33 protein-coding genes, 21 tRNA genes, 3 rRNA genes and 2 riboswitches (2 of these 59 only partly in view) are annotated in these 57,671 nt (G+C 39.9%); of the genes, 47 read left to right on the plus strand and 10 right to left on the minus strand.

The features are described from left to right. Positions 1 to 467, minus strand: partial view of a gluconate 2-dehydrogenase subunit 3 family protein gene (locus MKY08_RS00840; RefSeq protein WP_069508791.1) — the 5' portion only. The gene continues 277 nt to the left of window position 1, outside the view; only the first 467 of its 744 coding nucleotides appear in the window; the start codon lies at positions 465 to 467; its stop codon lies beyond the left edge, outside the window. Positions 468 to 698: 231 nt separating this feature from the next. Between MKY08_RS00840 and MKY08_RS00845 the strand changes: the two genes are divergently transcribed. From MKY08_RS00845 to MKY08_RS00855, 3 genes are all read left to right on the plus strand, one after another. Continuing rightward, the gene (locus MKY08_RS00845) at positions 699 to 2,801 is read left to right on the plus strand and encodes a methyl-accepting chemotaxis protein (RefSeq protein ID WP_256093112.1); all 2,103 of its coding nucleotides are present in this window, start codon (positions 699 to 701) and stop codon (positions 2,799 to 2,801) included. Positions 2,802 to 3,014: 213 nt separating this feature from the next. Continuing rightward, positions 3,015 to 4,439 (plus strand): Ig-like domain-containing protein, encoded by a 1,425-nt coding sequence (locus MKY08_RS00850; RefSeq protein WP_069508794.1) that lies wholly within the window; start codon positions 3,015 to 3,017, stop codon positions 4,437 to 4,439. A 78-nt stretch (positions 4,440 to 4,517) separates the two neighbouring features. Then, the gene (locus tag MKY08_RS00855; RefSeq protein WP_069508796.1) at positions 4,518 to 6,920 is read left to right on the plus strand and encodes an immunoglobulin-like domain-containing protein; all 2,403 of its coding nucleotides are present in this window, start codon (positions 4,518 to 4,520) and stop codon (positions 6,918 to 6,920) included. Positions 6,921 to 6,992: 72 nt separating this feature from the next. On the opposite strand, the gene MKY08_RS00860 is transcribed toward MKY08_RS00855, so the two are convergent. Beyond that, positions 6,993 to 8,177, minus strand: coding sequence for a DHHA1 domain-containing protein (locus MKY08_RS00860; RefSeq protein ID WP_069508798.1), 1,185 nt, complete (start codon positions 8,175 to 8,177; stop codon positions 6,993 to 6,995). Positions 8,178 to 8,382: 205 nt separating this feature from the next. Here MKY08_RS00860 and MKY08_RS00865 point away from each other — a divergent pair, with 205 nt between their 5' ends. The 5 genes from MKY08_RS00865 to MKY08_RS00885 all read left to right on the plus strand — a co-directional run bounded on the left by MKY08_RS00865 (position 8,383) and on the right by MKY08_RS00885 (position 13,470). Then, the gene (locus MKY08_RS00865) at positions 8,383 to 8,670 is read left to right on the plus strand and encodes a DUF6509 family protein (RefSeq protein ID WP_069508800.1); all 288 of its coding nucleotides are present in this window, start codon (positions 8,383 to 8,385) and stop codon (positions 8,668 to 8,670) included. 208 nt (positions 8,671 to 8,878) lie between these two features. Next, complete coding sequence (locus tag MKY08_RS00870) at positions 8,879 to 10,213, plus strand: FAD-dependent oxidoreductase (RefSeq protein ID WP_069508802.1); 1,335 nt, start codon at positions 8,879 to 8,881, stop codon at positions 10,211 to 10,213. A gap of 273 nt (positions 10,214 to 10,486) precedes the next feature. Continuing rightward, complete coding sequence (locus MKY08_RS00875; RefSeq protein WP_069508804.1) at positions 10,487 to 11,254, plus strand: ABC transporter ATP-binding protein; 768 nt, start codon at positions 10,487 to 10,489, stop codon at positions 11,252 to 11,254. Next, entirely contained in the window at positions 11,241 to 13,109 is a 1,869-nt protein-coding gene (locus MKY08_RS00880; protein WP_069508806.1) for an ABC transporter permease, read from the plus strand. The genes MKY08_RS00875 and MKY08_RS00880 overlap by 14 nt, the downstream gene beginning before the upstream one ends. Position 13,110: 1 nt before the next feature. Beyond that, complete coding sequence (locus MKY08_RS00885) at positions 13,111 to 13,470, plus strand: YxeA family protein (protein WP_069508807.1); 360 nt, start codon at positions 13,111 to 13,113, stop codon at positions 13,468 to 13,470. A 52-nt stretch (positions 13,471 to 13,522) separates the two neighbouring features. On the opposite strand, the gene MKY08_RS00890 is transcribed toward MKY08_RS00885, so the two are convergent. After that, positions 13,523 to 14,896, minus strand: a complete 1,374-nt coding sequence (locus MKY08_RS00890; RefSeq protein WP_069508809.1) for a HAMP domain-containing sensor histidine kinase — start codon at positions 14,894 to 14,896, stop codon at positions 13,523 to 13,525. Next, entirely contained in the window at positions 14,893 to 15,612 is a 720-nt protein-coding gene (locus tag MKY08_RS00895; protein ID WP_069508812.1) for a response regulator transcription factor, read from the minus strand. Before MKY08_RS00895 ends, MKY08_RS00890 begins: the two co-directional genes overlap by 4 nt. A 112-nt stretch (positions 15,613 to 15,724) precedes the next feature. Here MKY08_RS00895 and MKY08_RS00900 point away from each other — a divergent pair, with 112 nt between their 5' ends. The 4 genes from MKY08_RS00900 (at position 15,725) to MKY08_RS00915 (ending at position 20,109) form a co-directional block, all read left to right on the plus strand. Continuing rightward, the gene (locus MKY08_RS00900) at positions 15,725 to 15,889 is read left to right on the plus strand and encodes a hypothetical protein (protein ID WP_176723130.1); all 165 of its coding nucleotides are present in this window, start codon (positions 15,725 to 15,727) and stop codon (positions 15,887 to 15,889) included. A gap of 152 nt (positions 15,890 to 16,041) precedes the next feature. Next, complete coding sequence (locus MKY08_RS00905) at positions 16,042 to 17,403, plus strand: acetamidase/formamidase family protein (protein WP_069508814.1); 1,362 nt, start codon at positions 16,042 to 16,044, stop codon at positions 17,401 to 17,403. A gap of 224 nt (positions 17,404 to 17,627) precedes the next feature. Beyond that, entirely contained in the window at positions 17,628 to 18,182 is a 555-nt protein-coding gene (locus MKY08_RS00910) for an HPP family protein (RefSeq protein ID WP_069508816.1), read from the plus strand. Positions 18,183 to 18,630: 448 nt separating this feature from the next. Continuing rightward, a complete protein-coding gene (locus MKY08_RS00915) occupies positions 18,631 to 20,109 on the plus strand; it encodes a hypothetical protein (RefSeq protein WP_069508818.1) in 1,479 nt (492 codons plus the stop codon). Positions 20,110 to 20,192: 83 nt separating this feature from the next. On the opposite strand, the gene MKY08_RS00920 is transcribed toward MKY08_RS00915, so the two are convergent. Beyond that, positions 20,193 to 21,377: a CaiB/BaiF CoA-transferase family protein gene (locus tag MKY08_RS00920; RefSeq protein ID WP_069508820.1), complete on the minus strand. Its 1,185-nt coding sequence runs from the start codon at positions 21,375 to 21,377 to the stop codon at positions 20,193 to 20,195. Positions 21,378 to 22,086: 709 nt separating this feature from the next. Here MKY08_RS00920 and MKY08_RS00925 point away from each other — a divergent pair. After that, entirely contained in the window at positions 22,087 to 26,334 is a 4,248-nt protein-coding gene (locus MKY08_RS00925; RefSeq protein ID WP_069508822.1) for an S-layer homology domain-containing protein, read from the plus strand. A 115-nt stretch (positions 26,335 to 26,449) separates the two neighbouring features. Here MKY08_RS00925 and MKY08_RS00930 read toward each other — a convergent pair whose 3' ends face one another. After that, on the minus strand, positions 26,450 to 27,754 hold the full coding sequence (locus MKY08_RS00930) for a hypothetical protein (protein ID WP_069508823.1): 1,305 nt from the start codon (positions 27,752 to 27,754) through the stop codon (positions 26,450 to 26,452). A gap of 249 nt (positions 27,755 to 28,003) precedes the next feature. Between MKY08_RS00930 and MKY08_RS00935 the strand changes: the two genes are divergently transcribed. The 3 genes from MKY08_RS00935 (at position 28,004) to thiC (ending at position 33,376) form a co-directional block, all read left to right on the plus strand. Next, entirely contained in the window at positions 28,004 to 30,112 is a 2,109-nt protein-coding gene (locus MKY08_RS00935; protein WP_069508825.1) for a methyl-accepting chemotaxis protein, read from the plus strand. Between the two features lie 209 nt (positions 30,113 to 30,321). Continuing rightward, positions 30,322 to 31,251, plus strand: coding sequence for an AEC family transporter (locus MKY08_RS00940; protein WP_024360749.1), 930 nt, complete (start codon positions 30,322 to 30,324; stop codon positions 31,249 to 31,251). A gap of 82 nt (positions 31,252 to 31,333) precedes the next feature. Next, positions 31,334 to 31,448: riboswitch (TPP riboswitch) on the plus strand. A 149-nt stretch (positions 31,449 to 31,597) separates the two neighbouring features. Beyond that, positions 31,598 to 33,376, plus strand: a complete 1,779-nt coding sequence (thiC, locus tag MKY08_RS00945; protein ID WP_069508827.1) for a phosphomethylpyrimidine synthase ThiC — start codon at positions 31,598 to 31,600, stop codon at positions 33,374 to 33,376. Between the two features lie 103 nt (positions 33,377 to 33,479). On the opposite strand, the gene MKY08_RS00950 is transcribed toward thiC, so the two are convergent. From MKY08_RS00950 to MKY08_RS00960, 3 genes are all read right to left on the minus strand, one after another. Continuing rightward, the gene (locus MKY08_RS00950; protein ID WP_069508829.1) at positions 33,480 to 35,165 is read right to left on the minus strand and encodes a methyl-accepting chemotaxis protein; all 1,686 of its coding nucleotides are present in this window, start codon (positions 35,163 to 35,165) and stop codon (positions 33,480 to 33,482) included. Positions 35,166 to 35,649: 484 nt separating this feature from the next. Then, positions 35,650 to 37,167, minus strand: a complete 1,518-nt coding sequence (locus tag MKY08_RS00955; RefSeq protein WP_069508832.1) for a catalase — start codon at positions 37,165 to 37,167, stop codon at positions 35,650 to 35,652. A gap of 313 nt (positions 37,168 to 37,480) precedes the next feature. Next, positions 37,481 to 38,965 carry a helix-turn-helix domain-containing protein gene (locus MKY08_RS00960; RefSeq protein ID WP_069508834.1) on the minus strand — a complete coding sequence of 495 codons (1,485 nt, stop codon included), beginning with the start codon at positions 38,963 to 38,965 and terminating at the stop codon, positions 37,481 to 37,483. A 205-nt stretch (positions 38,966 to 39,170) separates the two neighbouring features. On the opposite strand from MKY08_RS00960, the gene hutH reads away from it, so the two are divergent. The 30 genes from hutH (at position 39,171) to MKY08_RS01110 (ending at position 55,873) form a co-directional block, all read left to right on the plus strand. Next, positions 39,171 to 40,685 carry a histidine ammonia-lyase gene (gene hutH / locus MKY08_RS00965; RefSeq protein WP_069508836.1) on the plus strand — a complete coding sequence of 505 codons (1,515 nt, stop codon included), beginning with the start codon at positions 39,171 to 39,173 and terminating at the stop codon, positions 40,683 to 40,685. Positions 40,686 to 40,792: 107 nt separating this feature from the next. Then, positions 40,793 to 42,121 carry a YjiH family protein gene (locus MKY08_RS00970; RefSeq protein ID WP_069508838.1) on the plus strand — a complete coding sequence of 443 codons (1,329 nt, stop codon included), beginning with the start codon at positions 40,793 to 40,795 and terminating at the stop codon, positions 42,119 to 42,121. Between the two features lie 15 nt (positions 42,122 to 42,136). Continuing rightward, a complete protein-coding gene (gene hutU / locus MKY08_RS00975; RefSeq protein ID WP_069508840.1) occupies positions 42,137 to 43,807 on the plus strand; it encodes a urocanate hydratase in 1,671 nt (556 codons plus the stop codon). Next, the gene (gene hutI, locus MKY08_RS00980) at positions 43,804 to 45,072 is read left to right on the plus strand and encodes an imidazolonepropionase (protein WP_069508841.1); all 1,269 of its coding nucleotides are present in this window, start codon (positions 43,804 to 43,806) and stop codon (positions 45,070 to 45,072) included. Before hutU ends, hutI begins: the two co-directional genes overlap by 4 nt. Positions 45,073 to 45,217: 145 nt before the next feature. Next, a complete protein-coding gene (locus MKY08_RS00985; protein ID WP_081327859.1) occupies positions 45,218 to 47,074 on the plus strand; it encodes an SLC13 family permease in 1,857 nt (618 codons plus the stop codon). Positions 47,075 to 47,791: 717 nt separating this feature from the next. Continuing rightward, positions 47,792 to 49,343: ribosomal RNA gene (locus tag MKY08_RS00990) — 16S ribosomal RNA — on the plus strand. Between the two features lie 242 nt (positions 49,344 to 49,585). Continuing rightward, positions 49,586 to 52,513, plus strand: a 23S ribosomal RNA gene (locus MKY08_RS00995). A gap of 67 nt (positions 52,514 to 52,580) precedes the next feature. Then, positions 52,581 to 52,696 (plus strand): 5S ribosomal RNA (gene rrf / locus MKY08_RS01000). Together the 16S, 23S and 5S rRNA genes with 21 tRNA genes alongside form the textbook arrangement of a ribosomal RNA operon. 13 nt (positions 52,697 to 52,709) lie before the next feature. Further along, positions 52,710 to 52,785 (plus strand) — tRNA-Val (locus MKY08_RS01005). 26 nt (positions 52,786 to 52,811) lie between these two features. Then, a tRNA-Met gene (locus MKY08_RS01010) sits at positions 52,812 to 52,886 on the plus strand. Between the two features lie 11 nt (positions 52,887 to 52,897). Continuing rightward, a tRNA-Asp gene (locus MKY08_RS01015) sits at positions 52,898 to 52,970 on the plus strand. A gap of 9 nt (positions 52,971 to 52,979) precedes the next feature. Beyond that, a tRNA-Thr gene (locus MKY08_RS01020) sits at positions 52,980 to 53,055 on the plus strand. Positions 53,056 to 53,061: 6 nt separating this feature from the next. Next, positions 53,062 to 53,145, plus strand: a tRNA-Tyr gene (locus MKY08_RS01025). A 14-nt stretch (positions 53,146 to 53,159) separates the two neighbouring features. After that, positions 53,160 to 53,233: transfer RNA gene (locus tag MKY08_RS01030), tRNA-Trp, on the plus strand. A 36-nt stretch (positions 53,234 to 53,269) separates the two neighbouring features. Next, positions 53,270 to 53,345 (plus strand) — tRNA-His (locus tag MKY08_RS01035). A gap of 11 nt (positions 53,346 to 53,356) precedes the next feature. Continuing rightward, positions 53,357 to 53,431: transfer RNA gene (locus tag MKY08_RS01040), tRNA-Gln, on the plus strand. A gap of 15 nt (positions 53,432 to 53,446) precedes the next feature. Beyond that, a tRNA-Lys gene (locus tag MKY08_RS01045) sits at positions 53,447 to 53,519 on the plus strand. Between the two features lie 8 nt (positions 53,520 to 53,527). Next, a tRNA-Leu gene (locus MKY08_RS01050) sits at positions 53,528 to 53,609 on the plus strand. A 51-nt stretch (positions 53,610 to 53,660) separates the two neighbouring features. Beyond that, positions 53,661 to 53,735: transfer RNA gene (locus MKY08_RS01055), tRNA-Gly, on the plus strand. A gap of 5 nt (positions 53,736 to 53,740) precedes the next feature. After that, a tRNA-Leu gene (locus MKY08_RS01060) sits at positions 53,741 to 53,829 on the plus strand. 13 nt (positions 53,830 to 53,842) lie between these two features. Further along, positions 53,843 to 53,919: transfer RNA gene (locus MKY08_RS01065), tRNA-Arg, on the plus strand. Positions 53,920 to 53,928: 9 nt separating this feature from the next. Further along, positions 53,929 to 54,005 (plus strand) — tRNA-Pro (locus MKY08_RS01070). Positions 54,006 to 54,019: 14 nt separating this feature from the next. Continuing rightward, positions 54,020 to 54,095: transfer RNA gene (locus MKY08_RS01075), tRNA-Ala, on the plus strand. A 15-nt stretch (positions 54,096 to 54,110) separates the two neighbouring features. After that, a tRNA-Ser gene (locus MKY08_RS01080) sits at positions 54,111 to 54,203 on the plus strand. A gap of 6 nt (positions 54,204 to 54,209) precedes the next feature. Next, positions 54,210 to 54,282, plus strand: a tRNA-Phe gene (locus MKY08_RS01085). An 8-nt stretch (positions 54,283 to 54,290) separates the two neighbouring features. Next, positions 54,291 to 54,364: transfer RNA gene (locus tag MKY08_RS01090), tRNA-Gly, on the plus strand. Positions 54,365 to 54,368: 4 nt separating this feature from the next. After that, a tRNA-Ile gene (locus MKY08_RS01095) sits at positions 54,369 to 54,442 on the plus strand. 12 nt (positions 54,443 to 54,454) lie between these two features. Further along, positions 54,455 to 54,531: transfer RNA gene (locus MKY08_RS01100), tRNA-Asn, on the plus strand. Position 54,532: 1 nt separating this feature from the next. Further along, positions 54,533 to 54,604, plus strand: a tRNA-Glu gene (locus MKY08_RS01105). Between the two features lie 222 nt (positions 54,605 to 54,826). Continuing rightward, on the plus strand, positions 54,827 to 55,873 hold the full coding sequence (locus tag MKY08_RS01110) for a nitric oxide synthase oxygenase (protein WP_069513045.1): 1,047 nt from the start codon (positions 54,827 to 54,829) through the stop codon (positions 55,871 to 55,873). Between the two features lie 42 nt (positions 55,874 to 55,915). Here MKY08_RS01110 and MKY08_RS01115 read toward each other — a convergent pair whose 3' ends face one another. Then, positions 55,916 to 57,121, minus strand: coding sequence for an MFS transporter (locus tag MKY08_RS01115; RefSeq protein WP_069513044.1), 1,206 nt, complete (start codon positions 57,119 to 57,121; stop codon positions 55,916 to 55,918). 178 nt (positions 57,122 to 57,299) lie between these two features. Beyond that, positions 57,300 to 57,475: riboswitch (Lysine riboswitch) on the plus strand. 83 nt (positions 57,476 to 57,558) lie between these two features. Here MKY08_RS01115 and MKY08_RS01120 point away from each other — a divergent pair. Then, on the plus strand, positions 57,559 to 57,671 hold the beginning of the coding sequence (locus tag MKY08_RS01120) for an amino acid permease (RefSeq protein ID WP_069513043.1). The gene runs 1,351 nt beyond the window's last position; 113 of the gene's 1,464 nt are visible here — the first part of the coding sequence; it begins with the start codon at positions 57,559 to 57,561; its stop codon lies off the right edge, out of view.

Here is a 57,671-nt window from a genome sequence, read left to right on the forward strand (position 1 = left end):
TTTTTGAATCGACTTTGAGCTTCCGTTTCCATTTTGGCAATGCCTTGTTTGAAAATTTCAGCGCGTGTTAAGCGACTTTGATAGCCCTGTGTGGGGGAACCCTCACCAAAAGGACCCTTCATATATTCTTTTGAATTACTGCCATATTGTCCGGCTAACTGATGATCTATAAAGTAAGGAACATCTAAATCAATCGCACCAGGTCCTAAATCATCCTTGGGAAAAATACGTTCAGTAGCATTCGATAAAATTTTAAAATCGCGCTCGTTCATGAAAAACATTTTTGCTTTAGGTGAACCAGCAGCTTCATTTGTCGTCCCATTACCATGCTCTAATGTAGAAGTGCCTTTACCGTTGATGTTATAGCCAACAAGACCACCTATTAATCCACCACCGACTAATGTACCAGCTGCAATACCTGTTGTTTTTAAAAAATCACGACGTGAGACATTATTATCTGCACTCATAAAAAATCCACCCCTCCAAAAGTAAACAGATTGTGTTCTATGTTTTATAATCAGCAAAAAAAGCAAATTATAATCAAATTACCATGGAAAAAGTTTTATTTTTATCCATTTAAAAATCTATTTAATAACGATTTAGGAAGTGTGTGGATAATATGTATTAGACTATAAGCACTATGCTTATGATGATAAATACAATTTTAGACAATTTTTATTCTTATTGGAAAACTTTTATTGACTTCTAGTTTTAGTGACCTTACTCTTGAAGAAGAAGGGCAAAAAATTACAAAAATTAAAATGATAATGAAAAATAAATTTGGAGAAATGAGCAAAGCGAATATGTGGATTAAAGGTATTGGTGGTAAATTAGTTATAGTAATTATCGCTTTAGTATTTGTTACATGTGGTACCCTTGGTTTTTCTACATGGTTGAATAGTACAAAAGCAGTTGAAGAACAGGTTGAATCGAATTTGATAGCGAGAGCAGCAGATGTATCAAAATACATAGAGGAGCATTTTCAGCTAGCTTTAGTGGAAGTAGAGGCTATTGCGGAACAAGCAGTTATCCGTGGTATGGCGTTTGAGGAGCAAAAAACTTATTTAACAAAGCGTATGGATGATAGTAAAAATTATTTAGGCTTTGGCATTATCACATCTGACGGGGTAGCCCATTATTTAGATAATACAACAGCAGATTTAGGTGATCGTGATTATGTAAAGGAAGGATTTACAGGCAAGACAGTAATGTCAGAAATCACGATTAGCCGTGTCACGGGTGAACCAGTTATTTTAATCGTAGCTCCAATCGATACTGTGACTGGAGAAAAAGCATTATTGTTAGCACGTATAGATGGTTATTATTTATCTAACATTGTTGAAGACATTCAAGTTGGAGAAAATGGTTATGCCCTTATGTTAGATGCAAAAGGTACCGTTATTGGACATAAAAATCATGCTCTTGTTAAAGAGCAGGTGAATGCAATTTCTGCCGCAGAAGAATCTGGCGAAATAACTGGTGAATCGTTAGCAGCAAAGGAAATGATACGTAATACAAATGGCTATTTCTCTTTTGATACGAAGGACCACGGTACGAGTTTAATGGGATATCATACGTTAGATAATGGTTGGAAAATGGGGGTCATCGCACTAGAGGATGAAATGCTAGCGGGGCTTTCTCAATTGAAGACCAACTTTATTGTAATGACGATTATTGTCTCTATCTTGGGATTGTTGATTTCGTTTGCGATATCGAGATCTGTAAGTAAACCGCTTCGCCACGTACTTCGTATTAGTGAAGGATTATCTGAGGGAGATTTTACGCAAGAAATCCCCGCTAAATATTTGAAGCGTATTGATGAAATGGGGACAATGGTGCGGGCTTTAGATAAAATGGCAGATAATATGCGAGATATGATATCGCAGGCTGGTAAAGAAGCGACTGCGGTAAATGAAACCTCTTGTGAGTTAATGGGAGATGTAATTGCTGTCACTAAACAATCCGAGCAAATCGCACTTGCAATAGGTGAGGTAGATCGTGGCGCACAAAGTCAAACGGCAATGGCAGAGGAAAGTGCCACAGCGATGGAACAAATGGCACTTGGTATTCAAAACTTTGCTGAAGTTGCTTCAACGATAGCTACGAATACTGATTTTATTTCCGAGAAAATAAGTGAAAGTAACGGAGCAGTCCAGCAGTCGATTACTCGCATGGATGAAATACAACGTGGAACAGCTTTAGAGCTCGACATTATCCATAAGCTAGAACAGGAATCGAAAGAAATAGAGCTAATTTCTAAAATGATTACGGATATTTCAGACCAAACAAATCTATTAGCATTAAACGCTTCAATTGAAGCTGCACGTGCAGGAGATGCAGGTAAAGGCTTTGCGGTAGTCGCAGAGGAGGTAAGAAAACTTTCGGAGCAAACAGCTGGCTCTGCTGCCCAAATTAATATATTAATTGATAGAGTGCAGGCGCACACATTAGAGGTTGTGAAAGCAGCAGAAAATGGCGAAGAAAATGTAGCGCGAGGTCTAGTAGCAATAGAAGCAGTAGGAGAGCGCTTTGAAGAAATAGTTCAAGCTGTCGGTGAAATAGCAGGTCAAATTGAGGAAATGAATGCTTCCGCAGAACAAATGTCAGCTAATACGGAAGAGGTTTCTGCCTCTATGGAGGAAATGGCGGCAACTGCCCATGCTGCAAGTGATTATGTAGCGGAAGTAAAAAATGCTACAGCAGAGCAAATGAAAACGGTAGAGGCAATGAACAATCAAACGATAAAAATGTCGGACATGGCAAACCGTCTACATGGAGCCATCCAAAAATTTAAATTATAAAATACAAGCTAAAGCTGTCCAAAGTGATTTGGGCAGCTTATTTTTTATGGAAAGAGGGCATTCACACAATGAATTGGAGAGAAATTGGAGAGTTTCGATTGATATAATCAGTCAGGACATCTATACATTTTTAGATGTTTTAAAGTTTTTAAGGTTTACATAACAAGCATTGTCAAAAGAAAACACAATTACATTATTAGAGGAGGCTTCGTGTTGGATATTAAATTAAATACGAGAAAAATTTTAGTAACGCTCTGTTTAATGTTGGTTATTTCTATTATTCTTAGTTTCTCTACACAATTCACTTATGCGGCTTCGAACAATCAATTGCCTGTTGTTGTAGCATCTGAGAGAATCCCAAAGCAAACTATTACACTGGGACAACCGCAAAAGGTGATTGACTTAAGTAAGGTATTCTATGATGCCGATGGAGACACATTAACTTATAAGGTTATGTCAACTCCTTTTGGAATTGTTTCGACACAAGTTAACGGCGACCAACTTATTATTGAAGGGGTAGCACCTGGCAATACAAGAATAAAAGTAACTGCAGATGATGGGAAGTTAGGACGAGCTATGACCAGCTTCGAAGTGGAAGTTTTACCTCAAGCCAATACAGATCCCGTAGTAGCAGAGGCTCTTACAAATCAAACATTAGCTGTTAATAGCGCGGATAGTACTATTGATATTAGCAATGTATTTACAGATGCAGATAATGATGTTTTAACATTGAGTGCCGTATCGAATGATACAGACATAGCTACTGTTAGTTTGAATGGCACAATTTTGAGCATTTCACCCCAAAAAGTTGGTGCAGCTACGATTACTTTAACGGCTACTGATGGCAATGGGGGCACTATTTCAACAAACTTTACAGTAACAGTTACAGCAGCTTCTTCTAATCATGCGCCAATCGTAGCGAAAACGATTAAAGATCAACGAGGAAATGAAAATGGAGTTATTTGGAATATAGAACTGAACGATGTATTTACCGACGAAGATCAAGATGCCTTAACATTAAGTGTGAATTCAAGTAATGAGGCAGTTGCTGCTGTTACTTTAAATGGGACTACTCTCTCACTACAACCGAAAGCAATCGGATCAAGCACAATTACAGTAACAGCTAAAGATGGTAATGGTGGACAAGTGTCAACGACTTTTATAGTAGCAATTGAAGCACCGACATTATTTATATCTGACTTTTTGCAAGGTGGGAACGGTAGAGATGTTATCCAACTATCTAATCCTAAATTAGAAGACGCTTTTGGATATGAAATTGTACTCCATCAGTATAATCCAACAACGAGCACTCGCAATGTTGAGAGAGTAGAGATGTTTAGTTCAAATATTGCAAGTTACGTCGTAATTAATGAATTATTTTATGATTTTTTTGATCTAACAAATGCGACATATTATAATACAGAGTTCCATGTTGCAAATGGTAGTTATATTGTAGCCATCGCTTTAGAGCGCAATGGTCAAATCGTCGATTTACTAGGAGATCCAACTTCGACAACTGCTCTTTTACCGAATGATGGTGGTCTTGCACGATATAGCAGATTCCAATCAGGGTCTTCAATCTTTGAAAGCTCTGAATGGAGACAGTTACAGCCTGGTGATTATTCTACTATTAAATAAAGCGAACTAATAAGTTTATATTTTGATCAGAAATGGGTGAGTCGTATTCGATACAAAAAAAATAAAGGATCAAGCTTATTGCTCATTTTAATTGCATTGGCGCTATGCTTAGCGCCAATGTCTAACGCCTCAGCAGCACAAAATGACTTAGGTTCTTTTAATAATGCTAGTAATATAGAGGATATGAAATCCGCAATGCTGAAAGATTGGAATGTATTACACTATACAGCGGGTGCACATCAATTGTATTTAAATTTCAAATTAGCGGATCAGAATGAATTAGCCAATTGGATGATAGAGAAGCGTCCACAAGCTGGTTATAATTCAATTACTTTGTTAAGACAGACCTATTTAAATGCTCTCACAGCTCGTTCATTTTTAATAAATGTCAATAGTGCTGCTGATGCTTTTGAGTTATGGACAGTATTTGAAGAAGAAACACAGTTGGACTTGAATGACTACAATTTGTTAACTACGGAAGAACAAGATGAAGTGTGTAAACAATTGCTTCAAGTTCGACCTACTGAAGGTTTTGATAAAATAGAAATGTTACAAACTGAAATCAATACCATACTTTATCAAGTGCTGTCGAATAAAGTGCAAAACGATAAAAGTTCCTTGGCAGTGTTATATAGCGCAGGGGATTCAGCAACATCAGTCACACAAAAACTTACATTACCGACTGTAGGTATGAATGGCACAACAATTAGTTGGTCATCCAATAAGTCTGACATTATAGCGAATGATGGCAAGGTGACTCGACCGACTGCATTGCAGGGTAATCAAACAGTTATGTTAACGGCTACTATTTCAAAAGGAAATGTAACAGAATCGAAAACATTCACAATTATTGTGAAAGCTTTATCAAATTCTACAAATGCGAATTTGAAAAATTTAACGATTTCAAGCGGTACATTAAGCCCTGCCTTTAACAAAGATATAAAAACATATACAGCAAAAGTTTCTGCTGGAGTAGATAGTGTCATCATTACACCGACCGTAGAAGATAGCAAATCCACAGTTACTGTAAACGGAACATTAGCTACACAGCCTGTAAAACTAGCAATAGGTTTAAATACAATTTCTGTGATGGTAACAGCTGTTGATGGAGCATATCAGCAGTACACCATTGTAATTTCAAAGGAAGCGCCTCCTGCTACAAGTGATAGTAACAATAGCTCTGACATACCAAGCACAACGCCGACACCAGATCCGGCACCGACAGATGCAGCAATTATTATCGTCAACGGCGAAGAGATGTCACTTGGTAAGGCTATAAAATCGACAGTTAATAATCAGAAGGTGATTACACTGCTGGCGGATTCAGCGAAACTTCAAGAAAAGCTACAAACTTCAGGGAATCACGCTATCATAACGATTCCTATTAGTGACACCAATGCAGACATGATTATCGGTGAACTAGATGGTGAAATCGTGAAAACTATGGAGAATAAGCAGGCAACAATTGTCGTCCAAACACCGACAGCCTCTTATAAATTACCAGCCCAACAAATTAATATTGATGCCATCTCGCAACAATTAGGCGCAACAGTTGCTCTAAAAGATATTAAAATTCGTATAGAGCTTGCTAAAGTAACGGCAGAAGCAGCACATATAGTAGATACTACCGCAAATGAACAGAATTTCTCTTTAGTGACAAAGCCAATTGACTTTAAAGTGACTTATACATTTGGAAACACTACAGGTGAAATAAGTAAATTTAACACCTATATAGAACGTACGATTGCACTTCCAAACGATACGGATTTAAGCAAAATCACAACAGGTGTTGTCGTGAGACCGGATGGCACAACTTACCACGTGCCAACGAAAGTTGTTCAAAAAGAAGGAAAGTACTATGCAGTAATCAATAGTTTAACAAATAGTTTATATACTGTTGTATGGCATCCTGTTGCATTTAATGATGTAACAACCCATTGGGCAAAGGATAGCATTAATAATCTTGGCTCTCGCTTCATTATTGATGGCACGAGTAATGGTGTATTTGAACCAAATAAAGATATTACACGTTCGCAATTTGTTGCCATAATGGTGCGCGGCTTAGGGTTGAAGCCAAGTGAAGGTACAATCAAATATAGTGACGTTGCACAAGATGCATGGTACGCGCACTATTTAAATACAGCTACAGAATATAATTTAATTCAAGGCTATAGTAACGGCAAATTTGGACCAAATGATAAAATAACACGTCAGCAAGCGATGACGATTTTAGCCAGAGCATTGTCTCTAACGGATATCAATACAGATATCACAGAGGAAGAAGTTAATACAATTTTAGCGCCATTTAGTGACAATCAAAAAATTGCCGATGATGCAAAACGTTACATAGCCCTATCAGTGAAAACAGGCCTTGTGACAGGAAGAAGCAATCAAATAGTAGCCCCAACAGATAATATTACACGTGCAGAGGTTGCAGTAATAATCGAGCGCTTCCTAAAAACTTCAAAGTTAATTGATTAAAAAAATTAAGCCATTATACAACAAGCCTCGCAAAGCAGTTTTGCTTTGCGAGGCTTGTTACTGTATACAGATTTATTGTAGCGCATCTTGCATAGCAGTGAGCAGTTGTTCGCAAGTAATTATGCGCTCACCACCGCCTTGCACCATCTGATCGCTACCACCACCCTTACCATTAATAAATGGTAAAGCTTTTGCAGCAAGCTCTTTCATGCTAGCTTCTACTTGTGTACCACGAGCAGCAACAAATTGTAATTTATCTTCATTTTCTGAAACGAGTAGGGCAATAACATCAGCACGTTCAGCAATAATAAAACGAGCTAATTTTTGGAGCTCTTGTATCGTGCGATTATGAAAAGCAGTAGCGATAATATGTGTATCACTAGAAGCTAATGCTTTTGCCTCAAAAGCAAGCAATTCTTCTCTTGCGGCTACAAGCGCTTTTTCTGTCGTTTTTTGGCTTGCTAAAAGCTTTGTAAGTGCAGTTGCTGCTTCGGTTTCAGGCACACTTAACTGCCTTGCCACGTCCGCCAGTACGGTTTTTCGCATTGCTAGCTCTGCTAAAACTCGCCCTCCGCATACAAAGGAGACACGCACATTTCCTTTCATTTTTTCTGTCCCTAGAATTTTAATTGCGCTAACTTGTCCAGTAGATGTCGGGTGTGTACCGCCGCAGCCATTGTAGTCGAAATCAGGGATGATGACTAATCGAATATCTCCTGTGACAGCTACCTCTTTACGCAAGTTATAGTCAACAAGTTGCTGTTCGGTAATCCATTTTGTTTCTATTGGACGGTTTTCTAAAATAATATCATTTGCCCGAGCTTCAGCCGCCGCAAGCTGTTCGTTTGATAATGAATCTACAGCAATATCTATCGTAACTTGCTCACTACCGAGGTGAAAGCTTACGGTTGGTGCATCAAAAAGTTCGACAAATGCTGCTGTTAAAATATGCTGTCCAGCGTGCTGTTGCATATGATCGAATCTGCGTTTCCAGTTCAATTTGCCATGTACTTCACCAGAGAAATTGGAAGCTTCACCTTCGATATAGTGGCGAATTTCATCGTCAATTTTTTCGACATCGATTACGTTAGTATTGTTTAAAGTACCTGTATCATGTGGTTGACCACCACCTGTTGGGTAAAAGGCGGTATTAGAAAGCACAACGTACTGGCGTCCATCAGGCTCACTACCAGTATGTACAACCGTTGCTGTAAATTCTTGTTGCATAGCGTTTTGATAATATAGTAGCTCTTTCATTAAAAAGCCTCCTTTATGTAATAAGTATGTAGCTTGTCAAATGTTAACTTTTAGCTAACTTGAATTGCTGAAAAAAGCAGAAGGCTAAAAGTTTTATTTTATTGTGGCATAATTGCATGGAGGTGTATACAGGTTTTCTAGTTGACCCATGCTGAAATTGATTTATTATAGAAAAGAATAGGTAAAGATAAAGGAGTTAGTATAAATGGATATTACACAATTCTCGATGGAAGAAATTTTAGATCCGACGAATATTATTGAAGGTAAACGTTTTGAATTTATTTTAGATGTGGACATTGACGAAGAGGATGAGCTATACCATGAAGCAGGTATTGAAATTCGTGTTTTAATTGGTGAAAAAGAAGGGGCTCCATTTATTCTAAATTATTTCATTATGGAAAAGGCAAAGGGAGAGTATTTAGACTTTGCACTGGAAGAGGATGAATTAGAAGAAATTTTAACGTTCTGCAAAGAAGAAATAACAAAAGCCTAAGTATGCAAAACAGGTAGAGAAAAACAATTGTTTTTCTTTACCTGTTTTTTTGTCACGATATTTTAGAAAATGGTAGTACTGGAAACGTGCATTTGTATTTCGCTTTTTGTTAACATTGATTTATAAAGTCGCTGTCAGTGGCGGAATACGCATCTATATATGAACTAGTATGTAGAATTAGTGATAGATAAATAAGGGGGCTCGTAGGATGAAGTTCGTAATCATTGGGGGAGATGCGGCGGGGATGTCAGCCGCTATGGAGATTTATAGAAATGTACCAGGAGCAGAAATTACCTCTTTAGAGCGTGGATTTATTTATTCATATGGACAATGTGGATTACCTTATGTAGTAGATGGTCGGATTTCATCGACAAAACGCCTAATCGCGCGAGATGTGGAAACGTTCCGTGATAAATATGGGATTGATGCGCGTGTTGGACATGAGGTCGAGCGCATCGATGTGGAGAACCAGCTTGTTACGGGTACGCAATTTTCAGGCGAACCATTCGAAATTGCTTATGATAAGCTTCTGATCGCTACTGGAGCGGATCCAATAATGCCCGTTAAGAAAGGTGCGGAATTAGCTGGCATTCATAAAATTAAAACAATTCCTGGATTAGAAGATTTATTGGCCGATTTATCGCCAACTATCGAACAGGTGACCATTCTTGGTGGAGGCTATATCGGACTTGAAATGGCCGAAACGATTCATGCATGTAATAAAAAAGTTCGACTGATTCAACGAGGCAGTCAAGTTGCCAATATTTTAGATGAAGAACTAGCAAAGCATGTTCATGATGAGGCGAAAAAACAAGGTATAGAGCTTCTATTAAATACGCATGTTGAAGGCTTTGAAGGCTCTTCGCGAGTTGAACGAATCATTACAAATAATGGCGTGTTAGAGACGGATTTAGTAATTGTCGCTGCTGGCATAAAACCAAACACACAATTTTTAGATGGGACAAACATTGCACTAGCTAAAAATGGAGCCATCGTTGTGAATCGCCATTTAGAGACGTCGGTTGAGAATATTTATGCGGCTGGAGATTGTGCAACCCATTTTCATATTGTAAAGGAACGCTTAGATTATATACCTCTTGGAACGACAGCAAATAAGCAGGGGCGCTTAGCTGGGCTTAATATGTCTGGAAAGTTTGCACCGTTTCGGGGCATTGTCGGCACTTCTATAATGAAATTTTTTGATTTGACAATCGCTACTACAGGCATCAATGAAAATACGGCCAAAAAGCTTGGGTTCGATTACGAAGCATATAAATTTTCAGCACGTCATATTGCAGGTTACTACCCAGGCGCACAACGGATGTATATTAAAATCGTTGTCCAAAAGAGAGATCAGCAACTGTTAGGTGCACAAATCGTTGGACCTGCTGGTGTAGATAAACGCATTGATGTTTTTGCTACCGCTTTATACAATAAAATGACATTACCGGACTTACTCGATTTAGATTTAGCGTATGCACCACCTTTCAATGGGGTATGGGATCCATTACAGCAAGCTGCAAGAATGAATGGACGGATATAGTAAATAGTTAGCGATGAAAGTGTGAATACCCGCGAAGTAGAGAGTGATACCCGCGGAAAAGGTATGAATACCCGCGAAGTAGAGAGAAATACCCGCGAAATAGAATACAATACCCGCGAACAGATGAATACAACGTAAACAAAACAAAGGATTCATGCACATTTTGTGTATGAATCCTTTTTGTGCTGTATAAAGTTAAGGTTGCTGTAAGCTTGCGACAATTTTGCTGTAAGTTTGGGGTCGTATACTGTAATCAGAAAGAGGTGAGCGTATATGACGCCATTATTAAAAGTAAAAAATGTAGGTAAAACATATGGCAAAGGCGCGAATACATTTACAGCGCTAGCGAATATAACATTTGATGTAGCACAAGGTGAGTTTGTTGGTGTAATGGGGCCTTCTGGGGCAGGGAAATCGACGCTTTTAAATGTATTAGCAACCATTGATACGCCAACAACGGGTGATATTGTAATAGGTAATACAAATTTAGCGCATATGAAAGATACGCAGTTAGCAGATTTTCGTCGTGATAATTTAGGGTTTATCTTCCAAGATTACAATTTGCTCGATTCATTAACAGTGCGTGAAAATATTGTACTACCACTTGCCATTGCAAAGGTACCTCAGAAAGAAATTGCTACAAGGGTAGAGCGTATTGCACAGTTGTTTGGTATTAGTAAGCTACTCGATAAATACCCTTACCAAATTTCAGGTGGTCAAAAGCAAAGAACAGCATCATCTCGTGCATTAGTAACAGCGCCAAAGCTTATTTTCGCTGATGAACCAACAGGAGCACTCGATTCAAAATCAGCGACAGATTTACTTGAAAGTTTAAGTGATTTGAATCAATCCCATGCTGCAACTATCATGATGGTGACACACGATGCGTTTGCAGCAAGCTTCTGTCAACGCATTCTCTTTATACAAGATGGGCAGCTTTCCAAGGAAATTCATCGTGGGATACAAACGAGAAAGCAGTTTTTCCAAGAGATATTACAGGTGCTTGCAGGCATCGGAGGTGGAGTAAATGACGTTATTTAGCTTGGCGCGCAAAAATATTCAGCGCAATTTGTCGAATTATTTTTTATACATCGCTTCGATGGTGTTTAGCATCGTCATTTACTTTACATTTGTCACGTTAAAATACAATGATGAGCTTGCGGCTTCAACAAATATGTCGCAACAAATTAAAGGACTGATGAGTGCATCGTCGATTGTACTTTTATTTTTCATTGTGATTTTTATCGCGTATTCCAATTCGTTTTTTATGAAGAAGCGAAAAAAAGAAGTGGCACTCTATTCACTATTAGGTGTACGTAAGCAAAAAATTGGATTAATGCTCTTTTTTGAGAACTTAGTAATTGGGCTTTTATCATTGATTTTAGGCATTGTACTAGGCTTTTTTATGTCAAAGGTGCTATTAACAATTTTAGTGCGACTGATGGGCTATCAAGTCGTAGCAAATTTAACATTTACACCAGAAGCAGTGCTTCAAACAGCAGGGATTTTTGCGGTGTTATTCTTATTTACTTCCTTACAGGGCTACAGAGTTATCTATCAATTTAAACTAATCGATTTGTTTCATGCAGAGAAGCAAGGGGAGAAAATTCCCCGTGCATCCCTTTTGGCAGCAATACTAGGCACAGTGTTTATTAGCTTTAGTTATTACACGGCCTCTACAGATATTTTCACAAGCTCTATTTGGAAACTATTCACGATTCTTGGTACACCACTTCTAGTAATTGGTATGACAATTACAGGGACATACTTATTGTTCCATAGTGTCAGCGTGTTTGTGCTGACGGCGCTGAAAAACGCTACCTCATGGTCGTGGAGAGGGCTAAATTTAATAGGTGTTTCACAGCTACTGTATCGTATACGTGCAAATGCTAAATCGTTGTCTATCATCGCGATTCTAAGCGCTACAACGATTACGGCAGGTGGTGGCGTTTTTGGAATGTACTACAATACCGAAGCATCAGTGCGTCTTGTGTCACCAAACACATTTATGTGGAAAGGTGAAGCAGTAGAGTTTGACCAACAGAACGTCTTATACAATGAAACGATTGATGCCAAAAATTTACGTGTCGATAATGAATTTGCTTTTTTTGAATATACATTATTGAAGGAATCGGATTACAATCGTTTAGCGACATTACAAGATACAAATCGTGAACTGCATATAGCAGATGGTTCAGCTATACTACTTGATGTTAATTTTGATGAACGTTTTTCACATGACTTTACCGGTGAACACTTTAAATTGCAGAGTGGGGAATCCTTTTATATCGACAAAATGTACACAGATAGTGTGCTAAACTTTATGTCAGCTGGTACGGTGCTTGTCGTAAACGACCAAACATTTGATACGACGAATGCCGAAGCGGTAACGATGCAGGTTGTTGGCATGGAGAATGATTTGAAGCAGCAACGTGTGTCTAAAGAAATTTATGAACAACTATCAACGGAGCAACAAGAGTGGTTTTCAAGTGTTCCGCAAAGCTACGAGGATGGTTTAGGTACAGTCGGCTCATTACTATTTGTAGGCAGTTTTTTAGGGCTTGTATTTTTAGCAGCTACCGGCAGTATTATTTACTTTAAAGTGCTAACAGAGGCAGAAGAAGATCAGGCGAAGTATGCAGTATTAAATAAAATCGGTGTGAATAGTAAGCAAATATTGAGGACTGTTGCGGGACAGGTTGCCGTTATATTTGGTGCTCCACTTGTGGTTGGTATTGTACACAGTGCTTTCGCGCTGCTAGCATTTTCACAATTATTTAATATGGATATAACGAAGCCTGTACTATTATGGATGATTGCTTATTCAGTAATTTACGGCTTGTATTATCTCTTTACTGTACGGTCGTTTTATAAAATTGTGAGACAGGGGAATTAATATGAAAAAGATGTTTATCAGTATTGGGGCATTGTTTATTTTGTTTGTGGCAGGTCTAAGTGTACTTATGACTGTAGACTTTAATCGTTTAAATAAAGATACTTACTATGTGCATATCACAGCGGATGGAAAATTGGAAGAATATAAGGCTGATGATGGACAAATACTCCAAACGTATTGGTATGAGCTACCAGCATTTAAAGAAAACGGAGAAGAGATGACATTGAAATTTTCTGCACAAAAAAATCTGCGTCTGGACGCTTATTTGAAGCTTTACGTGAAAAAAGAAAATGAAGTGACGTCTTATGATGAAATACAATTTGACGATATGCCAGCAAAAGTGCAGGCTCAAATGAAATAATAGAGAGGAGCAGTCCATAATATGAGGACTGCTCTTCTTATATTTTGGTAGTTTATAATTGAATAGTGACTGTAGTTCCTTTTTGCTCTTCAGATAGGATGGTTACGGTTCCTCCGTGAGCTTCAATAATATCTCGTGCAATTGCAGTTCCCAGTCCAGTACCTTGTATTTGCTCAGTATTGGTCCCACGATAATAGCGCTCAAAAATATGTGCTAAATCTTCGGCACTTATGCCCCGACCATTGTCGGCTATTGTAATGGTGTTCGTATCAACCGTTACATGTACGTCTACATCGGGAGGATTATGCAGCAATGCATTGTATAAAAAATTCACTACAGCCCGTCGCATAAAATGTTCATCTATAGCATGTAGAATAACCTCTGCTGTAGCATCAAAGTCGATATTTGCTTGCTCATAGAGAGGTGTATTGAGTGTGTCGATGACAATTTCGCGCATAAACTGTACCATATTCACTTCCGTTAAAGTTAGCGGAAGTTGCTGGTGTCTAAGACGCATTGTTAAATTTAAATCATCCAGTAATTCTTGCATATGCAATGACTGCTTTTCAATAATTTGGGCATATTCCGTCCGATCGCTTGGCGATAAGTTCCGATCATGTAGTAACTCTGCATAACCCCGAATGGATGCAAGTGGTGTCTTCATATCATGTGAGACGTTGCTAATCCACTCCTCACGCATTATCTCTAAACGTTTCCGTTCTTGCTCATGGGCAGCCAACTCGCTCGATACTTCACTTAAATTTTCAAATACTGGTCGATACAGACCTTTTGGCACTTTTATAGGCAGATGCTTGTGATTTTTTAAATGCTGAATGCGTTCAATCATTGCGTAAAGGGGTTTAGTGAGCGTGCGACCGAATAACCAACCAACAAGCGTTGCAACTAGTAAATCGGCGATAATGATCAGCAAACCATACTTTCCGATAAGTTGTAATGTAGATGCGCCTGAAAGATGAACCACGTATCTTGAAACGCCACTGCCTTTAATGCCGATTAAATAGTTAATGTTATCTTTACTTCCTACATAAACTGTTGTATCAACATCGAATTCTTTATATTTGTAAACTTGAATTAAATCAATGGGCGCATAGTGAGAAAGTGCCTCTCGAGGTTCAAAATAAGCACCAGTCACTTGCCCATTTACATCCAGCAATTGAATCCAAGCATTTCGTTGGTGTAATTGTTGAAGTCCTTCTTTACTGACAGAAGGAAGCCCAGTGCCCACATCAATATACTGCTGGAACTCGCGTACAAAAATTTCCTCGGTATCTGCGGTAGCATCATTAAATTTGTTAAATTGCTGATAGAGAATTAGTCCAAATAAAATAGCGGTATTAACAAAAATAACGATGATGACAATCGATAAGATGGAAAGTAAAAAGCGTGCAGTTAATCGCCATTTCATCGTTGTGACTCTTTTGGCACAACTAATTTATAGCCAAGCCCTTTAACGGTTGTAATAAAGACCGGTTTGGATGGATCTACTTCAATCTTTTCACGAAGACGCCGTATGTGCACCATTACTGTATTGTCAGAGCCAAAGAAATCCTCGCTCCATACACGTTCAAATAATGTTTCCTTGCTTAAAATACGGTTAGGATTATGCATAAAACAAGCCATTAAACCAATCTCCTTAGCTGTTAACTCTAATAAAGTACCGTCTTTATGTACTTCCGTTTCATCGCTATTGAGCACGAATGGTCCAACTTGAATCGCCTTTGCAACAGGTAATGGCGTTTCCTGTATTTGATAGCCGGCTCGACGTAGCTGAGCCTTTACACGATAAGCCACTTCTTTAGGGCTAAAAGGTTTTGTAATATAATCGTCACCACCAATAGCAAGCCCTAATATTTTATCGATTTCATCATTTTTGGCTGACAAGAACAGCACTGGGATATGCGAAACTTCACGAATTCGACGGCACAAATCATAGCCTTCACCGTCAGGAAGCATGACATCAAGGAGCACAATGTCGGGGGGTGTTTGTTGAAAGCTTAACCAAGCTTTTTCAATGGAGTCAGCAATATGGATTTGTTTATAGCCTTCTTTTAAGAGACTGACCTTTAGAAGATTGGCTAAATCAGCTTCATCTTCTACAATTAAAATGGTTGGTTCTGCCATTTGATGCATACATCCTTTCTATTTTTACTTTAAATAAAGGTCTTGTTGTTAAATATTACTTCTTTATCAGCTTTATTATAAATGAAAGTGCGAGAAAGACGAAGCACGATGAATGGAGCAACAAGTAACAACTATTAGCTGTCAACTAGCAACGTGCTACTTCGACATGATGATAGATACTAATTGTAAATTTAGTGTAGTTTTACTCGTATTTGCAGGAACTATCGAACTCGCTGTCGAAATTAATGGTATACGCAGTGATGCGAGCTATCGTTAAACGCAATAAGCTTTAAATGAAGTCTTCTCACATAGTAGATTTGTTCTTAAATACTAATAATAATGGCTCTCTGCTCGTATAAGTGGAGAGCTCTCTTTTACACTTGTGTAGACTACATAAAATAATTTTTTGGATTGGGAGAGTGAATAAACATGATTACGGAATTACAAATGCATGAAAAAGCTAATCAACCAGAAAATGACGAAAGTGTACAGCAGCCTATAGCTGTGGAAACATTGTTTGTGAATGAATTCATAGACGGTATTTTAGATCCACAGCAAAAAATGCTAGGTCCTGTCAAAAATGGTGGCACAATTATTGCCAATACGACACCAGGATGTTGGGGGCCGATGTTAACGCCAACCATTCGTGGTGGACACGAAGTAACGAAGCCCGTCTTTGTAGAAGGTGCCGAAGTAGGCGATGCAATTGTTATTACAATAAAATCTATACAGGTAACATCACTTGCGACGGCATCGGGGCATGACGAGGCAATACTTGACCGTTTTATCGGTGATCCGTTCGTATCAGTAAAATGTCCCGGCTGTGGTAAGCTCCATCCAGCTACTGTAGTGAATGGAATTGGACCTCAAGCAATACGCTGTTCAACTTGTGATACAGAAACTGCGCCATTTAAAATGACAAATGGTTATACAATGGCACTAGACCAAAAGGGGAATATCGGTTTAACCGTAGGGCGAGAGGGTGCAAGACGTATTGCATTGGATGCAAAAAATTATATGCGCACGCCTGAAAACTCTGTGCAAAACCCTGTCGTTGCTCTAGCGCCAAGTGACTTAATCGGCGTCATGGCAAGAATGCGACCATTTTTAGGTCAGCTAGGGACAACGCCTTCGAAGGCGATGCCAGATTCACATAATGCTGGTGATTTTGGCTCATTTTTAATAGGAGCTCCACATGAATATGCATTTACGCAAGCAGAATTAGATACTCATCGAACAGATGGACATATGGATATTAGCCGTGTTCGCGAAGGCGCTACAATTATTTGCCCTGTAAAGGTACCAGGTGGTGGCGTTTACATTGGCGATATGCATGCCATGCAAGGAGACGGTGAAATTGCTGGACATACAACAGATGTCGCAGGAATCGTACAGCTACAGGTAAGTGTATTGAAAAAAGTAGCACTTGAAGGCCCGATATTATTACCAAATGAAGAAGATCTTCCATACACAGCAAAGCCTTTTTCAAAAGAAGAAAAACGTAGAGCCCGCGAACTTGCGGAGGAATTTGGTGTCAAACAGGTGGAAGAAGTGTTCCCTGTGTCTATAGTGGGTACAGGTACAACATTAAATGATGCGACAACTAATGCAATTAGCAGAGCCGCAAAACTATTTGACATGAGTGAGCCAGAAGTAATGAATCGTGCAACCATTACGGGTTCCATTGAAATCGGCCGCCATCCAGGTGTCGTTACGGTAACATTCCAAGTTCCGAAGACGGTGCTAAAAAAAGCACGAATATACAAACCGATTAAAAAGCAATATGATTAAAAACAGGTAAAAATGAAAACTCTTAACACAAAAACGAGAGCTTAAATACTTCAGCACGAGCCTAGTGTACACTGGGCTCGTGCTGAAGTATTTTAACTTTTCAGCATTGTCAAAAATATGAAGTTCTAAAATTGAAATCTTATTTTTAGCTGATATAATAGAAAAAGCTTCTACATGTATATAGGATGACAATTCATATAAAGTTGATTTCTAGGATGGTGACTATGGCTGATTTCGTACGTTTACAAGAAAAAGAAGTAAAAAATCATCGCTTTAAAGCCTATTTAGCTAAGATGAGTGGAGGTGGACATGCTCCTTCTAGAACTAATTTTGCGGATGCGCTAACAGGTGCTGCTGGTGGCTTACTATGCATCTTTGTATTACTTTGTTTAACAAACTATACAGGGACACCTTGGTTAATGGCATCACTTGGGGGGAGCTGTGTACTGGTATTTGTCGTATGGAATGCGCCGCTGTCACAACCTCGAAATATTATAGGTGGGCATATGATTTCAGCTTTTATCGGCGTGGCGATGTATTCATTATTAGGTTCGAGCGTGATTTCGATTAGCCTTGCAGTCGGTTTGACTATTTTCTTTATGGCACTTGCTGGGATGATACATCCACCGGCAGGAGCGAACCCGATTATCATTATTTTAGGTGGCTACGGCTGGAGCTATTTAATAATGCCGGTATTCATAGGGGCAGTGATTATTGTCATTTTTGGCTTGCTAATTAATAATTTGCGACAAACGAGAAAGTACCCACAATTTTGGTAAACAAATTTTTTAAAAAATTTTTTATCAAAATGTGTAACTATTTTGTTTCATTGTCCGTCTATTCCTACGAAGTAAAGTATAAAGTGTTCTTTTGAAACACATATACTTTAAATATTTAATAAATGGACGTTACATAAAATAGCGTCAGCAATGAGCCGTCTAAGACAACGCACTGGGCTACCAACTTAAGAGCAGTTGTCAGATGCGCTCATTTGCCTTAATATAAAATGTAATGAGCTTTGTAAGCTTATCAATGTTACTAAATAGAGCTAAAGTGTTTGTCTTGATGAACACTTTAGCTCTTTTGTCTGTGCTTACTCATAACTTAATAGCATATGTTGGATAGGATTTGTTATATTGAAGAAAGAATGAAAATAATTTTAAAATGAATTATATCATGATAGGGGAAGATCTTTGTTGCGTGAAATTGACGGGGGGCTCTGGTTGTATGCTGTTGGATTGTGATGAACAATTATTCATAACATATAGACAAAGTGGCGAAAACGGAGCCGAAAAATTACTTTCAAAATGGGCAGAGGCTGAGGTTACATCACAAGCTGATCCTAAAATATTAGGTTCTGCTTTGTCACCACAATTATTTTTAGTGAATGAAGAAGCGGCGATGAACATTGCATTTTCGACAGCTCGAAAATATTGGGGGCGTGTTTCTACGACGTTACAACTATTTTTTACTAAGCAGGGTCTTGATACAAAATATGTGAATGACCGGCTGAATGCCTTTTTTTACACTCAAAAAGGGAAGGAAATCTTTTTTGAGCAACTTTTTGCCCAGCATACAATGGATTTGGAGCGTTTAGTTTGGCTTGTGTTTGGCAAGCGATGGCAGGTACAGTTGCCCGAAGATGACTTACAAACGATTTATTTATATAAATTTGAAAATGATTATTTTGTGCATATGATTTATAAAGAAGAGCATTTATTTTGGCATTGGCTGTTTATGAAAAAAGTTTATTCACTGCTTATCCACAAACCATTAGAACAATTCACATTTATTTTTGAAATTATGGGGCATTTTGAACAATCTTCAGCAATTACTTATACACATGTGAATAACTTTGTGCATAATTACAGAAAAAATCTGGATAAGTGCATAACTTATGTGGATAAATGCAATTCTTCCTGTTTAGCGAAAAAACAATTACGTCTTTATCAAATTGTGACCCACTATCGGCTGTCAGAGGGGCAATATCAACATATTAAAGATTTAATTACTTCATTTGAGGCTGATTGGCGTTATTCTATGTATGCATTAACAGAGAAAGAAAAAGTATTAATTGCCTATATTTTACTGCATATAGCACACCAAGAACGGGATTATGACAATGTTCTTCGGTATGGCGAATATTTATTAGAAGATGAACGGCTTAATAACTACGCTATCGAAATTTTGCTAGAATATAAGGATTTACTGCCAAATCGAAAGCCAACACCGCCTGCCATTATTAAAAATTATCATCTCAATTATTTAGAAAATTTGTATGCGGTATTGCTAGATACGTATGTCAGAATGGAACGTTACCAAGAGGGGCTACTGCTCTTAAAAGAACATGTACTGGCATCCAATAAAAAAATAAACGCCGTACTGGTACAACAAGACTACAGTAAAGAGCAATTAATCGCTCTTGAGGCATCTGTGCAAAAAGATATTGCCCTTCATGTTAATAACTCATTACAACATATTGGACTATCTGTGGAAGAATGGCGCCAACATTATCGTCAACCTGATAGCCCGTATTATTTAGTCGCTCAAAGCGCTTCATTGCATATGATTAATATATTAAAAATTCTTTTTGTTACGGAACAATTTGAGCTATTTGAGAAATTAATAGAAGTATATAAAAAATATTTACTTGTTGAAGACCATTTCGAACAATTACGGATATTTATTCGTGCGTATGTGCAATAGATAAAAGAGTGTCCATTGAAGTCAAACAATGACTTATTGGACACTCTTTAAATTTTTTAAATTGTTTGCGTGCCTGGCACTGCTTACTCTAAAACCCCTTTTTCTTGAAGTGCGTTGATTTGTTCAGCACTATAGCCAAGTGATGTAAGTACTTCTTCGTTATGTTCACCAAGCTTTGCGCCAACATGCTTGTACGCTGGATTGACGCCATCAAATTTAAAAGCAGATGCAATTTGTTTTTGCGTCGTACCATCGTTTTTCGGAATCTCCACAATCATGCCACGAGCTTGTAATTGTGGATGCTCGCATGCTTCTGGAAAAGTTAACACTGGCTCGACACAACCTTCAAAATCTTCATTAAAGACTTCAAGCCATTCGTTGTAGGTTTTCGATAAAAAGGCATCATGCACAGCCTCTTTAAAGCGAATTTGTGTATAGTACGAATCATTAAACGTATTATCAATTAGTTCAGGAATATCTAGTGCTTCACAGAGCAACCTACGAAACTGTGGCTCAAGACTGCCCACGGAGAAGAATCGACCATCCTTTGTTTTATAAAAATCATAGTAGCTACCGCCATTTAAAATTTCTTGTTCAGGTTGTGGTATACGACCACCGCCGATATAGGCAGAGCCATACATTGCGTTAAGAGAAAATACCGCATCAGTCATACTAATATCAACAAACTGGCCTTCTCCAGTTTTTTCACGGTGCAGTGCAGCAGCAAGTACCCCGATGGCAGCATGCATCGTACCGCCAGCAATATCTGCTAGCTGAATCCCCATAGAAACGGGCTTTTTGTCTTTATGACGAGAGTAATCGAGCACCCCTGCTAGTGCCAAATAATTATTATCATGCCCAGGTCGGTTGCTATACGGACCCGTTTGACCATAGCCTGTAATTGCACAATAAATCAATTTTGGATTCACTTCTTTTAACGTTTCATAGCCGATACCAAGTCTTTGCATGACCCCTGGTCGAAAACCTTCAATGATAACGTCATATTCTTGTACGAGTGTCTTTACAATTTCTATAGCCTCAGGCGCTTTCAAATTCAATGTAAGAGACTTTTTAGAACGATTCAAGTGTTGATGAATATATGCCTCATGATCTTCATCATAGGGAGGCATAATACGCGTTAAGTCAACGCGTTTGGAGGATTCTACATGAATAACCTCCGCACCTAGGTCAGCAAAAATCATTGTCGCCATTGGCCCTGGTAGTAATGCAGAAAAATCGAGAATTTTTAACCCCTTTAAAATACCCAAATCTTCCAACCCCTTTTTGTGTAGGCTACAATGCAGTTGTTTAACAAGCATTGGTAGCGCTTTTCTCATTATCCCCATAGTGTGAAAAGCAAGTTTTATACCATTCTGTATTAATACAGATTTTATTTATTTTAATCAGTATTATAACAGATGAACAATTAGATTGACTATGTTAATTTTCATTATAAATTAATTTATCAGAAAATTATATGTCAGAATAACAATAAAAGTAAAAAAATTTAGAATTTAGATGGTGGAGGACACGCGCTGGTAGTGAAAGCTGGTAGAAATGCTGATAATGGGAGGAAATCGCTGATAGAATTTTCATAAAAAAGATGTTTACATTTTTTATTTAAGGGTACTTGATTAATGTGACAATTAGTTGGGCAAGCTTAAGTATAAGTCATCCTCGTGTGACAAACGCATATTACTAAATTGATACGTAAACTCGGGACACATCTCTCGATCAAACTTGACAAGACTTAAGGTTATCCCCCTTTCCCTTATGACAAAACAAGTATGATATGATGTATGCCTATATTTTGTTAAAGCCAAGAGAGCACCGATGCTTCTTGGCTTTTTAATTTGGCTAATACTTTCTTCCATTATTTTAGAAATACTATGAAGGTTCGCTATCTACCTGTCGATATAAAGGGTATGATGAAAATGAAGTTTGTGCGTATCAATTATATGTGAAAGGAAGAGTGAGATGGATAAAACAAAAATCCAAAAAGTGAACAAAGCACTGATCGCAACTGTTTTTGCTACTAGCGGGATTGCTGTTGTCGTACCACCACCACAAAAAGTAGCAGCAGCTACTTCACCATTTGTAGATATTAACCAATATTCAAGTCACTATGACAATATTTTAAAATTATATGCTCAAGGTGCAATTAGTGGATTTGCAGATAAAACATTCCGACCAAATCAAAATGTAACACGTGGTCAAGCAGCAAAAATGCTAGCTACGGTTTTAAAGTTAGATTTAAAAAATGTAGAAGATCCCTATTTTAGAGACGTACCAAAGAGCAATGAATATTATAAGTATGTAGCGGCGTTGCAAAATGCAGGCATTATGTCTGGTTATTCGAATGGGTCATTTATGCCAAATGAAGTCATTACACGCGGGCAACTAGCCAAAATTTTAGTGCTTGGCTTTAAATTCGAGGTAGCATCGAATTTTAATCATAGCTTCCAAGATATTAATAGCCAAACAAGCAATGCTTACTATATTCAAACATTAGTAGATTTAAAGATTACAGAAGGAACAACACCTGTCACATTTTCTCCGTTCAATGCAGTAACTCGAGGTCAAATTGCTTCTTTTATTGTTCGTTCCCAAGAGAAAAAGGGGAATGTATCAACTTATAAGATTACTGGTGTTGAAGATGATACTGTTTACATAAATTCTGAACCTTATTCAGTACCTGAAAGCCTTTCACATATTTTCAATGAATACAATGCAGATGTATTAAAGGGTGCATTTATTGAGGGAGATATTTCAGGGAAATCTATTTATTCAGTTGCAAAGTTAACGTTGAATGCAAGCGGGACAAGCTCTCGAAAGTTACAGTTTGACGGTGACTATAAATCGTTTGGTGGCACAATCGTTGTCAATGGGAACTATATTGATTTCGATAATGTTACGCTAACTGGCACAATGTTAGTAAATGAAACAGTTCGTCCACCTTTACATTTAGATGTTTCCTACTATAAGCCATTAGCAATTGGCCGTGTAGCAAGCAATAATTTTTCATTTATTAACTGGTCAAATCCAGATAAGCCAGAGGATGAAAGCTCTAATAGCAACCCATCAGGCGATCTTCAAAACTGGACTGATTCCAATCAAAATCCAGATAAAAACAAACCTTTTGAAAACTGGTCAAAAGACAAAGTGACAATGAAAAATGTCGAAAAGAGCATTGAGTTTTACAATAGTACCGTATCACGACTTGTTGTGTCGCAAAGCGGTACAAAAATTGAAACAAATACAAAATTACCGCGTGTTGATATTATTGGAAACGTACGTGAGTTTGAAATCCAAGGTAATATCGGTACGTTAAATTTAGATACAGAAACAGCCCTTACAATATACGGAGATAGCAATATCGACTGGATAAATTACAATAGCTATACCGATTTACAACTGTATATTGATGGTCGCGTAGGCACGCTTTATGTAGATAATGCATATGGCTGGGTTGATATCGGTGATTACACATATATCGATAAAGTAATTCTGCCAAAAGACGAAGGACCAAATAATATTTTTGATGACTTCTTAAATGATAAAGATAATGTGGGGAATATTACTGACCCTGACGGTAAACCAATCGATAAAGATGATATTGATAACCAAAAGCCAGCGGATAAAACAAAACCGTTAATTGATATTACCAAGTTAACGGTCTTAAATGGTAGCGATGTTCAAGTAGAGTTTACGTCAGATAAAGTAGGAACGTATTACTATATTGTGCGAGAAAAGGGCGTAGAAGTACCAACTAAACGAGAAATGGTTAATCGCATTTCTACAGATAATGCAGCAAGTGGCACGGGTGCAGCGGTAAACGGTAAAAATACGTTCAAAATTTCTAATTTAGGTGAGAAAAAAGAATACGTTGTCTATGTCATGGTAGTGGACGGAGCGAAAAATGCTTCAGATATTAAATCGCAATCGTTCCAAATGAAAGATTCATCGCCACCATCGGTAAAATCGCTAACGGTAACCCCTCTACATGGTGGAACACGAGCAGAGTTTACATTTACGGCGAGTGAACCTGGGGAATACTTCTACTATGTACGTAAAAAGACAACTGCCGCCGATCCGACAACTGCAGATGTAATAGCTAACCCAACAGGTAAAGGGAAGGCACTTGCAGGTAAATTAGGAATTTCCGGATTGCTGACAGGATTAGACCCTGAACAAGAATATCAACTTTTTGTAGTGATGAAGGATGATTCAGGGAACAATTCAATTGATCCTATTCCAAAAGAAGCAATCAAAGAATTCAAAACAGGTGCTTTAGACAATCTACCTCCATATATTGTGGGTGGAGAGCTCTTTTTACAAGATGAAATTAAAAATGAATTTTATGTAACGGTCAGTGAGGAGTTAGATCCGATTGCAGCTGAAAAAGTTGAAAACTATGAACTGACGGGAACAGGTATTGTCAATCAAGGATTACAAAAGCCAATTCGACCAGAAAAGGTTGTATATAATAAAGCTCAAAAAAGATTAACGTTCACTATCCCTTCTTTAACAGGTTTCGTTAATGGAGATAACTTGGTTGTAACGATATCTCCAAATGTAAAAGACCTTGCTGACAATGAATTCGAAAATATTAACAATACACCAGTGAATACTGTTCCACGCAATACTGCAGAATATATTCATAAAGATGGTGAGTGGCCATATTTAACGATTATTGGAGAACCTGCTATTAACGCTGCTAAAGACCAAACACTAGTCGAATTTAATGCGACAAAAGCGGGAACCTACCATTATTTAATTATGGAATCCGATTTAAATTTAACAAGAGATGACCGTCTACGATTAATCGAAGCGGTACAACTAAATGCAAAAGAATTTAATGTAGGGGGCAAAAATATCCCGATTATCGGTAGTGGTGGCAATAAACCAGCACAATTAGGGAAACAAAAGGTAACAGTTCCGCTCCCTAATACAATTCCGCCGTTAGATCCGTTTAAGAGCTATTCCATTTATATGGTGTTGCGAGACCGTTCAGGAAATGTCTCGGATATTCAAACAAAACATGTAATTGATGACCGTACACCTCCTGTTATTGACAATACGTCAATTAAAATATTGGAAGGTGATCGGAAAGCAACCTTTAAATTTATGTCAGATGAGGATGGTTCGTATTACTACGTCCTTCGAAAGGTTGGCGATCCTACGCCTGGACCAACAACGCCTGAAGAAGTAATGGCTAAGGGAATTACGAGCAGTATGCGTAAAGATACCAATGAGATTTCTTTAACGCTTGAGCCACATCAAGAGTATGAGCTATATGTAGCAGTAAAAGACCGATATAATAATGTCACGATGGTGCAAAAAGGGACAGAATCAAAAGTTTACACATTTGATGAGAAGCAAAATAAACTTATAACTCTAACGCCTGGTTCAAATGGTACGGGTGTTATGAAATATACATTCTTTGCAGATGGAACACCACCAAAGGTAGAAGATCCAATCTATAAACGAATTGATGGCAAAACATTTGAAGTAACATTTTCAGAGGCTGTCGATACAGGATTTGATTTTAAATTAGTTCAACCAGGTACAACAACGCCTATTACACCAACTTACACACATAGCTGGAAAGATGTTACGGGTACAAATGATTGGGAATCTCGCAAGCTCATTATCAAGTTTAATACCGAAGTTAAAGAAAGCTTTGATATTAGTGTCAATGCTGCAGCGAAAGATAAAGGCGGCTGGACATTTAGTAAGGATCGAGCAGAATATAAATATCCTACAAAAGAGAATACAATTACTTCTGCGACATTATTACCAGATACGCAATTCCCAAGTAATTTAAATATTTCTAAGAAAGTTGAAGTTGTTGCGAATCTGAATGCCGATATTACATGGGATCAGCAGTATTACTACGCTGTACTGAACTCAGGATATAATCTAACGCCTGATAATGTTATGGATGTTATTACGAAAGCAGATAGTAATAACTTTACGTATATTCCTGGGGGAGCAATTGTTTCCTATGGTAAAGGTAAGATTACAGCACCTTCTGATGCAAGTTCTGCGAAGACTTTCACAGCGATTCAAACAGGTAGTGATCCAAATTCAACAAACGTATTCCAAAAAGATCAACGGATTTATCTATTCACGAAAGATAAATATGGAAATATTGTGTATGCAAAAGCTTCAACAGATCCAGCAGCTTTAGATTATGTATTAATTCAACCTAGAACACAATAAATATAAAAAGAGAAAGCCACTAGCTAAGTTCATGCTAGTGGCTTTATGTTTAATTGTGGTTTATTTGAAATGACAAATCCCACACCAATAAGACAGGGTATGGGATTTCTGTAAATTAATTTCTAATAATTTGGAACGTACCAGAAGTTTGAGTTTCTATAATATATTGATTGCCATTGATTGTATAGGAAACAGGCTCTTGGTCACCGAATTCATTGAGCTGAACAATGGAAGCATTGTCAGGTAAATTTTCTAAAATGATTTCGATATTCGCATCAAATTTAACAGGTTTATTATTTAATATTGCTTGGAAAGTAATGCGATTTAAGTTTCTTGTAAGCTGAACATCCATTACGCCCGAATCCTTATTAACAAGTGTATTGAGCGGTGGGATGATTAAGACCATATTAGCTTTCGTTGTTAAAACAAAACGTTCATTTGTATTTTCAGAATCCGCAACATTAATTTTTGCTTTATATGTGTTTTTTCTACTTTTAGACATTAGTGTATTTTTACCTGGTACTGCTGCCGAGTCTGACAATGTTGGTGTAGTGATTGACTGGTCATTTTCAGGTAGTTTATATTTCCCTTTTACAAAGTCGACTAATTTCCAAACGTTTGGAACAAGCTGTTGTTGTACGGGTGTTAATGCTTCAAAAGCGTTTTTTGCTGCTTGGACATCTTGTGTTGTAGACGTTTTTGGCGATAAGGCAGCAATGGCATTTTCTACTTGCTTCGCTGCGGATTTATCCAATATAACGACCTGTTCGGCATCTAATAATTGTTTTTCAATCCCTGCAGGTAAAACAACATTGGAGAATTTTCGCAATGCATTATACTCAGCCCGTGCTTCTGCCACATCTTTATGGAAGCTAAGTCGAGAAGAGTTTAACAATTGAATTTTATTAACAACTTTATCAACAGAAGTATTAGGTGTAATTGTTGACGTCAGTATTTTTTGTGTTGCGTCACTTACAAAGGTTTTTTGCGCAGCATTTAACCTATTGTACCAATCTCTCGTTTCAATTACATTTTGATAATAGTTAACAGAAGTAGAGTCAACGGAAGCTAATTTTTCTTCAATTTGTGCGGCTAGTCGACGATAACTTACTCTTGTTTGTTGATGATTGGATAGTGTCCCATAATTCGTTACATATTGCTTTTCAGTTTCTGTTAACGCATTGTAAGCCTTTAGTGCAGCTTCTAAGTATGGCTGAAACGAAAAGGATGTATCATTAATATTGGAAATCAACTGGATAACGTTGTTAACGTTAGAATTATAATAGTAATTATTATATATGTAAGCAGTCTTGGCATGTGCCGAATGATCAGCAGCTGAGGCAGACGTTATAGGTGTTGAATAGATAAGTGAAGGTACTGCTACTAGTGCAAGCAAGGCTAGGTTTCTTTTGTGTTTCATATGGGCAAACCTCCTATATTTTATACCTAATTTTATCATAGCTTAAGGATTTTATATGCATATTTTAGCTGAATAGGTAAAAAGGTCCGATGTTTTTTTAAGCTCAATACGTCTTATTTACGACAAATATGATTGTAAACAACTGTATTAATTGAAAACTTTACGTTGCTTGGTAAATTCAGTGAAACTTTTATTGTTATACTACCAATGATACATTATGATTATTTTATAAAAATGGAGGTGTTTGTAATGAAAAAATCCAAAAGTATTGCATTAAAGCTCACTTCTTTAATTTTAGGTGTATTTTTAGTATTATTTGTTGCTTATACATTGGTAACTAGCGCTACTCTGCATACTCAAAGTGTTGATGATTCAGAGAAGGCAACGCTGCAAAATGCGGAGTTATCTGCTGCAAAAATGAGCGAACGGTTTAAAAAAGCTAATGATACATTACAAACAACAAAACGTATTGTTGAAGCAATGGAAAAAAATGATGCGCTTTCGACAGAAAGTGTAATGGATATACTGAATACGAATTTAACGAATAATGATGATTTACTTGGTGTAGGGGCCGTTATAGAAAATGGTGCAGTAAAAGTTGGACCAACTACTGATACGGCATTAATTGATGTGAAAAATCGCTTTATCCCTTATCTAACTAAAGATGGCAACCAAATCAATACAGACCCTATAGAAGGAATTGACGATCCGAAAGCCGAAGATGCTTGGTATCGGATTCCAAAAGGAGAAGGGCGTGCTGTATTAACAGAGCCATATGATTATAATGTGAACGGTAAAACTATCTCGATGACGACTATTTCTGTGCCACTGTATAACGCTTCAGGTACATATTTTGGCGTGTTAACGGCAGACTTATCTATCGACTTTTTAAAGGAGTTAGCTGACTCTATTCAGCCTGATGGTGGTTATGCAGGCATTATTACAGATCAAGGTATGTTAACAGTCAATAGTATTAATGAAAAGCTAGATGGGACGAATATGCAGGATGCAGTTGATTGGGCAAGCATTAGACAATCTATGGATGAAGGAAAACCGGACAGTCTTTATGTAGACTCTAAGCAGCTTGGGGAAAAATCATTTAATGCTTTTGCTCCAATGATGTTAGAAAATATTGATGAGGTATGGTCAGTGCAATTAGTTTTACCTAATTCCAAAATATTAGAAACGTATAATAAAATCCTTGTTTTCACGATTGTATCAGCAATTATTATGGTAATTTTAATGGCCGCTGCTAGTGCAATGTTTATATATAAGCAGTTGAAGCCTTTAAAGGTTTTACGTACATCTATTGAAACAGCAGCAGAAGGCGATTTAACGAAAAAGATAGATGATAAATTTATAAAATCCGATGAAATTGGCGCTGTTGCATTAGCTTATAATAATATGCTGGATAAGACGAATGATGCCATACATACGGTATTAAATTCTTCAACATTGCTCAATCAATCATCGGACCATGTTCATGAAGCCTTTAATGAAATTGTAGCATCAAGTCAGGAAGTATCTGTCGCAATTAACGAAATAGCGCAAGGTGCATCAAAACAATCAGAGGATACAGAAGAAACGAATTATCGAATGATTGACTTATCTGACCAAATTGACGCCATTACAAGGCTGTCAAAGCAAATGGACGAGCTGTCAATCAAAACACAAACTTCTACAGAACAGGGCATGAAAGAAGTGGAAAGTTTACGTGACCGAAATGCGGAAACGAATGAAATGAATGGACGTATCCAACGTCAAATGGAATCTTTGTCTAGCAATATTAACAATATCAATCAAATTATTGCATCTATTCAAGGAATAACAGAGCAAACGAATCTATTAGCACTGAATGCAAGTATAGAAGCTGCTCGAGCGGGAGAACATGGGAAAGGCTTTGCAGTAGTAGCAGAGGAAGTGCGTAAACTGGCAGAGCAGTCTAAAAACGAAACAGAAGTCATTAAACAAACGGTCTCTAGCATCCTAGCAGATTCAAAGCAAACGGTATCCGTTATTGCTTCCAATGCAAGCTTAATGCAAGCGCAAAATGAATCGGTACAAAATACAGAGTTAGCTTTTAAAGATAATAACGAGCTATCTCAATCAATTGCAACAGCAATTAACGAACTACTGTCAGAGCTTTCACAAATGTTGGAGCAAAAAGACCAAGCCATTACGGCGATTCAAAGTATTTCCGCTGTTTCAGAGGAAACTGCTGCTTCAGCAGAACAGGTGAGTGCATCAGCCGCAGACCAACAAGCAGAAATGGAAAAAGTCGCAGAATCTATCAACAACATGAACCAAATTTCTAAAGAACTCCAAGAGGTCGTGAATCGATTTAAACTTGCTAAATAAAGCGAGATGGAGATACCCGCGAAGCAGGGAGATTTCCCCGCGAAGCAAGGAGGTTTCCCCGCGAAGCAGAGCAAAAACCTACAAACAAAAAAAAGAGCTGTCCTAGCAAGGGACAGTCCTTTTTTTATGTAAACTTATACTAGCGGCGGAGCATTGACCCATGTTGTGAACAGTTTTACTATAGAAAGAGATGAAAGGGGGTCACCTCCATGATGTATCTCGGTATGATTTTCTTTAAAATAGTTGCCCCTATTTTAGTGTTGCTTGTACTTGGTGCATTTTTACAAAAGAAATTTTCTTTTAATTTGAAAGCATTATCTCAGCTTATTACGTATTGTTTTATGCCAGCTGCTGTATTTGTGAATTTATATGAAACAAGTGTGGAGTTATCAGTGCTAGGGGAAGTGGCATTATTTATTGTGCTCTTTATCGGCAGTCAAATGGTGCTTAGTCATTTTTTAGCGAAGGGGCTTGGACTAGCGAAAACAGAGACGGCAGTTTTTAAAAATAGTGTTGTCCTTATTAACTCTGGCAACTATGGTATTCCAGTAGCACAAATGATTTTCGCAACGCAGCCAATTGGGGTTGCAATTCAAGTGATTCTCGTTATTTTTCAAAATATGACGACTTATACATATGGTTTATATAATTTAATCTCGTCGACTAAATCAGGGATGGCAATCATAAAGGACTTCCTGAAAATGCCCATTATTCATGCCCTTATAATAGGTGTGGCAATGAATTTCTTTAATATTGGCATTCCACAATTTATCCGTATTCCTATTGACCACGTAGCAGATGGCTTTATTGCCGTAGCTCTTATTACACTGGGTGCTCAACTATCACAGCTTGAAATCAAATCCATGTTTAATAAAACGGTGTTTGTTAGCTGCATTACACGTCTAGTAGTAGGTCCAGCCGTTGCATTGCTTATTATTTTTGTCCTCGGTTTAGATGGTGTTGTCGCCCAGTCACTTTTCATTGCAAGTGCTTTTCCGACCTCACGTAATAGCTCAAGCTTGGCATTAGAATATGATGTTGAGTCGGCAACTGCTGCGCAAACGGTCCTTTTTTCAACAATTGTTAGCTGTCTTACAGTAACAATTGTCATTTATCTAGCAGAACTGCTATTTACGTAATTACTCGAGGATAATAGCAAGATAAATCTAATTATAACTTCCATCTATTAGAAAAATCTGTTACACTATCATCAAACTTAATAGCTATAACTAGGGGAGTCCGATGAGTCGGGCTGAGAGGGAAACGCATAGAGGTTTCTTGACCCTTTGGACCTGATCTGGCTCATACCAGCGTGGGAAAGTTAATGAATATCGCACTCCTTGAATTTTTTGCGATAAATAAACCTTACATGTACAGCCGGATCCAATTTTTTTGGATTCGGCTTTTTATTTGTAATGCTACCTATTGGCGTGAGCTAGATTCGGTCCTTTTTAAACATTTATGGAAAAGGGAGCGGAATACTATATGACAACAGTTAGCGAAAAGAACATTATCATTATGACAAGTTTTGACGGAAGTAAAAAAGTATATGTAGAAGGAACACGCCCAGATATTTTAGTACCGATGCGTGAAATTCAGCTAAGCCCAACAACGGGTAGTTTTGGAGAAGAGGATAATGCACCAGTGCGTGTTTATGATACGAGCGGTCCTTATACGGACCCAACTTACAAAGTGGATATTACAAAAGGTTTACCTGCATTGCGTAGTGCGTGGATAAAAGAACGTGGAGATGTAGAGGAGTACGAAGGGCGGACGATTAAACCAGAGGATAATGGCTTCCGCAAAGCAGACGACCCTCGTATGAAGGAAAACGTTTTTCCGGAGCTTTCCCGAAAACCATTACGTGCAAAAAAAGGTCGCAACGTGACACAACTGCATTATGCAAGACAAGGGATTATTACCCCGGAAATGGAATTTGTAGCGATTCGTGAACATGTTGAACCAGAATTTGTACGTGCAGAAATTGCTGCAGGACGTGCCATTATGCCATCCAATATTAATCATCCAGAAGCAGAGCCGATGATTATTGGCCGAAACTTTCATGTCAAAATTAATGCCAATATTGGTAATTCGGCTGTTTCTTCCTCTATAGCAGAGGAAGTTGAAAAAATGACATGGGCTACACGATGGGGCGCAGATAATATAATGGATCTATCTACTGGCAAGCATATTCATACAACCCGCGAATGGATTATTCGTAATGCGGCTGTACCTGTAGGAACTGTGCCGATTTATCAGGCACTTGAAAAGGTCAATGGTGTAGCGGAGGATTTAACATGGGAAGTGTATCGTGATACGTTGATCGAGCAAGCGGAACAAGGGGTGGATTACTTTACGATTCATGCAGGCGTGTTGCTTCGTTATGTACCACTCACAGCTAATCGCGTAACGGGCATTGTGTCGCGTGGTGGTTCGATTATGGCGCAATGGTGTCTGTTCCATCACCAAGAAAACTTCTTATATACCCATTTTGAAGAAATTTGTGAAATTATGAAAATGTATGATGTTGCTTTTTCATTAGGGGATGGTTTACGCCCAGGCTCAATTGCAGATGCCAATGATGAAGCACAGTTTGCGGAGCTTGATACGTTAGGAGAGCTAACACAAATTGCATGGAAGCACGATGTACAAGTAATGGTAGAGGGACCTGGGCATGTACCGATGCATCTCATTAAGGAAAATATGGACAAACAATTGGAAGTTTGCAAAGAAGCACCTTTTTACACATTGGGGCCTCTTACAACAGATATCGCGCCAGGCTATGACCATATTACATCTGCCATTGGCGCAGCAATGATTGGCTGGTTTGGCACAGCGATGCTATGCTATGTGACACCGAAAGAACACCTAGGTTTACCGAATCGAGAAGATGTTCGTGTAGGGGTCATTACCTATAAAATTGCGGCACATGCTGCTGATTTGGCGAAAGGGCACCCTGGAGCACAACAAAGAGATGATGCGCTATCCAAAGCGCGATTTGAGTTCCGCTGGCGCGATCAGTTTAACTTATCACTAGACCCAGAACGAGCAGTAGAATATCACGATGAAACATTACCTGCAGAGGGAGCAAAAACAGCCCATTTCTGCTCAATGTGTGGCCCTAAGTTTTGCAGTATGAGAATTTCTCAAGATATTCGTAACTATGCTAAAGAAAAAGATTTAAATACGACAGAAGCTATCCATCAAGGAATGAAGGAAAAGGCTCAAGAGTTTAAAGAAGCTGGTAGCCGCTTGTATCAGTAACAAAAGAAATAACCGATAAACCGTGGACAACATCTGATTCACCATATTAGCAAAAAGTGTTAGATTGACTGCAATCAATCTAACACTTTTTTGTCTTAGCTTTTTAGACTTTAAATTTATTTATATGTTCTTGAAGGGTGGTAGCCCCATCGTTTAAAGATTGTACAACAGCGTTCATTTCTTGGATGGTGGATGTTTGTTCTTCAATTGCGCTTGCAATTGTTTCGGATTGTTCTGCCACATTTTTTGCCACCGCGGACATCTCATTGACAGATGCAGCAACTTCTTCAGTGCTTGCAGAAATTTGTTGAGTAGAAGCAGAAACGTCTTCTATTTCGGATGCCATATCTTCAATTGCACCCATAATGCCATTAAAGGCGTCTTGCGCATGTTGAATGTAAGAAACACCTTCATCAATATTTTGTACTGTAACGCTCACCGCTTTTTCGACTTCCAATGTATTTTGCTGAATATCATTAATTAAGTTAATGATTCGGTTGGCTGATATTTTGGATTCCTCCGCTAATTTACGTACTTCATCTGCAACGACGGCAAATCCTTGCCCATGTTCGCCAGCACGCACTGCTTCGATGGCAGCATTCAAAGCCAGCAGGTTGGTCTGATCGGTAATTTCAGTAATGACTTTCGTTATATTTTCAATTTCAGTCGATTGCGTACTTAGCTGTTTAATAAGCGCATTTGTCTTATCTGAAGATTGTTGTATAACCATCATTTGATTTTCGGTCTTTTGCAACATCTTTTCACCATTAGTAGCAACGCTTTGTGTATCAAGTGCTTTCGTATGAAGCATCTGTGTGGCTTCAGCGATGCGTTGGACTCCACGTGCAGTTTCATCCATAGCCATAGCAGTTTCTTGCCCTGTCATGACAGCCTGACTACCGCCTTGGGCCATTATTTCTATGCATTTAGCAACATCAGTTGAAGAAGAAGTAACGTCGTCAGTGCTTGCGGCTAATTCTCCTGCACTTGTAGTAGTATGTTCTACATTTATCGCTATATTGTCAATGAGAGAGCGCAAATTTGCTTTCATTACATTAAATGAATCGGCTAACTTTCGAATCTCATCTTTTGTCTTTACTTTCACATCCTCTTGACGTAAATCACCGGTAGCAATGATATTTGCTGCCTTAGCTAGGCGATTGACAGGCTTTGTAATAATCCTTGTCATAATGAAGGCGATGAGAAAGGCTAAACTTGTGGAAAAAGCAGCGAGAATTAAGATAATCAATGAGCTTATAGTTTCTACTTTTGACGACTCGGCACGTGCTAACTGTACTTGTCTTTCCTCGTAAAATGCAATTTCATGTGCGGCTTGTTGAATTGCAGCAGCAGCAGGGCGTGCTTTTGTTCGAAGAATGTCAATGGCAGGTTGTAAATTATCGGGACTGTATGTATTAATAATCTCCAGTGCTGCTTTTTCAAAAATCGCTTGATTGGCTTTAATAACTTCCATTTGCTTTTGTGTCGTTTCGGAAGTGAATAAGCTATCTAGCTCTTCCACCTTGTCTTGAATCACCTTTTCTTGTTCCTCGAGGTTTTTAATGGTTGCTTCATTAGGTTCAAGAATATATGAACGAAGATAGTTGCTCTGCATTGAAGAGGCAATGACAATTTTATCGACTTGAATAAGCTTATAAACACGGTTTTCAAATAAGTCTTTATTTAAATTATTAATGTGATTCAGTTGGTAGTAAGCGATTGAGGAAATAGTTAGTAATAAAAGAATGATTGTACTAAATCCAATATATAGTTTCATTCGAATCGACATCTTTTTTCCTCCATTCCAGTTTTGTAATAGTTGTCACGTATCAATGCCCAAAAAATTTTAGCGACATTAGGAATAAGAACAGTACAAAGTTGTGGAATTTTCATATAAATGGTATACAAGAACACCTATATGACGATGAGAGATATACATAGTAAAAGGAAACAATAAAAAATTGAATTCCACTGCATATTATTTTTTCAGTGAGTGGGGGAGTTACCTTTAAGTCAGTTGAGGCAGCTTGCGCCAATCTACTGAATAGTAAACGGTAATGATAGTCTAAGTGACAGATGCGAAAGCTTTAGAACGAAGGAAGATTGAAATATGTACGATAGTCTTCCAATGTAGCTACTAGTTATAAAGCTTATTGGGACTAGCAAAATAACGAAGTAAAAATGACAAAAGGCATCGAGAAATGCGCATTCTCGCTACCTTTTGTCTACTTGCCAATGACAGCAAGTTTATTGGATATCAATATAGGGGAATATTAGATGTTTGCTACTTGTTTTACTTCTTTTTTTACATACGGATTTGAGAGATCCATGCCTTCTAATGATAGACCCATTGCTTTCGCTACACCCTCACCATATGCAGGGTCAGCTAAATAGCAGTGTAAGATGTGGCGACGTTTGATGAACTCTTCAACTGAAGCCATATCATTTGCTGTATTTTCGAATAAGCGTTGTTGCTCTTCCGCAGATAACAGACGGAATAATTTACCTGGTTGTTCGAAGTAGTTATTGTCATCTTCTCGGAAGTCGTGGATATCAGCATGACCATCAATACGTAATGGTGGCTCTTTATAGTCTAAGTTGTGCTCCCATTCACCATAGCTGTTTGGTTCATAGCTTAATGTAGAACCGAGATTGCCATCAAAACGCATAGCGCCATCGCGGTGGAATGAACGGAATGGGCATTTTGGTGCGTTTACAGGCAGACTGTGGTGGTTTACGCCTAAGCGATAGCGAGCTGCATCTGCGTATGCAAAAATACGAGCTTGTAACATTTTGTCTGGAGAGTAGCTGATACCAGGCACTATGTTAGATGGTGCAAACGATGATTGTTCTACTTCTGCAAAGTAGTTATCAGGGTTTTTATTTAACTCGAATTCGCCAACTGGAATTAGTGGGAAGTCTTTTTTGTACCAAACTTTTGTTAAGTCGAATGGGTTATAAGGTAATTCACGAGCTTGTTCTTCTGTCATAACTTGAATGTACATTTTCCATTTTGGGAAATCGCCTCGTTCAATAGCTTCGTACAAGTCACGTTGTGAAGATTCGCGGTCTTTACCAATAATTTCAGCTGCTTCTGCACCTGTTAAGTTTTTAATGCCTTGTTCTGTACGGAAGTGGAATTTCACCCATACACGCTCATTTTGTGCATTGATGAAGCTGTATGTGTGTGAGCCGAAACCATGCATGTTACGATATCCTGTTGGAATACCGCGGTCAGACATAACAATTGTAATTTGGTGTAACGCTTCTGGTAATAAAGTCCAGAAATCCCAGTTGGAGTTTGCGTTTTTCATATTTGTGCGTGGATCGCGTTTTACTACGTGGTTTAAATCTGTAAAGTGTAACGGATCACGGAAGAAGAATACAGGCGTGTTATTACCAACTAAATCCCAGTTACCTTCTTCTGTATAGAATTTCAATGCAAAGCCTCGAATATCGCGCTCTGCATCTGCAGCACCGCGTTCTCCCGCTACAGTTGAGAAACGAGCGAACATTGGTGTTTTCTTCCCAACTTCAGAGAAGATTTTAGCTTTCGTATATTGAGAAATATCATGTGTCACAGTGAATGTACCGAATGCTCCTGAACCTTTAGCATGCATACGGCGCTCCGGAATAACTTCACGGTTGAAGTTTGCTAATTTTTCAACTAACCATACATCTTGAAGTAAAAGAGGACCACGAGGACCTGCAGACATAGAGTCGTGGTTGCTTACTACTGGAGCACCACCTGCTGTTGTGAAACGACGGCTACGATCATTTGCGTTTGTCATATTAGTTTACCTCCTGAAAAATATTGTGAGTCAAACTCCTCGTAAATAACTATAACAAATATAAAATAGAATTGCTAGTACATTATAATAATTATTGTTAAAGAATTTATATAGCAAGGTACAAACTATAAATATATGCATAGCTTTCAACCGATATACATAGTTTTTTAGAATATTTTCACTGTTTTTATAGTTTTTACGGTTGTTTTAAAGGAATAAGTGATTTGCTAGTATACAAGTTTAAAGACAAAGTATAATTGGAAATCCTTCTTATTTAATATTGATATTGAAAATAGGGTATCCTAAATGAAAATTACGATTGTGTAATACCTCCTTGATTTTTCCATTCCTTTCGATAGCGGTTAGGTGTAGTCCCTATGAGTTGTTTAAATAATTTGCTGAAATAATTCGGATCATCAAAGCCATTTAACAGTGCAATTTCACTAATGGCAAAATCGGTTTCAATAAGCATTTTAGTTGAATTTTGAATACGAACTTGCTGCAAATAGCGTTTAAATGGCTGACCTTGTTTCCGTGAAAATATTGTACTTAAATAATTGGGGCTAATCCCTAACTTATTCGCGATAAATGGTAAGGATAGTTCATGATTATGATATTGATAATCGATTATTTCTAAAGCTAATTCTACATAGTCTGCTTTCTTCTCCATTCGAGCTTCACGTGCCAATTCAATAAGTCGCTGTGTGAATAAAATAATGCCATTGAGAATTGTATAGAATATAGGGTGTTCAATAATCAAATGAAAAAGTTGGCGATAATTTTGCTCGATAGCCGCTTTTTCATGCAGTTTATATTTCAGCATAAATCGGCGGATTTGCGCCAATACACTGGTAAGGTGGATACGCAAATCATCTTGCTCGTAATAGATTCCTTCATTTGATAAGCGATATAAGAACGCTTTTACGGCTTCAATATTACCTTCTTCTAAACTTTTAATAAGTAATTGTTGCTCCTCTGGTGTTAGTAAAGGGTCTAGGGGGTGTGTTTGGTATTGTTTCGTTGCATAAAAAATATGGCCGTAGCCTTCATAAAAGCTTTGCAGTAGGGCTCGCTTTGTTAATGCATACATTTCTTTTAAAGTTGTCGGCGTACCATCATAAACGCCAATATTCAGAGCGCCGTTATTCGTCATTTGCCATTCCTTTAGCAAGGTTCGTATATCTTTTTCGATAATTTTCAAATCGCTTGTTTGAAATAGGCAAATGATTGTATCTGATAACGGGTAAATGCTCATTTGATAATAAAACGGTGTTTGTTGAAGCCAAATGAACAATTTATTTAATGTTTCTGGATACTCAGGTTCTATCATCGTGAACTGGATATCGGTTGTTAATGAGTTAGTTGTGTTCTCTAAAAATAATTGATAGTAAAAAGATTCATCTTTCGCATCCGCACTAACTTTTGGGATTTGAGGTGTATGAAGCGAAATAGCACTAAGCTTTTGCTTTAAAACTTCTAAATCAATTGGTTTTACAAAAAGATGCGCCACCTGTAAATCTATTGCTTTTAATGCGTTTTTAAATAACGGCTCTGTGGTGATGGCAAGGATTTTGCCTGAGTGTTTTTGTAAAAGCCCGTATAGAGCCGTTAAACGATTATTCGGTAGCATGTCGATATTTAATAAAATAACTTCTGGTACAAACTGTTGAATGCTTTTTGCAGCCTCGGAAATAGTTGTGCACATCTCAATTGATAAATCTCCTGGAAAGTATGTATGCAAAAACCAACGAATGCCCGAAAGTTCCGTAAGATCTCGATCAATTAATAATAATTTCATTCAAATCAGCCTTTCTTAAAAAAATCCTATTTCGTAAAAAAATACGATTATATTATTAAAAATAACATAAAAATCTGAAATAATTCCTGTTTTCTCTTTTAAAATTCTATATTTTCTGAAAAAAGTAGTTTGTACAATGGAGATAGAGAAATTCTTTTTTATACAAGTACATTTACATAAGCTGTTAAGGATAGGGGGATATCGTATGCAAACAATCATCGAACTTGATGGCAATACGTTAACAAGGCAACAAATTGAGAAAATCGTGAAGGGGCAGGCTTCGGTCGTATTATCTGCTGACAGTACGGAACGCGTTCGAGCAAGTAGAGAAAGAATTGAAAAACGCTTAGCAGAGGGGCAAGTAATTTACGGTGTCAATACTGGGTTTGGCAAGTTAAGTAATATACGAATTGAAGAATCAGATATTGAGTTACTGCAATTAAATTTACTTCGTTCAGATGCAACAGGTGTTGGCGAACCATTTCCAACGGATGTCGTGCGTGCGATGATGATTTTACGCGCAAATGCATTAGCGCGTGGGTTTTCTGGTATTCGACAAGAAACATTGCAATTATTGCTAGACTGCATCAATAAAGGGGTACATCCAATCGTGCCATCCCAAGGATCAGTTGGAGCAAGTGGAGATTTAGCACCATTATCCCATTTAGCCTTAGTGCTTGTAGGTGAAGGGAAAGCAGAATTTAAGGGCGAACTTGTGTCAGGTGATATCGCATTACAAAAAGCAGGTTTAACACCTGTGCGATTACAGGCAAAGGAAGGATTAGCACTAGTAAATGGTACGCAAGCAATGACGGGTATTGGCGTTTTGACATTAAACGAGGCAGAGCGTATTGGGCTTGCCGCGGATATGGCTGCGAGTCTGTCATTAGAGGCGTTAAAAGGGATTACGTCTGCATTTGATCCGGCACTATTAGCTGTAAGACCACATCCAGAATTAGAGTTGGTAGGAGGGCGTATTCGCAAATGGCTTGAAGGCAGTAAACGCGTGACCAAGCAAGGGGAAATAAGGATGCAGGATGCGTATTCTCTGCGGTGCATTCCCCAAGTACACGGTGCATCTTGGCAATCATTTTTCTATGCGGAGCAGCGTGTGCAAATAGAGATGAATGCTACAACAGACAATCCTATCGTTTTAGAAAATGGAGAAGTTCTATCGGGAGGTCATTTTCACGGTCAACCGATAGCATTAGCTATGGACTTTTTAAAGGTTGGGGTCAGTGAATGGGCTAATATTTCCGAAAGACGTACAGAGCGCATGGTCAATCCGCAACTTAATGATGGTTTGCCACCATTTTTAGCAACAAATCCTGGTATTGAATGTGGACTGATGATTGCACAATATACAGCTGCTTCGATTGTGTCAGAAAACAAAGTGCTAGCACATCCTTCAAGTGTGGATTCAATACCTACATCAGGGAATCAAGAAGATCATGTCAGTATGGGGACAACATCCGCTCGTCAAGTGCGACAAATTGTCCACAATGCAGCTAGGGTTATTGCAATAGAAATGATTTGTGCGTCGCAAGCTATCCATCTAGATAAGGCGGAAGAGCAGTTATCGCCAACAACAAGAAAGTATTTAGCAAAAGTGCGTGAATTCTGTCCGCCTTTATTGGCAGATCAACCTATTGGTGACGAAATTGAAGCATTAGCGAAGTACTTATTAGCAAGTGATGTTCTATTAGATGAGAGCATTTAAGCTTCTTGCATAACATCCTTTATGTTCCCGCCAAGTTCTTTACTTAAATGAATTTGGTGGGCACTATTGGGTGACTGGTTTGCTATAAATAAGCAAGGAGGACTGCCATGGATTATAAGCAACAGGCGTTGAGGCACGACTCGTCATTTAGAGTTTCCTCAATTATAAAAATGGTTATCTGTAGCTTAGTCGGAATATTCAGCTTTTTCATTTCGTTTGAATGGCATGGAAAAAACACAATTCTAATCGATCATATTGTGAATTATATTCGTACAGAAGCACCCTCGCTTGTCACTGTTTATGTGGTTATGATGCTTGTTGGAGGAGCGATCTATCCATTTATTTCTGATAAATGGAGTAAGTCAACAGTTGATGTTGTGTTGTCAATTTTTAAAGTAGGTGGAATGGTAGCTGGGGTTTTGCTAATTTTTAATGTTGCTCCTGCATGGCTTGCCAATGAAAATATCGGACCTTACTTAATGGAGAAACTAATTAAGCCAGTAGGGGTACTTATTCCGATAGGCTCTTTATTTTTAGCTATTCTTGTTAGCTTTGGGTTACTTGAATTTATTGGTGTTTTAACTCATCGTTTTATGCAACCTATTTTTAAGACGCCGGGCCGTTCGGCAGTAGATGCAGTAGCCTCATTTGTTGGCAGTTATTCGGTCGGGTTACTTTTAACGAACCGTGTCTATATGGAAGGTCGTTATACAGCGAAGGAGGCCGCAATTATTGCAACAGGCTTTTCAACTGTATCTGCCACATTTATGGTTGTCATTGCAAGCACGCTCGATATTATGCCACATTGGAATACATTTTTTTGGGTATCGCTCGTTGTGACATTTCTAGTTACGGCAATAACAGCACGTATGTATCCACTGCGTTCAATGAAGGATGAATACTTTGCAGGCTCGACACCGATGCCAGAAAAAATAGTAATGCAAAATCGTTTTAAAGAAGCGTGGCGTCAAGCGATGGTGGCGGTTGAGCAAAATCCGCCGTTAGCAAAAATTTTATGGATGAATTTAAAGGATGGCCTTGTGATGGCAATGGCTGTTATGCCTTCTATTTTATCAATTGGTCTTCTAGGGCTTGTACTCGCAACATATACGCCTGTTTTTGATTGGCTTGCGTATATTTTTGTTCCTTTTACATATGTATTACAAGTTCCAGAACCATTTTTAACAGCGAAAGCATTGTCTTTATCGTTGGCGGAAGTGTTTTTACCAGCACTTGTTGTCACACAAGCAACATTGATAACGAAATTTATTGTGTCTGTCGTATCTATTTCTTCAATATTATTCTTTTCTGCTGTAATTCCACTGATCTTATCATCAGAAATTCCATTGACATTGCGTGAAATCTTGCTGATTTGGTTTGAGCGTGTCGTCTTATCTTTAATTATTGTAACACCAATAGCATTTTTACTATTTTAAAGGAGCGTGTTTTGAATGGTATATAAAACTAATATTCGTGCACCAAGAGGGAATGAAATAACATGTAAAGGTTGGACACAGGAAGCGGCGATGCGCATGCTGATGAATAATCTAGATCCTGAAGTTGCAGAAAATCCTGATGAGCTTATTGTGTATGGAGGAATAGGAAAAGCGGCGCGAAATTGGAAAAGCTATGAACAAATCATTGCTTCTTTAAAAGAATTAGAGAATGATGAAACATTGCTTATTCAATCGGGTAAGCCAGTAGCTGTCTTCCGTACGCATGAACATGCACCACGCGTTTTAATCGCCAATTCAAACTTAGTGCCTGCATGGTCCAATTGGGAGCATTTCTATGAGCTAGAGGACCGTGATCTAATGATGTACGGTCAAATGACTGCTGGTAGTTGGATATATATTGGTGCTCAAGGTATTTTACAAGGCACATATTTATCGTTTGTAGAGGCTGGAAAGAAAGTGTTTGGTAGTGCGGACTTACGCGGGAAATTCATTCTTACTGGTGGTATGGGTGGTATGAGTGGTGCACAGCCTTTAGCTGGAAAAATGGCAGGGGCAGTCATTTTAGTAGTTGAAGTGGAACGTGCTCGTATTGAACGGAAAATAAAAGAAGGCTACTGTGATTATCTTGTTGAGACAGTAGATGAAGCGGTGGCATTAGTCAATCAACTCCGTGCTCAACGAGAGCCAGCGTCAATCGGGCTAGTTGGCAACTGTGCAGATGTTAACCGTGAATTGTTAAACCGAGGTATCATTCCAGATTTTGTGACAGACCAAACATCTGCGCATGACCCTATCAATGGCTATGTACCGAATGGTATGACGTTTGAAGAAGCGTTAGCGTTACGGAAAAATGATGTCAAAACGTATGAGCAAAAGGCGAAAGAAACGATGGCAGAGCATGTTCGTACAATGCTTGAATTTCAACAGGCGGGTGCTGAAGTATTTGATTATGGTAATAATATTCGTGCTTACGCAAAAGAGATGGGTGTGACAAATGCTTTTGACTTCCCAGGCTTTGTACCAGCGTATATTCGTCCATTGTTCTGTGAGGGCAAGGGACCGTTCCGTTGGGCAGCACTTTCTGGTGATCCGGAAGATATTTATAAAACAGATGCTTTAGCGAAAGAAATGTTTGCTGAAGATGAAGGTCTTGTCAATTGGATTGATATGGCGCAAAAAATGGTGAAATGGCAGGGACTACCTGCACGTATTTGCTGGTTAGGGTATGGTGATCGCCATCGCTTTGCATTGAAGGTGAATGAAATGGTAGCAAATGGCGAGTTGTCTGCACCAATTGTTTTCGGACGGGATCATTTAGACTCTGGCTCGGTGGCTTCTCCAAACCGTGAAACAGAAGGAATGTTGGATGGGTCAGATGCAGTATCCGATTGGCCGATTTTAAACGCACTTGTTAACACAGCGAGTGGATCTAGCTGGGTAAGTGTTCACCATGGTGGCGGTGTAGGAATGGGCTATTCACAGCATGCAGGTCAAGTGTTAGTTGCTGATGGATCAACACTAGCGGCTGAAAAAATAGCGCGCGTGTTGATTTCAGACCCTGGAATGGGCATTGTTCGGCATGCAGATGCAGGTTATGACATTGCTATCAATACAGCAAAGAATAAAGGTGTCCATATGCCAATGCTAAAGGATGATGTGAAATGACCCTTTTAATTAAAAATGCAAATGAAGTCATTACTTTGAAAAGCGCTTTACAAGGGCCTCGAATAAAAGAACAAATGCGAGAGATTGCCGTTGTAGAAAAGGGAAGTGTGCTCGTAGCAGGAAGTCAGATTGTCGCTGTCGGGGCTTACGAACAGTTAGTTATAGATTTCCCTCATTTAGTGGAGGAAGCAGAGGTTATAGATGCATCTGGAAAGATTGTCATGCCAGGTCTTGTGGATTGCCATACACATTTAGTGCATGGCGGTACACGTGAGCAGGAATTTAATATGCGACTTAACGGTTCCACTTATATGGACATTATGAACGCAGGTGGAGGCATTCATGCTACAACAAAGCGCACACGAGAAACAAGTTTTGAAGCGTTATATGAAAAAACGATGCACCATTTAGATGTTTTTTTAAAGCATGGTGTGACTACTGTGGAAGCGAAGTCAGGTTATGGTCTGGATTGGGAAACGGAAAAGAAACAACTGGAAGTAGCTAAAAAGCTACAGGACACACATGTGGTAGATGTCATCAGTACCTTTATGGGCGCACATGCGGTACCACGCGATTTTAAAGGACGAGAAGATGAATTTGTAGACGTTATTATTAATGATATGTTGCCAAAAGTGTCGGCATTAGAGCTTGCAGAATTCAATGATGTGTTTTGTGAAAAAGGCGTATTTACACCAGCGCAATCTAGAAGCATTTTAGAGGCGGGAAAAGAGCTTGGACTAACACCGAAAATTCATGCTGATGAAATAGAGCCGTATAACGGTGCAGAATTAGCCGCTGATGTGGGAGCTATCTCGGCAGAGCATTTGTTAGTTGCTTCGGATGAAGGTATTCAAAATATGGCTGAAGTAGGAACAATTGCCGTCTTGCTACCTGGCACTGCCTTCTTCTTACGCGCACCGTTTGCAAGAGGCAGGTTAATGATTGATGAAGGAGTGCCAGTAGCCATCTCAACAGACTTTAACCCGGGCTCTTCGCCGACAATGAGTTTGCCATTTATAATGAATTTAGCTTGTATGCATATGGGGTTGACATTAGAGGAAGTAATCACTGCTACGACCATTAATGCTGCGCATGCATTGAACAGAGGCCACCAGATTGGTACGCTTGAAGCGGGTAAACAAGCGGATGTTATTATATTGGATGTTGCCAATTACAAACAGCTACAATACTTTTACGGCATGAATCATACCGATACGGTGATTAAAAAAGGGCAAGTCGTAGTGCGTCATGGTATTGTTTTGTAATAAATAAAGAGTTTTGGTAAACGATTAATCTCAATTGTGCATAGATTTACCAATTAAATATTACAGAAAAAGCATAAATAGGGAGAATTCCGTTATTTATGCTTTTTTTCGTATAGAATGTAGTTGTTACTATCGTTAGAAAGGAATGCTTTACGTGCAGCTAACATTAACATTTCTTATTTTAGGAATGACGATTATTGTATTTATGACGAATCGAGTGCGTGCAGATTTTGTTGCTATTGTCTCTCTTCTCGCATTTGTTATCGCTAATATTTTAACGCCAGCAGAAGCTTTGGCAGGCTTTTCAAATTCGGTTGTGCTAATGATTGCTGGCCTTTTTGTAGTTGGTGCTGGTATTTTGCGTACGGGTCTTGCAGCAATGGCTGGACAACTATTATTGAAATGGTCAGGTAATAGCGAGCTCAAGTTATTTATACTATTGCTCATTATTGTAGGTTCTGTAGGTGCTTTTATGAGTAATACGGGAACAGTTGCCTTGATGATGCCGATTGTTGTCAGCATTGCCATCAGTATGAAGGAAAGTCCTTCGAAGTTCTTACTACCTCTTTCTTATGTCGCTAGTTTGTCGGGCTTAATGACATTAATTGCTTCCCCGCCGAATTTAATTGTCAGTCAGCTTTTAGTCGATCAAGGCTATCCGAAGCTTGGTTTTTTTGAGGTGACGCCTATTGGCCTAGTTGGGATGATTGTCGGTATTTTATATTTGGTGCTTGTGCGTAATATTCTGTTACCAAATGATAAAAAAAGAACGCAAACATCTACTGGCTATAAGCTCTCGCCAAAGAAAATTATGAAGCAATATGATTTAAACAATCGATTATTTAAGGTGTTTGTACCTGAGGATTCTACAATTATAGGAACTTCACTGGCAGAATTAAAGCTTCCCGCAAAATATGGACTTTGTATGATGAAAATTCACCGTAAATCACAAGATGGAATCAATTTACTCCCGATGACCTATCAAGAAATGGCAGGGCCAACGAGTGTTATCCATGCTTTAGATGAGCTCTATGTACAAGGTGAGGAAGGGGCGATTGGTAATTTAACTGCAGATTATGGTTTAGTGATGCAAGAATTGACTGAGAATGAAGCGGATGAGTTGGTAACAAAGCATCTTGGTATTGCGGAAGTACTATTAACACCCAACTCAAGTTTTATTAATGAGACGGTCAGTTCACTAGGATTCCGAGAAAAGTATAATCTCAATATTATTGGCATTAACCATAGAGGTGGCTATAAGCTACAAGATATGGTGACGCATAAGCTGAAATTCGGGGATGCCATCTTAGTACAAGGCGCATGGGATGAAATATTAGTGCTCGCTCGAGAGACACAGGATGTTGTTGTTGTCGGCCAACCGAAAGAGCATGCGAGTGTTGCAGCGGCAACTGGTAAAGCAGGAATAGCTGGTGCGATTATGCTGCTGATGATTGGGCTCATGGCTTTTGAAGTATTCCCTGCTGTTATTTCTGTTATGGTTGGGGCAGTATTGATGATTATAACTGGCTGTTTGCGAAATATGGAAGATGCGTATAACAATATGAATTTTGAAAGTATTGTGCTCGTTGCGGCGATGCTTCCGATGGCTACAGCCTTAGAGAAAACAGGGGGCATGGTTATCTTATCAAACGGCATAATTGATGTTCTTGGTAAATACGGTCCTTACGGGGTACTGATAGGGATATATGTACTGACAGTTATTTTTGGTCAATTTATTAGTAATACTGCAACCGCTGTTTTGTTTGCGCCGATTGCGATGAACGCAGCGATTGCAATGGATGCAAATCCTACAACCTTTATGATTGGTGTAGCGGTAGCAGCAAGTATGGCGTTTGCCACGCCAATTGCCTCACCTACTAATGCGTTAGTGATGACTGCTGGTGGCTATAAATTTATGGATTTTGTAAAGATTGGCGTACCATTACAAGTTATTATGTTTATTGTGATGATGCTTGCAGTTCCATTTTTCTTTCCGTTTTAGAATTTGTATTTTTGTTTAGTTTCTTGCTGTTTTCCACTGTAGTGTTAGTTAAGCTACAGTGGAAAGCGAAAAGCAATGGCATTAGATTTAAAGCAAATAGAAATTTGTATAATGAAAACGAGAAAGAGGATAAGGTTTGTTTTATATTAAGAACTTATTTATTTTAGGAATAGTCTTTTATGTAAAGATAGGCATTCGAGTAAAGAAAGATGTGCGTTTTAGAAAGAAAGTAGAATTAATAGGGCAATAAAAAATTTGGGCACTTATATAGGAAGGTTTTCGATTTTCTAATTTATAAAGTATAATTTTATAAAGGTTTTTAATATAATTTGATATTTTTATAGAAAAAATACTTGCAAAGGTTATAGAATCGTGATAAATTATTACTTGTCGCTAAGACGATGTAACATTAGTATTACAAACTACTTAAAAACAATATAAAAAAGTGTTGACAAGAACGTTTGTAAATAGTATGATATAAAAGTTGTCGCTTCTGAAAGAAGATAAAATATTTCAAAAAAGTTGTTGACAACAAAAAAATAAAATGTTATGATATAAAAGTTGCTAAAAACAAACGGCGACGAAATGAACCTTGAAAACTGAACAAGCAAAACGTAATCAATATAGTTTTTAGTAGCTAACTTCGTTAGTGAACGAAACAAAATTTTGGACATCAAAATTGATGCCAGCAAAACAATTTGAGCTAATCAAATTTCTTTTATGGAGAGTTTGATCCTGGCTCAGGACGAACGCTGGCGGCGTGCCTAATACATGCAAGTCGAGCGAACAGAGAAGGAGCTTGCTCCTTCGACGTTAGCGGCGGACGGGTGAGTAACACGTGGGCAACCTACCTTATAGTTTGGGATAACTCCGGGAAACCGGGGCTAATACCGAATAATCTATTGTTCCTCATGGGACAATACTGAAAGACGGTTTCGGCTGTCGCTATAGGATGGGCCCGCGGCGCATTAGCTAGTTGGTGAGGTAACGGCTCACCAAGGCGACGATGCGTAGCCGACCTGAGAGGGTGATCGGCCACACTGGGACTGAGACACGGCCCAGACTCCTACGGGAGGCAGCAGTAGGGAATCTTCCACAATGGGCGAAAGCCTGATGGAGCAACGCCGCGTGAGTGAAGAAGGATTTCGGTTCGTAAAACTCTGTTGTAAGGGAAGAACAAGTACAGTAGTAACTGGCTGTACCTTGACGGTACCTTATTAGAAAGCCACGGCTAACTACGTGCCAGCAGCCGCGGTAATACGTAGGTGGCAAGCGTTGTCCGGAATTATTGGGCGTAAAGCGCGCGCAGGTGGTTTCTTAAGTCTGATGTGAAAGCCCACGGCTCAACCGTGGAGGGTCATTGGAAACTGGGAGACTTGAGTGCAGAAGAGGATAGTGGAATTCCAAGTGTAGCGGTGAAATGCGTAGAGATTTGGAGGAACACCAGTGGCGAAGGCGACTATCTGGTCTGTAACTGACACTGAGGCGCGAAAGCGTGGGGAGCAAACAGGATTAGATACCCTGGTAGTCCACGCCGTAAACGATGAGTGCTAAGTGTTAGGGGGTTTCCGCCCCTTAGTGCTGCAGCTAACGCATTAAGCACTCCGCCTGGGGAGTACGGTCGCAAGACTGAAACTCAAAGGAATTGACGGGGGCCCGCACAAGCGGTGGAGCATGTGGTTTAATTCGAAGCAACGCGAAGAACCTTACCAGGTCTTGACATCCCGTTGACCACTGTAGAGATATGGTTTTCCCTTCGGGGACAACGGTGACAGGTGGTGCATGGTTGTCGTCAGCTCGTGTCGTGAGATGTTGGGTTAAGTCCCGCAACGAGCGCAACCCTTGATCTTAGTTGCCATCATTTAGTTGGGCACTCTAAGGTGACTGCCGGTGACAAACCGGAGGAAGGTGGGGATGACGTCAAATCATCATGCCCCTTATGACCTGGGCTACACACGTGCTACAATGGACGATACAAACGGTTGCCAACTCGCGAGAGGGAGCTAATCCGATAAAGTCGTTCTCAGTTCGGATTGTAGGCTGCAACTCGCCTACATGAAGCCGGAATCGCTAGTAATCGCGGATCAGCATGCCGCGGTGAATACGTTCCCGGGCCTTGTACACACCGCCCGTCACACCACGAGAGTTTGTAACACCCGAAGTCGGTGAGGTAACCTTTTGGAGCCAGCCGCCGAAGGTGGGATAGATGATTGGGGTGAAGTCGTAACAAGGTAGCCGTATCGGAAGGTGCGGCTGGATCACCTCCTTTCTAAGGATATTTTCGGAATACAAACCTTGGGTTTGTAAGATTACGTTTTGCGTTCAGTTTTGAAGGTTCATCATTACGATGAAATACTTCAAAACTGTGCTCCTGTCGCTACGCTTTCGTCGCAAATTTGCGAAGAAGTAGAAACAGGTAGTGAATTTGTTCTTTGAAAACTGGATAAAACGACATTGAAATTGTAACAAACACATTTATTTTTTAAATTAAGTTTTTAGGCTTAATAACTAGGTTAAGTTATTAAGGGCGCACGGCGAATGCCTTGGCACTAGGAGCCGAAGAAGGACGGCACTAACACCGATATGCTTCGGGGAGCTGTAAGTGAGCTTTGATCCGGAGATTTCCGAATGGGGGAACCCACTACGTTTAATCGCGTAGTATCTTGACGTGAATACATAGCGTCTTGAAGGCAGACCCAGGGAACTGAAACATCTAAGTACCTGGAGGAAGAGAAAGAAAAATCGATTCCCTGAGTAGCGGCGAGCGAAACGGGAAGAGCCCAAACCAAGAGGCTTGCCTCTTGGGGTTGTAGGACACTCTATACGGAGTTACAAAGGAATGAGTTAGATGAAGCGACTTGGAAAGGTCCGCCAGAGCAGGTAAAAGCCCTGTAGTCGAAAGTTCATTCCCTCCAGAGTGGATCCTGAGTACGGCGGAACACGTGAAATTCCGTCGGAATCCGGGAGGACCATCTCCCAAGGCTAAATACTACCTAGTGACCGATAGTGAACCAGTACCGTGAGGGAAAGGTGAAAAGCACCCCGGGAGGGGAGTGAAAGAGATCCTGAAACCGTGTGCCTACAAGTAGTTAGAGCCCGTTAATGGGTGATAGCGTGCCTTTTGTAGAATGAACCGGCGAGTTACGATTACGTGCGAGGTTAAGCTTTAGAAGGCGGAGCCGCAGCGAAAGCGAGTCTGAATAGGGCGAATTAGTACGTGGTCGTAGACCCGAAACCAGGTGATCTACCCATGTCCAGGGTGAAGGTGAGGTAACACTTACTGGAGGCCCGAACCCACGCACGTTGAAAAGTGCGGGGATGAGGTGTGGGTAGCGGAGAAATTCCAATCGAACTTGGAGATAGCTGGTTCTCTCCGAAATAGCTTTAGGGCTAGCCTCGTGATGAGAATACTGGAGGTAGAGCACTGTTTGGACTAGGGGGCCATCCCGGTTTACCGAATTCAGACAAACTCCGAATGCCAGATATTTATACACGGGAGTCAGACTGCGAGTGATAAGATCCGTAGTCAAAAGGGAAACAGCCCAGACCACCAGCTAAGGTCCCAAAGTAATCGTTAAGTGGAAAAGGATGTGGCGTTGCACAGACAACCAGGATGTTGGCTTAGAAGCAGCCATCATTTAAAGAGTGCGTAATAGCTCACTGGTCGAGTGACGCTGCGCCGAAAATGTATCGGGGCTAAACGATTCACCGAAGCTGTGGATTGACATCTACGATGTCAGTGGTAGGAGAGCGTTCTAAGTGCGTTGAAGTCAGACCGGAAGGACTGGTGGAGCGCTTAGAAGTGAGAATGCCGGTATGAGTAGCGAAAGACGGGTGAGAATCCCGTCCACCGTATGACTAAGGTTTCCTGAGGAAGGCTCGTCCGCTCAGGGTTAGTCGGGACCTAAGCCGAGGCCGATAGGCGTAGGCGATGGACAACAGGTTGATATTCCTGTACCACCTCCTCACCGTTTGAGAAATGGGGGGACGCAGTAGGATAGGGTAAGCGCGCCGTTGGTTGTGCGCGTCCAAGCAGTAAGGCGTGTGTGTAGGCAAATCCGCACACTGTAACGTTGAGCTGTGATGGCGAGTCCGTATGGACGAAGTTCCTGATTTCACACTGCCAAGAAAAGCCTCTATCGAGGTGAGAGGTGCCCGTACCGCAAACCGACACAGGTAGTCGAGGAGAGAATCCTAAGGTGTGCGAGAGAACTCTCGTTAAGGAACTCGGCAAAATGACCCCGTAACTTCGGGAGAAGGGGTGCTCTTGAGCGTGCAAGCGCATGAGAGCCGCAGTGAATAGGCCCAGGCGACTGTTTAGCAAAAACACAGGTCTCTGCAAAACCGTAAGGTGACGTATAGGGGCTGACGCCTGCCCGGTGCTGGAAGGTTAAGAGGAGTGGTTAGCGCAAGCGAAGCTGCGAATTGAAGCCCCAGTAAACGGCGGCCGTAACTATAACGGTCCTAAGGTAGCGAAATTCCTTGTCGGGTAAGTTCCGACCCGCACGAAAGGCGTAACGATCTGGGCACTGTCTCAACGAGAGACTCGGTGAAATTATAGTACCTGTGAAGATGCAGGTTACCCGCGACAGGACGGAAAGACCCCGTGGAGCTTTACTGTAGCCTGATATTGAATTTTGGTACAACTTGTACAGGATAGGTAGGAGCCAGAGATCTCGGAGCGCCAGCTTCGAAGGAGGCGTCGGTGGGATACTACCCTGGTTGTATTGAAATTCTAACCCATGCCCCTTAGCGGGGCAGGAGACAGTGTCAGGCGGACAGTTTGACTGGGGCGGTCGCCTCCTAAAAGGTAACGGAGGCGCCCAAAGGTTCCCTCAGAATGGTTGGAAATCATTCGTAGAGTGTAAAGGCACAAGGGAGCTTGACTGCGAGACCTACAAGTCGAGCAGGGTCGAAAGACGGGCTTAGTGATCCGGTGGTTCCGCATGGAAGGGCCATCGCTCAACGGATAAAAGCTACCCCGGGGATAACAGGCTTATCTCCCCCAAGAGTCCACATCGACGGGGAGGTTTGGCACCTCGATGTCGGCTCATCGCATCCTGGGGCTGTAGTCGGTCCCAAGGGTTGGGCTGTTCGCCCATTAAAGCGGTACGCGAGCTGGGTTCAGAACGTCGTGAGACAGTTCGGTCCCTATCCGTCGTGGGCGTAGGAAATTTGAGAGGAGCTGTCCTTAGTACGAGAGGACCGGGATGGACACACCGCTGGTGTACCAGTTGTCTTGCCAAAGGCATCGCTGGGTAGCTATGTGTGGACGGGATAAGTGCTGAAAGCATCTAAGCATGAAGCCCCCCTCAAGATGAGATTTCCCATTACGCAAGTAAGTAAGATCCCTCAAAGACGATGAGGTAGATAGGTTCGAGGTGGAAGTGTGGTGACACATGGAGCTGACGAATACTAATCGATCGAGGACTTAACCAAAAAAGTTTGAAACATTCAATGAACGTTTATCCAGTTTTGAGAGAACGAGTTCTTTCAACTGAATAAGTGAAGTGATGATGGCAAAGAGGTCACACCCGTTCCCATATCGAACACGGAAGTTAAGCTCTTTAGCGCCGATGGTAGTTGGGGGCTTCCCCCTGTGAGAGTAGGACGTCGCTTCGCTTATTTTTTATGTGGAGGATTAGCTCAGCTGGGAGAGCATCTGCCTTACAAGCAGAGGGTCGGCGGTTCGAGCCCGTCATCCTCCACCATTTATTTATTATGAAATTACTATTATCGCGGGGTGGAGCAGTGGTAGCTCGTCGGGCTCATAACCCGAAGGTCACAGGTTCAAATCCTGTCTCCGCAACCAAATAAAATTAAGGTCCCGTGGTGTAGCGGTTAACATGCCTGCCTGTCACGCAGGAGATCGCCGGTTCGATCCCGGTCGGGACCGTCCTTATTTGCCGGTGTAGCTCAGTTGGTAGAGCAACTGACTTGTAATCAGTAGGTCGTGGGTTCGACTCCTATCGCCGGCACCATCCCTTGGAGGGGTAGCGAAGTGGCTAAACGCGGCGGACTGTAAATCCGCTCCTTAGGGTTCGGCGGTTCGAATCCGTCCCCCTCCACCAGCTCTTTATTCAATAGGGGCATAGTTCAACGGTAGAATAGAGGTCTCCAAAACCTTTGGTGTGGGTTCGATTCCTACTGCCCCTGCCAAATTTTTTAGGTTAGACTACTGTTATATTACATATGGCGGTTGTGGCGAAGTGGTTAACGCATCGGATTGTGGTTCCGACATTCGTGGGTTCGATTCCCATCAGTCGCCCCATAATAAAATATTGGGGTATAGCCAAGCGGTAAGGCAACGGATTTTGATTCCGTCATGCCTAGGTTCGAATCCTAGTACCCCAGCCATTTATTTCTTAATATGAGCCATTAGCTCAGTTGGTAGAGCATCTGACTTTTAATCAGAGGGTCGAAGGTTCGAGTCCTTCATGGCTCATCATATTTGCGGGTGTGGCGGAATTGGCAGACGCACTAGACTTAGGATCTAGCGCCGCAAGGCGTGGGGGTTCGACTCCCTTCACCCGCATCATCTATATTTCAAATTTATAATTGCCAGAATAAATAATCTTATGCACATGCGGAAGTAGTTCAGTGGTAGAACACCACCTTGCCAAGGTGGGGGTCGCGAGTTCGAACCTCGTCTTCCGCTCCAAATGTGCCGGGGTGGCGGAACTGGCAGACGCACAGGACTTAAAATCCTGCGGTAGGTGACTACCGTGCCGGTTCGATTCCGGCCCTCGGCACCATTTTTAATATTTAGCGCCCGTAGCTCAATTGGATAGAGCGTCTGACTACGGATCAGAAGGTTGTGGGTTCGACTCCTGCCGGGCGCGCCAATAAATGAACGGAATGTAGCTCAGCTTGGTAGAGCACTTGGTTTGGGACCAAGGGGTCGTAGGTTCGAATCCTGTCATTCCGACCATCTTTTTAAAAAATGGGGCCTTAGCTCAGCTGGGAGAGCGCCTGCCTTGCACGCAGGAGGTCAGCGGTTCGATCCCGCTAGGCTCCACCATAATTGTTTCATTCCGGAGGTATACCCAAGTCTGGCTGAAGGGATCGGTCTTGAAAACCGACAGGCGGGTAACACCGCGCGGGGGTTCGAATCCCTCTACCTCCTCCATTTTCCGGGTCAGTAGCTCAGTTGGTAGAGCATTAGATTGAAGCTCTAAGTGTCGGCGGTTCGATTCCGTCCTGACCCATCCTTTTTGCGGGTGTAGTTTAATGGTAAAACCTCAGCCTTCCAAGCTGATGTCGTGAGTTCGATTCTCATCACCCGCTCCAAGAGGGGCCTATAGCTCAGCTGGTTAGAGCGCACGCCTGATAAGCGTGAGGTCGATGGTTCGAGTCCATTTAGGCCCATTATAAAGATATTCCGAAGTAGCTCAGTTGGTAGTAGCACCTGACTGTTAATCAGGTTGTCGCAGGTTCGAGTCCTGCCTTCGGAGCCACGGCCCCTTGGTCAAGCGGTTAAGACACCGCCCTTTCACGGCGGTAACACGGGTTCGAATCCCGTAGGGGTCATCAAGCATGTAGCATATTGTTGCTACATGCTTTTTTGTGTTTTTAAGTATTTAATTATTATCACTAAGGCATTCAGTATTGCGTAAATCATCTAACTTTTAATTTTTCGTTTAAATTTGAACAAAGTATTTCATATATAAAAGATGTATGTTTTCTTACGGATTTTTTCGTGGTGAATTGTATGCTGTTCATCTAATATGGGGATAGATGGAGGAAAACGACATGAATTTACAAGAGATACAACGTTTTTTAGCACTTTATCAATTGGAACAAAATGAGTCGGAACAATGGCTTACAAATAGATTACAGCAAGTTGTCACAGAGGGCGCATATACTCCTACAACGGAAGAGCTTACTTTTGGCGCGAGAGTAGCATGGCGTAATAGTAATAAATGTATTGGGAGATTATTTTGGCAATCACTTCATGTTGAGGATGCACGTGAGGTTTTAGATGAGCATGCTATTTTTGAGAAATTACTTCACCATATTCAATATGCAACAAATGGTGGTAAGATTCGCCCGACTATAACGGTATTTGCCTCTGATAGAGTAAAAATATGGAATCATCAGCTTATACGTTATGCAGGTTATGAAACAGAAGCAGGGATTATTGGTGATCCCCATTCGGTGGCATTTACTAAAGTGTGTGAATCACTTGGTTGGCAGGGAGCAAGAACACCATTTGATGTGCTACCACTTGTGATCCAAGTAGATGGCCGTAAACCGCAATGGTTTCCAATCCCGAGTGGTGATGTATTAGAGGTTGCGATTCGTCACCCTGAACATCCTAAGGTAGGAGAACTAGGAATGAAGTGGTATGCGGTGCCAATTATATCGAGCATGCGCTTTCAAATGGCGGGTATTGACTTTCAGGCAGCCCCCTTTAATGGCTGGTATATGGGGACAGAAATTGGAGCACGGAATTTAGCTGATCATGACCGTTATGATATGTTACCGAAGATAGCAGAAATTTTTAATCTTGATACAACAAAGCAAGCATCTCTTTGGCGTGATCGTGCGCTAGTAGAATTAAATATTGCTGTTCTTCATTCCTTTAAAGAAGATGGCGTAAGTATTGTTGATCATCATACCGCAGCACAGCAATTTAAGCTATTTGAAGAAGCAGAGCACAAGGCAGGGCGCGATTTAACAGGCAACTGGACTTGGTTGATTCCACCATTATCGCCTGCAACGACACATATTTTCCATAAGCCGTATGTAAATGTCTATCATACACCTAATTATTTTTACCAAAAACCCCCATACTAATGATAAAGAGGCAGCTCATTGTAGAAAATGAACTGCCTCTTATTAATTGATATATTCATTTTTAGAAGCTCTAAATGAACAGAAGAAGAGTAGAGCTGTAACGGCAACAAATAGCCACCCAGCGATATTCCAGCCGCCAAATAAATCATGTAAATAGCCAAATAAAATTGGACCGACTGCGGCTAATAAATAACCTAAGGATTGTGCAAAGCCAGATAAATCTGCCGCCTCAAAAGCCGTACGTGTACGTAATGTAAAGAACATCATGGCAAGTGCAAATGAAGCCCCACCTGCTAAGCCAAGCAATATCATCCACAACACAGCAAAACTAGTCCATTCCATCACAACGCCTGTAAAACCAATGATATAAAATGCTGTAAACATTAAAACGAGTGGTCGCTGGGATGTCATTTTGCTAGCGATTATAGGCACAACTAATGCCATGGGCACTTGTGAGATTTGCATGATGGAAAACATCCAACCCGCACGATCCGCGGCTACGCCTTGTGCAATATAAATTTCAGGAATCCAAGCTGCGGTAGTATAAAATAATAACGATTGTAGTCCCATTGCCCCGGTAACTGCCCAAGTAACTGGTGATTTCCACAACGGTATACGCGCTTTTGTAGAGATTACAGTTGATTCGGGCTTATTAAATTTTAATTGGGGTAGCCAAATCACAATTGTTAATATGACTAGCGCTAAAGCAATAGCAAGTGCACCTTGCCAGCCCAGCACTGCATTGGCTATAGGGTAGCTAATACCAGCCCCGATCCCTGCTGTTAAATTCATAGACATTGTAAAAAACGCCATTAGTAAACCAACATGGTATGGAAATTTTAATTTTAGTAGACCTGGAATAAGGACGTTACCGAATGAAATGGCGACACCGATAATCATTGTACCAAATACGAGTAATCCCGTTGTTCCAAGTGAACGTAGGACAATGCCTCCAGCTAATAAAATGGTTGATAAAAATAGTGTTAATTCAAGACCGAGTTTTCTTGCAACGATGGGTGCAAAAGGGGATACAATTGCGAATGCAAGTAATGGGATTGTTGTAAGAAAGCCTGCAAGTACATTGGATATACCAAGATCTTCACGTATAAAGGATATAATTGGCCCTACAACTGTTAAGGGCATACGTAATGTGGATGCAAGGAAAATTACACCGATGACTAACAGTAGGGTTGTTCCCTTCCAGTTAATCTTTTTGCTAGGATAAGTAGATTGTTCGTTCGTTGTCAAAACTAGTACCTCCCTGATAGAACAATTATAATTCGAACCACTATAACACTTTATCACACTATTAAAAATAGTAGAAAATTCATAAAATACGGAACATTAATCGTTTTATTGAAATGTCTATGGTCGTATGTTAAACTAAGACACATCATAAATTTAATAATTATATGCCTCATGTTTGTATTGAGGTAGAGGTCGCGGTATTTATGAGTACGCTAATGGAAATGACAAGCATTAAAGATGTTAGCTGAAAGGAAATATCGCCGAAGTGTGAGGGGACTTGAAAACCTCATGCTGGGGCTGTCTCCGAAAGGAACAGAACTGTCACGTTGGACAACGTGTTGCGCTATCATTTTGAAGAAACAGAGGATTTACTTAGCCATCACAACGTTCGTGTGATGGCATTTTTTTGCCTCTTATAAAAGGAAGGAAGCTTTAACGTGAGTGAGATAAAAGTTAATCAGCTCGGCCATAAAGCACCGAAGCTGAAAAAAGAATTAAAAAGTCGTCATATTACGATGATTTCATTAGGCGGTACTATTGGGACTGGGCT

Source organism: Lysinibacillus sp. FSL M8-0337 (assembly GCF_038593855.1).
Taxonomy (GTDB): domain Bacteria; phylum Bacillota; class Bacilli; order Bacillales_A; family Planococcaceae; genus Lysinibacillus; species Lysinibacillus sphaericus_D.

Coding starts and splice junctions, on each gene's coding strand:
- MKY08_RS00860 (WP_069508798.1), bottom strand. CDS start 8,177: ATGAAAGAGCTACTATATTATCAAAACGCTATGCAACAAGAATTTACA.
- MKY08_RS00865 (WP_069508800.1), top strand. CDS start 8,383: ATGGATATTACACAATTCTCGATGGAAGAAATTTTAGATCCGACGAAT.
- MKY08_RS00870 (WP_069508802.1), top strand. CDS start 8,879: ATGAAGTTCGTAATCATTGGGGGAGATGCGGCGGGGATGTCAGCCGCT.
- MKY08_RS00875 (WP_069508804.1), top strand. CDS start 10,487: ATGACGCCATTATTAAAAGTAAAAAATGTAGGTAAAACATATGGCAAA.
- MKY08_RS00880 (WP_069508806.1), top strand. CDS start 11,241: ATGACGTTATTTAGCTTGGCGCGCAAAAATATTCAGCGCAATTTGTCG.
- MKY08_RS00885 (WP_069508807.1), top strand. CDS start 13,111: ATGAAAAAGATGTTTATCAGTATTGGGGCATTGTTTATTTTGTTTGTG.
- MKY08_RS00890 (WP_069508809.1), bottom strand. CDS start 14,896: ATGAAATGGCGATTAACTGCACGCTTTTTACTTTCCATCTTATCGATT.
- MKY08_RS00895 (WP_069508812.1), bottom strand. CDS start 15,612: ATGGCAGAACCAACCATTTTAATTGTAGAAGATGAAGCTGATTTAGCC.
- MKY08_RS00900 (WP_176723130.1), top strand. CDS start 15,725: ATGGAGCAACAAGTAACAACTATTAGCTGTCAACTAGCAACGTGCTAC.
- MKY08_RS00905 (WP_069508814.1), top strand. CDS start 16,042: ATGATTACGGAATTACAAATGCATGAAAAAGCTAATCAACCAGAAAAT.
- MKY08_RS00910 (WP_069508816.1), top strand. CDS start 17,628: ATGGCTGATTTCGTACGTTTACAAGAAAAAGAAGTAAAAAATCATCGC.
- MKY08_RS00915 (WP_069508818.1), top strand. CDS start 18,631: ATGCTGTTGGATTGTGATGAACAATTATTCATAACATATAGACAAAGT.
- MKY08_RS00925 (WP_069508822.1), top strand. CDS start 22,087: ATGGATAAAACAAAAATCCAAAAAGTGAACAAAGCACTGATCGCAACT.
- MKY08_RS00930 (WP_069508823.1), bottom strand. CDS start 27,754: ATGAAACACAAAAGAAACCTAGCCTTGCTTGCACTAGTAGCAGTACCT.
- MKY08_RS00935 (WP_069508825.1), top strand. CDS start 28,004: ATGAAAAAATCCAAAAGTATTGCATTAAAGCTCACTTCTTTAATTTTA.
- MKY08_RS00940 (WP_024360749.1), top strand. CDS start 30,322: ATGATGTATCTCGGTATGATTTTCTTTAAAATAGTTGCCCCTATTTTA.
- thiC (WP_069508827.1), top strand. CDS start 31,598: ATGACAACAGTTAGCGAAAAGAACATTATCATTATGACAAGTTTTGAC.
- MKY08_RS00950 (WP_069508829.1), bottom strand. CDS start 35,165: ATGTCGATTCGAATGAAACTATATATTGGATTTAGTACAATCATTCTT.
- MKY08_RS00955 (WP_069508832.1), bottom strand. CDS start 37,167: ATGACAAACGCAAATGATCGTAGCCGTCGTTTCACAACAGCAGGTGGT.
- MKY08_RS00960 (WP_069508834.1), bottom strand. CDS start 38,965: ATGAAATTATTATTAATTGATCGAGATCTTACGGAACTTTCGGGCATT.
- hutH (WP_069508836.1), top strand. CDS start 39,171: ATGCAAACAATCATCGAACTTGATGGCAATACGTTAACAAGGCAACAA.
- MKY08_RS00970 (WP_069508838.1), top strand. CDS start 40,793: ATGGATTATAAGCAACAGGCGTTGAGGCACGACTCGTCATTTAGAGTT.
- hutU (WP_069508840.1), top strand. CDS start 42,137: ATGGTATATAAAACTAATATTCGTGCACCAAGAGGGAATGAAATAACA.
- hutI (WP_069508841.1), top strand. CDS start 43,804: ATGACCCTTTTAATTAAAAATGCAAATGAAGTCATTACTTTGAAAAGC.
- MKY08_RS00985 (WP_081327859.1), top strand. CDS start 45,218: ATGCTTTACGTGCAGCTAACATTAACATTTCTTATTTTAGGAATGACG.
- MKY08_RS01110 (WP_069513045.1), top strand. CDS start 54,827: ATGAATTTACAAGAGATACAACGTTTTTTAGCACTTTATCAATTGGAA.